The organism is Natrialba aegyptia DSM 13077, assembly GCF_000337535.1.
Taxonomy (GTDB): domain Archaea; phylum Halobacteriota; class Halobacteria; order Halobacteriales; family Natrialbaceae; genus Natrialba; species Natrialba aegyptia.
On sequence record NZ_AOIP01000015.1, the window covers coordinates 1 to 57671 of the forward strand.

The 57671-nt window shown below is 63.4% G+C and carries 49 protein-coding genes and 1 tRNA gene (1 of these 50 running past the window's edge); 29 read left to right on the top strand and 21 right to left on the bottom strand.

Translation table 11 applies throughout. The annotated features are described in order from the left end of the window. Positions 1 to 91: 91 nt before the first annotated feature. The gene (locus C480_RS04105; protein WP_006664358.1) at positions 92 to 373 is read right to left on the bottom strand and encodes a 50S ribosomal protein L44e; all 282 of its coding nucleotides are present in this window, start codon (positions 371 to 373) and stop codon (positions 92 to 94) included. A 156-nt stretch (positions 374 to 529) separates the two neighbouring features. On the opposite strand from C480_RS04105, the gene C480_RS04110 reads away from it, so the two are divergent. The 3 genes from C480_RS04110 to C480_RS04120 all read left to right on the top strand — a co-directional run bounded on the left by C480_RS04110 (position 530) and on the right by C480_RS04120 (position 1490). Further along, complete coding sequence (locus tag C480_RS04110; protein ID WP_006664359.1) at positions 530 to 796, top strand: HAH_0734 family protein; 267 nt, start codon at positions 530 to 532, stop codon at positions 794 to 796. A gap of 106 nt (positions 797 to 902) precedes the next feature. Next, a complete protein-coding gene (locus tag C480_RS04115) occupies positions 903 to 1355 on the top strand; it encodes a GtrA family protein (protein WP_049903310.1) in 453 nt (150 codons plus the stop codon). Between the two features lie 60 nt (positions 1356 to 1415). Beyond that, a tRNA-Met gene (locus C480_RS04120) sits at positions 1416 to 1490 on the top strand. Positions 1491 to 1771: 281 nt separating this feature from the next. On the opposite strand, the gene C480_RS04125 is transcribed toward C480_RS04120, so the two are convergent. From C480_RS04125 to C480_RS04145, 5 genes are all read right to left on the bottom strand, one after another. Continuing rightward, positions 1772 to 3136 carry an ABC transporter ATP-binding protein gene (locus C480_RS04125; RefSeq protein WP_049903312.1) on the bottom strand — a complete coding sequence of 455 codons (1365 nt, stop codon included), beginning with the start codon at positions 3134 to 3136 and terminating at the stop codon, positions 1772 to 1774. Then, a complete protein-coding gene (locus C480_RS04130) occupies positions 3108 to 4322 on the bottom strand; it encodes an ABC transporter ATP-binding protein (protein ID WP_006664362.1) in 1215 nt (404 codons plus the stop codon). Before C480_RS04130 ends, C480_RS04125 begins: the two co-directional genes overlap by 29 nt. A gap of 149 nt (positions 4323 to 4471) precedes the next feature. Next, positions 4472 to 5653 carry an ABC transporter permease gene (locus C480_RS04135; protein ID WP_006664363.1) on the bottom strand — a complete coding sequence of 394 codons (1182 nt, stop codon included), beginning with the start codon at positions 5651 to 5653 and terminating at the stop codon, positions 4472 to 4474. Then, positions 5653 to 6621, bottom strand: coding sequence for an ABC transporter permease (locus C480_RS04140; protein ID WP_006664364.1), 969 nt, complete (start codon positions 6619 to 6621; stop codon positions 5653 to 5655). Before C480_RS04140 ends, C480_RS04135 begins: the two co-directional genes overlap by 1 nt. A 78-nt stretch (positions 6622 to 6699) precedes the next feature. Continuing rightward, the gene (locus C480_RS04145) at positions 6700 to 8466 is read right to left on the bottom strand and encodes an ABC transporter substrate-binding protein (RefSeq protein ID WP_006664365.1); all 1767 of its coding nucleotides are present in this window, start codon (positions 8464 to 8466) and stop codon (positions 6700 to 6702) included. Between the two features lie 454 nt (positions 8467 to 8920). Here C480_RS04145 and C480_RS04150 point away from each other — a divergent pair, with 454 nt between their 5' ends. From C480_RS04150 to C480_RS04180, 7 genes are all read left to right on the top strand, one after another. Further along, positions 8921 to 10690: an ABC transporter substrate-binding protein gene (locus C480_RS04150; protein WP_006664366.1), complete on the top strand. Its 1770-nt coding sequence runs from the start codon at positions 8921 to 8923 to the stop codon at positions 10688 to 10690. A gap of 151 nt (positions 10691 to 10841) precedes the next feature. Further along, on the top strand, positions 10842 to 11906 hold the full coding sequence (locus C480_RS04155) for an ABC transporter permease (RefSeq protein WP_006664367.1): 1065 nt from the start codon (positions 10842 to 10844) through the stop codon (positions 11904 to 11906). Next, the gene (locus C480_RS04160; RefSeq protein WP_006664368.1) at positions 11907 to 13622 is read left to right on the top strand and encodes an ABC transporter permease; all 1716 of its coding nucleotides are present in this window, start codon (positions 11907 to 11909) and stop codon (positions 13620 to 13622) included. A gap of 5 nt (positions 13623 to 13627) precedes the next feature. Then, the gene (locus C480_RS04165; RefSeq protein ID WP_006664369.1) at positions 13628 to 15118 is read left to right on the top strand and encodes an oligopeptide/dipeptide ABC transporter ATP-binding protein; all 1491 of its coding nucleotides are present in this window, start codon (positions 13628 to 13630) and stop codon (positions 15116 to 15118) included. Further along, positions 15115 to 16527: an ABC transporter ATP-binding protein gene (locus C480_RS04170; protein ID WP_006664370.1), complete on the top strand. Its 1413-nt coding sequence runs from the start codon at positions 15115 to 15117 to the stop codon at positions 16525 to 16527. Before C480_RS04165 ends, C480_RS04170 begins: the two co-directional genes overlap by 4 nt. A gap of 74 nt (positions 16528 to 16601) precedes the next feature. After that, positions 16602 to 17060 carry a DUF7555 family protein gene (locus C480_RS04175; protein ID WP_241433779.1) on the top strand — a complete coding sequence of 153 codons (459 nt, stop codon included), beginning with the start codon at positions 16602 to 16604 and terminating at the stop codon, positions 17058 to 17060. 181 nt (positions 17061 to 17241) lie between these two features. Beyond that, entirely contained in the window at positions 17242 to 17754 is a 513-nt protein-coding gene (locus C480_RS04180; protein ID WP_006664372.1) for a DUF7529 family protein, read from the top strand. A 143-nt stretch (positions 17755 to 17897) separates the two neighbouring features. Here C480_RS04180 and hpt read toward each other — a convergent pair whose 3' ends face one another. After that, entirely contained in the window at positions 17898 to 18467 is a 570-nt protein-coding gene (gene hpt / locus C480_RS04185) for a hypoxanthine/guanine phosphoribosyltransferase (protein ID WP_006664373.1), read from the bottom strand. Positions 18468 to 18859: 392 nt separating this feature from the next. Between hpt and C480_RS04190 the strand changes: the two genes are divergently transcribed. Then, positions 18860 to 19699, top strand: a complete 840-nt coding sequence (locus C480_RS04190) for an aldo/keto reductase (RefSeq protein ID WP_006664374.1) — start codon at positions 18860 to 18862, stop codon at positions 19697 to 19699. Between the two features lie 88 nt (positions 19700 to 19787). Here the strand turns inward: C480_RS04190 and C480_RS04195 are convergent, their stop codons facing one another. The 4 genes from C480_RS04195 to C480_RS04210 all read right to left on the bottom strand — a co-directional run bounded on the left by C480_RS04195 (position 19788) and on the right by C480_RS04210 (position 24990). Next, positions 19788 to 20561, bottom strand: coding sequence for a DUF7344 domain-containing protein (locus C480_RS04195; protein WP_006664375.1), 774 nt, complete (start codon positions 20559 to 20561; stop codon positions 19788 to 19790). 111 nt (positions 20562 to 20672) lie between these two features. Continuing rightward, a complete protein-coding gene (gene coaBC, locus C480_RS04200; RefSeq protein WP_006664376.1) occupies positions 20673 to 21857 on the bottom strand; it encodes a bifunctional phosphopantothenoylcysteine decarboxylase/phosphopantothenate--cysteine ligase CoaBC in 1185 nt (394 codons plus the stop codon). A 66-nt stretch (positions 21858 to 21923) separates the two neighbouring features. Continuing rightward, a complete protein-coding gene (locus C480_RS04205) occupies positions 21924 to 24146 on the bottom strand; it encodes an IucA/IucC family protein (RefSeq protein WP_006664377.1) in 2223 nt (740 codons plus the stop codon). Positions 24147 to 24252: 106 nt separating this feature from the next. After that, positions 24253 to 24990, bottom strand: coding sequence for an NAD(P)/FAD-dependent oxidoreductase (locus C480_RS04210; RefSeq protein WP_006664378.1), 738 nt, complete (start codon positions 24988 to 24990; stop codon positions 24253 to 24255). A 169-nt stretch (positions 24991 to 25159) separates the two neighbouring features. Here C480_RS04210 and C480_RS04215 point away from each other — a divergent pair, with 169 nt between their 5' ends. Further along, positions 25160 to 25681 carry an SRPBCC family protein gene (locus C480_RS04215; protein WP_006664379.1) on the top strand — a complete coding sequence of 174 codons (522 nt, stop codon included), beginning with the start codon at positions 25160 to 25162 and terminating at the stop codon, positions 25679 to 25681. A 246-nt stretch (positions 25682 to 25927) separates the two neighbouring features. Beyond that, the gene (gene trkA, locus C480_RS04220) at positions 25928 to 27265 is read left to right on the top strand and encodes a Trk system potassium transporter TrkA (RefSeq protein ID WP_006664380.1); all 1338 of its coding nucleotides are present in this window, start codon (positions 25928 to 25930) and stop codon (positions 27263 to 27265) included. Positions 27266 to 27294: 29 nt separating this feature from the next. Here trkA and C480_RS04225 read toward each other — a convergent pair whose 3' ends face one another. Next, on the bottom strand, positions 27295 to 28428 hold the full coding sequence (locus C480_RS04225) for a M42 family metallopeptidase (RefSeq protein ID WP_006664381.1): 1134 nt from the start codon (positions 28426 to 28428) through the stop codon (positions 27295 to 27297). A 147-nt stretch (positions 28429 to 28575) separates the two neighbouring features. Here C480_RS04225 and C480_RS04230 point away from each other — a divergent pair, with 147 nt between their 5' ends. The 4 genes from C480_RS04230 to C480_RS04245 all read left to right on the top strand — a co-directional run bounded on the left by C480_RS04230 (position 28576) and on the right by C480_RS04245 (position 33231). Next, positions 28576 to 29742: a thiolase C-terminal domain-containing protein gene (locus tag C480_RS04230; protein WP_006664382.1), complete on the top strand. Its 1167-nt coding sequence runs from the start codon at positions 28576 to 28578 to the stop codon at positions 29740 to 29742. Beyond that, a complete protein-coding gene (locus tag C480_RS04235) occupies positions 29739 to 30128 on the top strand; it encodes a Zn-ribbon domain-containing OB-fold protein (protein ID WP_006664383.1) in 390 nt (129 codons plus the stop codon). Before C480_RS04230 ends, C480_RS04235 begins: the two co-directional genes overlap by 4 nt. A gap of 184 nt (positions 30129 to 30312) precedes the next feature. Further along, positions 30313 to 31167, top strand: a complete 855-nt coding sequence (locus C480_RS04240) for an NAD+ synthase (protein ID WP_006664384.1) — start codon at positions 30313 to 30315, stop codon at positions 31165 to 31167. A gap of 447 nt (positions 31168 to 31614) precedes the next feature. Further along, complete coding sequence (locus tag C480_RS04245) at positions 31615 to 33231, top strand: BCCT family transporter (RefSeq protein WP_006664385.1); 1617 nt, start codon at positions 31615 to 31617, stop codon at positions 33229 to 33231. Positions 33232 to 33278: 47 nt separating this feature from the next. Here the strand turns inward: C480_RS04245 and C480_RS04250 are convergent, their stop codons facing one another. The 3 genes from C480_RS04250 to C480_RS04260 all read right to left on the bottom strand — a co-directional run bounded on the left by C480_RS04250 (position 33279) and on the right by C480_RS04260 (position 36160). Then, the gene (locus C480_RS04250) at positions 33279 to 34307 is read right to left on the bottom strand and encodes an alpha/beta fold hydrolase (RefSeq protein WP_006664386.1); all 1029 of its coding nucleotides are present in this window, start codon (positions 34305 to 34307) and stop codon (positions 33279 to 33281) included. Between the two features lie 222 nt (positions 34308 to 34529). Further along, positions 34530 to 35705, bottom strand: coding sequence for a methylmalonyl Co-A mutase-associated GTPase MeaB (gene meaB, locus C480_RS04255; protein ID WP_006664387.1), 1176 nt, complete (start codon positions 35703 to 35705; stop codon positions 34530 to 34532). Beyond that, positions 35702 to 36160: a cobalamin B12-binding domain-containing protein gene (locus C480_RS04260; RefSeq protein WP_049903206.1), complete on the bottom strand. Its 459-nt coding sequence runs from the start codon at positions 36158 to 36160 to the stop codon at positions 35702 to 35704. The genes meaB and C480_RS04260 overlap by 4 nt, the downstream gene beginning before the upstream one ends. Positions 36161 to 36384: 224 nt before the next feature. On the opposite strand from C480_RS04260, the gene C480_RS04265 reads away from it, so the two are divergent. Beyond that, the gene (locus tag C480_RS04265; protein ID WP_006109869.1) at positions 36385 to 37059 is read left to right on the top strand and encodes an HD domain-containing protein; all 675 of its coding nucleotides are present in this window, start codon (positions 36385 to 36387) and stop codon (positions 37057 to 37059) included. A gap of 108 nt (positions 37060 to 37167) precedes the next feature. Here C480_RS04265 and C480_RS04270 read toward each other — a convergent pair whose 3' ends face one another. Continuing rightward, the gene (locus C480_RS04270; protein WP_006664389.1) at positions 37168 to 37848 is read right to left on the bottom strand and encodes a LysE family translocator; all 681 of its coding nucleotides are present in this window, start codon (positions 37846 to 37848) and stop codon (positions 37168 to 37170) included. 674 nt (positions 37849 to 38522) lie between these two features. Between C480_RS04270 and C480_RS04275 the strand changes: the two genes are divergently transcribed. From C480_RS04275 to C480_RS04295, 4 genes are all read left to right on the top strand, one after another. Continuing rightward, the gene (locus C480_RS04275) at positions 38523 to 39995 is read left to right on the top strand and encodes an aldehyde dehydrogenase family protein (protein ID WP_006664390.1); all 1473 of its coding nucleotides are present in this window, start codon (positions 38523 to 38525) and stop codon (positions 39993 to 39995) included. Between the two features lie 117 nt (positions 39996 to 40112). Beyond that, the gene (locus tag C480_RS04280; RefSeq protein ID WP_006664391.1) at positions 40113 to 41207 is read left to right on the top strand and encodes a phosphotransferase family protein; all 1095 of its coding nucleotides are present in this window, start codon (positions 40113 to 40115) and stop codon (positions 41205 to 41207) included. A gap of 74 nt (positions 41208 to 41281) precedes the next feature. Next, positions 41282 to 41857, top strand: coding sequence for a class I SAM-dependent methyltransferase (locus C480_RS04285; RefSeq protein ID WP_006664392.1), 576 nt, complete (start codon positions 41282 to 41284; stop codon positions 41855 to 41857). Positions 41858 to 43009: 1152 nt separating this feature from the next. Beyond that, a complete protein-coding gene (locus C480_RS04295) occupies positions 43010 to 43774 on the top strand; it encodes a TlpA family protein disulfide reductase (RefSeq protein ID WP_049903314.1) in 765 nt (254 codons plus the stop codon). Between the two features lie 233 nt (positions 43775 to 44007). Here the strand turns inward: C480_RS04295 and C480_RS04300 are convergent, their stop codons facing one another. Next, complete coding sequence (locus C480_RS04300) at positions 44008 to 46488, bottom strand: DNA topoisomerase I (RefSeq protein WP_006664395.1); 2481 nt, start codon at positions 46486 to 46488, stop codon at positions 44008 to 44010. A gap of 239 nt (positions 46489 to 46727) precedes the next feature. Continuing rightward, on the bottom strand, positions 46728 to 50660 hold the full coding sequence (locus C480_RS04305) for a glycoside hydrolase family 97 catalytic domain-containing protein (RefSeq protein ID WP_006664396.1): 3933 nt from the start codon (positions 50658 to 50660) through the stop codon (positions 46728 to 46730). A gap of 208 nt (positions 50661 to 50868) precedes the next feature. Between C480_RS04305 and C480_RS04310 the strand changes: the two genes are divergently transcribed. After that, positions 50869 to 52254, top strand: coding sequence for an MATE family efflux transporter (locus tag C480_RS04310; RefSeq protein ID WP_049903208.1), 1386 nt, complete (start codon positions 50869 to 50871; stop codon positions 52252 to 52254). Positions 52255 to 52270: 16 nt separating this feature from the next. Here the strand turns inward: C480_RS04310 and C480_RS04315 are convergent, their stop codons facing one another. Next, on the bottom strand, positions 52271 to 53965 hold the full coding sequence (locus C480_RS04315) for a flippase (protein ID WP_006664398.1): 1695 nt from the start codon (positions 53963 to 53965) through the stop codon (positions 52271 to 52273). A 107-nt stretch (positions 53966 to 54072) separates the two neighbouring features. Beyond that, positions 54073 to 54486 carry an FxLYD domain-containing protein gene (locus C480_RS04320; protein WP_006664399.1) on the bottom strand — a complete coding sequence of 138 codons (414 nt, stop codon included), beginning with the start codon at positions 54484 to 54486 and terminating at the stop codon, positions 54073 to 54075. Between the two features lie 159 nt (positions 54487 to 54645). Here C480_RS04320 and C480_RS04325 point away from each other — a divergent pair, with 159 nt between their 5' ends. From C480_RS04325 to C480_RS04350, 6 genes are all read left to right on the top strand, one after another. Beyond that, a complete protein-coding gene (locus C480_RS04325) occupies positions 54646 to 55383 on the top strand; it encodes a DUF2103 domain-containing protein (protein WP_006664400.1) in 738 nt (245 codons plus the stop codon). Positions 55384 to 55494: 111 nt separating this feature from the next. Further along, the gene (locus C480_RS04330) at positions 55495 to 55719 is read left to right on the top strand and encodes a hypothetical protein (protein WP_006664401.1); all 225 of its coding nucleotides are present in this window, start codon (positions 55495 to 55497) and stop codon (positions 55717 to 55719) included. A gap of 97 nt (positions 55720 to 55816) precedes the next feature. Further along, positions 55817 to 56080, top strand: a complete 264-nt coding sequence (locus C480_RS04335; RefSeq protein WP_006664402.1) for an eL43 family ribosomal protein — start codon at positions 55817 to 55819, stop codon at positions 56078 to 56080. A gap of 22 nt (positions 56081 to 56102) precedes the next feature. Beyond that, on the top strand, positions 56103 to 56237 hold the full coding sequence (locus C480_RS04340; RefSeq protein ID WP_004215399.1) for a DNA-directed RNA polymerase subunit P: 135 nt from the start codon (positions 56103 to 56105) through the stop codon (positions 56235 to 56237). A 173-nt stretch (positions 56238 to 56410) separates the two neighbouring features. After that, positions 56411 to 56677 carry a KEOPS complex subunit Pcc1 gene (locus C480_RS04345; protein WP_006664403.1) on the top strand — a complete coding sequence of 89 codons (267 nt, stop codon included), beginning with the start codon at positions 56411 to 56413 and terminating at the stop codon, positions 56675 to 56677. 159 nt (positions 56678 to 56836) lie between these two features. After that, positions 56837 to 57322, top strand: coding sequence for a DUF2243 domain-containing protein (locus tag C480_RS04350; RefSeq protein ID WP_006664404.1), 486 nt, complete (start codon positions 56837 to 56839; stop codon positions 57320 to 57322). A 47-nt stretch (positions 57323 to 57369) separates the two neighbouring features. On the opposite strand, the gene C480_RS04355 is transcribed toward C480_RS04350, so the two are convergent. Continuing rightward, positions 57370 to 57671 carry the 3' end of an iron transporter gene (locus C480_RS04355; protein WP_006664405.1) on the bottom strand. It continues 829 nt past the right edge of the window, so the window shows 302 of its 1131 coding nt (coding positions 830-1131); the start codon falls outside the window, past its right edge — the gene reads right to left on this strand; it ends in the stop codon at positions 57370 to 57372.

The following is a 57671-nucleotide window of genomic DNA, read 5'->3' on the forward strand; positions in this document are numbered from 1 at the left end:
CCTCGCGCCATCAGAGATGTGTATAAGAGACAGGTCTGTTCGTTTTCGCAGTCACTGCAGCGAACGGTGTAGAAATTTCCTGCCATTGAAATCACTCCTGGAACTCGAGTCGGCCGGCGCGCCATCCTTCACGGAGGTGGGCCTTACCACACTCGCTGCAACGGTACTTGAGGTCGGTCTTCTTGGTGGGCTTTTCGCCGCCGGGAACCTTCGAGAAGCGACCCGAGTTCCCGATCGTTGCGCTGTTGCGCCGGGTTCGGCGAGCGTCCCATTTCATGCCGGAGGAACGACCCGTTCGGGACTTCTCGACTTCGTGTTCGTGATGTTCGTTACAGTGCGGACAATACGTATTGAATCGGCGTGGCATCTGCATGGTTATCTCACTTGACGTGGGCTAAGATAGCGCCGTTTAAAACCCGTTTGGTTCGTCGTCGGATCCGCTCCGGGAAAGCCGCCCACGTTCCCTTTCGCTCTCTTGTGTGCGCACGCGTTCGAAGCGTTTAATCTCCTCTCGTGAGAACTCGTCCATATGAAACAGCTCATCATCCACGGCGACCCCGGGATCAGGAAGGGTGCGATCATCGAAGTCGACGGTGAGCGAGTGGTCTGTTTCGGGATCAACCGAAACGGCGAGTGGCACGGCCCCGAGGAGGTCCAATTGTGGTGTACCGTCGGCGCTGAATCCGAATACGGGGACTTCGAACGCCGAAACTTCATCCCTCACTTCCTTGATGTCGAACGCGTCGATGCTGACGCCGTCGACGTCGTCCGACCGCAAGGTGAACTCGCGGTCTGAGTCGGCGCGCCGGTCTGTCGTGCAATTACGAGCCGGAACCCGACGATCTGTTAGTGAGGTCGCGTCGAAAATGAGTGCTGAGCGCAACCGGAACTGGTATTCGACGATGATCGACTCTTTCGCTGAGACAATCCGGACGCGGCTTCGTGCGCTTCTCTCGGCGAGGCGATTCCGCCAGTTCGCCGGCGTCGGACTCGTCGGTGCAACGGTGGATATCGGCACGCTAATCCTCCTGGTTGAGGCGATGGAGGTCTCAGCTGTTCCGGGGAAAGCCCTCTCCTGGGAACTCTCGATCGTGGTTATCTTCGTCCTCAACGAGTGGTGGACGTTCGCCAGCCACGGCAAGATGCACTTGCGAGCCCTGGGCACGCGATTTCTGCGGTCGAACGGGGTACGATTCCTGGGGTTTCTAGTGACACTCGGCGTCTTTACGCTGCTGGTCGAGAGCGCCGGGCTCTGGTATGGAGTGGCGAACGTCCTCGGGATCGGTGTGGGATTTTTCGTCAACTACACTTGTGAGAGTCTCTACACGTGGCAGGTCCACCGCGATGAACGGTAGAAACTCCCATACGGCGGTTGAATCACAACCCTTAACTAGCACACCGGGTTACGATATGGTAGCGGGATGGGATAGCCAGGAGATTCCGGCGGGCTCATAACCCGCAGACCGGTAGTTCAAATCTACCTCCCGCTATACTTCTGCCGGAGCAAACTTCTGACCGGCAAGTTCGTTTCGTCACTCGGATCAGTTACACCGTTCAGACGTTGGTATCGGACAAAAGCGTCTCTCTCGTGGACCCAGCTGTTCCCGGCCGGCGAGCTAGTACTATCAGTGACGTTTGAGATGGAGTCTGGCTGGTCTCCGTCTTGGGTACGGTTCTCCTTTCGTGATACCTGGCTGTCGCTTCTCCTGGTCCGCAAGAGCGAAATTACTGACTAACACACCGAGATTCGGAGATGATATCGGAGTGACGGTCAATCCGACCGCACCGTCTGCTCGAGTTCAGTCGGCGGCAGTTCGTTTTCGAGGCGAAGACAGGAGGCGGTCTGTCCGGCTGTCGTGTCCTCGAGCGTCGGCGACTGCGACTCGCAGGGTGTCGCGAATTCGGTTGCGAGTCGCTCGCGGGCGGCCGCCGGATTGCCGCTGACGAGCTCGTCGAGTGCCGCGTCGAGGACGGATTCTGCCCGGGAATCATCAAGCGATTGCGGGATGGCGAACTCGTCGCGGAGGCGGGCTTTCGTTTCGGTGGCGGACACGTCGTCGGGAGTTTCGTCGGATTCCCGTTCGGTGACGACTCCTTCACGGATGGCATCGACATCGACGGTACCCTGATCGAGTTTCTGTCGCAGGTCCATGACGCGTCGCCAGGTCGACTGCTCGAACTCGTAGTTCTCGGGCTGAATGAGTTCCGGGCAGCGGGTGTGGAACCGACAGCCGGTCGGTGGGTTCGATGGACTCGGCACGTCGCCGGTGAGTTCGATACCCATCCCGCGGTCCGTCGGATCGGCGGTCGGGATCGATGCCAGCAGTGCTCGAGTATAGGGATGCTGCGGGTTCGTAAAGACTTCCGACGCCGTCCCGAGTTCGACGATTTCACCGAGATACATCACGGCGACTCGGTCACAGATCTGGCGGATAACGGCCAGGTTATGGCTGATGAGCAGGATACTCAGCCCGAAGGTCTCCTGCAGGTCGGTCATCAACGCCAGAATCTCGGATTGGATCGAAACGTCGAGCGCGGACACCGGTTCGTCGGCGATAATCATATCGGGGTTCATCGAGAGCGCCCGTGCAAGGCCGACTCGCTGTTTCTGTCCGCCGCTGAGTTCGTGCGGATACCGATCCGCATCCCCCGCTGCTAGTCCCACCCGTTCGAGCAGATCCGCGACGATCTCGCGCCGCCGACTCGCGTCCGACAGGCCCTGTACGGCCAGTGGTTCGGCGATCGCCTCGCCGATACTCATTCGCGGATCGAAACTCGATTCCGGGTCCTGGAAGATCATCTGCACCCGCCGTCGGAACGCCTTCAGTTCCGCCTGATCGTACTGAGTGATGTCTTCCCCGTCGAATCGAACCGTCCCCTCGGTCGGCTCCTCGAGCCGGATCAGTGAACTCGCGGCAGTCGATTTCCCACAGCCGCTCTCACCGACGATTCCGACGGTTTCGCCCGGGTACACATCGAAGTCGATACCGTCGACGGCGCGAACGCGACCGACTTCTTTCGAACGGAGTCCCGTCGTGATCGGGTAGTGTTTCGTCAGGTTTCGTACCGAGAGCAGCGGCGCTTCGGTCCGAGCTGCAGCCGGCTGGTCACTCACGGGTGACACCCCTATCCCCATCTCCATCTCCATCTCCATCCCCATCCCTATCCGTATCACTATCTCGACTGCCACCTGTCTGACCGGATGGCCGTTCCTGCGGCGTCGATGATCGGTCGGAGCCGAGCTGATCGAGGACGGACGGATCATCAGTTGACCGGTAATGAATACACGATACTTCGTGCTCGATGCCTTCGTTCTGGACCTCTCTACCGACGGATTCGAAGACCGGCTGTTCGCCGACCGTACACTCCGCGACCGCGTACGGACACCGGTCTGCGAACCGACAGCCCGTCGGCGGCGCCGTCGGGTCCGGAAGCGATCCCGGAATGCCACCGAGCGATCCGTGTCCGGGAAGACATTCGAGCAATGCCTTCGTGTACGGATGGGACGGCGACTCGAAGACATCGTAGACGCTGCCCCGTTCCATCACCTTCCCGGCGTACATGACGACGACGCGGTCCGCGATTTCGGCGACGACGCCGAGATCGTGCGTGATAAAGACGATGCTCATCCCAGAGTCGGCCTGTAGCTCCCGGAGGAGTTTGAGGATCTGAGCCTGAATGGTCACGTCCAGCGCCGTCGTCGGCTCGTCCGCAATGAGCAGATCCGGTTGGCACGCAAGCGCCATAGCGATCATCACTCGCTGTTTCATCCCGCCGCTTAGCTCGTGGGGATAATCATCGAGACGTGAACTCGCTTCGGGAATGCCGACGCGATTGAGAAGGTTGATGGCGTCCTCGCGAGCGGCGTCATCGTCGACGTTTCGGTGGAGCTGGATCGCTTCGACGAGTTGCCAGCCGACGGTGTAGACCGGATTGAGTGCACCCTGCGGGTTCTGGAAGATGTGGCTGATCCTCGCCCCGCGGATATCGGTGAGTTCGTCCTCGGTTCGCGACGCGAGGTCGATGCCGTCGAAGACGACTGAACCGTCGGCGATCGATCCAGGCGGACTCTTGAAGAGTTGGGTGATCGACTCGCTCGTTACCGTCTTTCCGCTGCCGCTTTCGCCGACGATACAGACCGTTTCACCGCGTTGCACGGTGAAATCGACCCCGTCGACTGCGTGCACCGTTCCGTCGTCGGTATCGAACACCGTTCTCAAATTTTCGACGGTGAGCAGCACCTCGTCGGGTTTCGCGTCGGAAGACGATTCGGCTGCGGTACTGTCACGTGCCGGGGAGGCCGCACTCGTATTCGAGTTCATGATTGTTTTGTTTCCGCGTGCGTTTGCGTTGGTGATACTAGCTGGTGTCGAACGATTCGTTGCTGTGGAACCGTCGGTAGTCGGTGTCGACGGCGTCTGGTCAGTGTGGGGCGGATGGGTCGCGTTGTCCGGTCGGTTTGTGGCCATTGTCATTTGTCACCACCATCCGCACGTGGGTCCAGCGCGTCACGGAGTGCGTCTCCGACGAAGTTGAACGCGAGAATCGTAAAGAACAGGAAGATTCCGGGAATCGTCGAGACCCACCAGGCGTTCGGTAGATCGGATCTCCCAGAGGCGATGACTTCGCCCCACGAGGGGACCGTCGGATCGCCGAGGCCGAGAAACGCCAGACTCGCCTCGAAGAGGATAAGGCTGGGTATCAACAGGGTCACGGCCGTGATGACGCTGTTAGAGACGTTCGGCAGGAGGTGACGACGCATCGTCCAGTAGCCGCTCGCGCCGGCGTTTTTCGCCGCCAAGACGTATTCTTCCTCGCGACGTTGGAGTGCCTCACTGCGGACGATGCGAGCGATGCCGCCCCATCCGAGTAGCCCGAAGATGACGATCATACTGAAGAGACTCCCACCGTAGAGGTAGACGATCATGAGGTACAGGAAGAACGTCGGGAACGTAATCTGGATGTCGACGTATCGCATGAGGGCGGCGTCGATCCAACCGCCGAAGTAGGCGGCGCTCACGCCGACGATAGCCGCGATGGTAATCGTGATCAGCGCGGCGATCAGGCCGACTTGCATGCTGACCTCCATGCCGTAGATGACCGAGACGAGGATATCCTTGCCCTCGTGGGTCGTTCCGAACGGATGTGCCCAGGTGCCGTGACAGCTCCCGCCGGCAACCTCGCCAGCACACTCGACGGGGAGCCAGTTGGGGGCCGACGTAAAGACCGGCGGCTGGTAGGCGTTGCTCGGATCGACGGTCGGCTGCTCGAGGAATCGCGGTCCGATCGAGCCGATGAGAAAGATCACGCCCAGATAGATGAGGCTGGCAACCGCCGCCCTGTTCTTTCGAAACTGCTGCCAGTAGTACCTCGTCATGCGCCCGTTCTCGTACAGTGGTACGACGACGCCGACGAGAATCGTCAGCAGCGTCAGAATGTACAGCCAGTCGAGCGCCTGGAGGCTGATCCCGAGCGGTTCGATCGTGTCGGCCCTGGGGGGTTTGAGGACGTAGTCGTAGAGGAGACCGACAGCGAACAGCATATATGCGCCGATTGTGACGATCGTCTTGCGCGAGAACGCTCGCGTCGTTTCGTCGATATCGTCCCAATCGACATCCTCGAACGTTTCCCGCGGCTCGTTATCGACCGCCATCAGGAATCACCGTACTCGATACGCGGATCGAGTATCGTATAGGCGATATCCTGCGCCAGATTTCCGATGATCGTCAGAAACGCCGGTAGCAACACGGTCCCCATCACGAGCGACGTATCTTGATTCATAATCGCCTCGAAACTCAGCGTTCCCAGTCCGGGAATGCCAAAGACGACCTCGATCAGGTACGACGAGACGAGGATGATCCCCAGCAAGTCCCCGACAAGGATCGTCGCAATCGGCACCGACGCGGGCCGGAAAATATGGCGAGTGAGCACGCGCCAGTCTCCAACCCCCTTCGCCTTCGCCGTCTTGACGAACTCGGCTTCGACGTACTCGAGCGCCTCCGCCCGCGAGTACCGCATCAGACTCGCGATCGAACTCAACGTCAGGACAACGATCGGCAGTATAAACTGTGCCAGGTTTTCGAGCGAGAACGTCGCGGCCGTCGTATCGAAGATGATCGGTACCCAGCCCAACATGCCGCTGAAGAGTACGAAGAGCACGATCCCGAACCAGAAGTCCGGGATGCTCAGCCCGAAGAAGGCAAAGAACGTCGCTGCGTAGTCCCCGCGTGTGTACTGGTTCGTCGCGGAGTACAGGCCGATCGCAACCCCGAGCACCGACGAAATGAGAACCGACGGTACGGCGTACATCATCGAGTACGGGATTGCCTCCGCTATCGCCGTCGTCACCGGCTGCGAGCGCGTTTCCGACCATCCCCAGTCGAGCGAGAGCATGTTGCCCATGTACTCTATATACTGGACGTGAATCGGCTGATCGTAGCCGTGGTAGCTCTCGTACGCGGCGCCGATCGCCTCGGGATCGTCCCCGGCCTGTGCCGCCTGAAACTGGAGTTCAGCGAGCTGCGTGTCCGGGGTGAAGTAAAGCAGCAAGAACGTTAGCGTCAGGACGATCACCGACGCGACGACCGCCCACGCGACGCGACGCAGAATGTAGGTTGCCATACTCACGAGCCATCACCGAGCGGGTCGAATGCAAATCTGATCATATCACAGGGTAAATATCGATCACAATGTGGGACTCTACGCCTCGTCGAAGGCCCAGGTGCGATCGTTCCACGACTGCCCGAACTCCTCTTTGGGGCCGTCAACGCGGCTGCGATAGCCGATAATATCGTCGCTCATCGAGACGAAATTGACCGGCTGGTCCTCGCTCAAAATACCGAAGATTTCGGCCATGGTCGCCTCGCGTTCTGCCTGGTCCGTCGAGGTCCGTACGGTCTCGAACATCGATGCCAAATCTTCGTCCGGAACGTAGCCGTAGTAGTTCGTTGGGGCCCGTTCCGTCCAGAACGCATCGATCGCCGCCGGGGTCCGTGGATACGTGTTGAAATTGATCCCGTACATCAGATCCCAGTCCTCCGAACTCGCGGAATTGTCCCGCGGACCGTCGTTGTTCGGCCCGCCGGTCCACGGCTGCTCGTCCTCCGTGCCCTGCCACGAGTTCTGCACGTAGTTCGGAATCAGCTGGTCGAAGGAAACCGACTCGAACTCGATGTTGATGCCGAGAGCGGACAGTTCCTCGCCCATGAACTCGGCCGTCGTCTCCGTGGCTTCGGTGCCGCGGGAGTAGACCAGCGTGAGCGTGACCTGCTCGCCGTCGGGTCCGACGAGGGTATCGCCATCGTAGCCGTAGTCCGAGCTCAGGTTGGCTTCGAGGAGGTCGCGAGCGCCAGCCGGGTCGTAGCTGTCGCCCTCGCCGAACTGCGTGACCTCCGATTCGTCGTACCACTCGGACCAGTGTGGCTGGAACGTGTGAGCGGTTTCGGCGTAGCCGCGGAGAATGTTTTCGGTGATTTCGACCTTGTCGATGGCCATCGACAACGCCTGACGGACTTCGCGCGTGCGTAGTTCCTCCCAGCCGTTCATCCGCTGGTTGTACGCGAGAATCGTCAGATACGAGTACGGCACTTCCATGATCTCGACGTCAGACTGCCCCTCGAACCGTTCGACACGGGTCGATGGGACGTTCGTTTGGTCGATTTCGCCCTGTTCCAGGGCGGTCATCCGGGGACTTTCCTCGCTCATTGTATGCCAGGTGTACTCCTCGAAATTCGGCGCGGTCTGCCAGGCTTCTATCTCCTCCTCGCTCACGTAATCAGGGAAGTCCTCGGCGTCGAGCTCGGTCATGTAGTAGTCGTCGTTTTTGACCGCGGTGAACTCTGAGCCACGCTCCCAGCGCTCGAAAGTATAAGCACCCAGATTCCCGGTGTACGCGAGTTCTTGAATCTCGTCGTCCTGATCGAGACCCTCTCCGTCCTGCTCGTCGACGTACGGTTCGAGGAGCCCTTTCGGCAGACAGTACGATCCCCAGAGGACCGGCTCGAACGGCCAGTCGGCGTTCGGACGTTCGAGTTCGATCTGGAACTCGAGTTCGCCGGTCTGTTCGACGGTGACCCCCGCCCAGTTGCCGGCGGCCTCGGAGAGCGCCCAGTTGTCCGTTCCCTGGTGGACTTCCTGGATCAGATACACCCAGTCTTCGGCGGTCATCTGACCGTAGTCACCGCCCCACTGGAGGTTGTCCCGAAGGGTCGCGACGTACACCTGCGAGTCGCCGGTGTCCTCGACATCCAACCAGAGCGGGAAGAGTTGGGTATCGCTGGTGATGGTGTAGGCACTGTCCATCGTCAACGCAAGGCGATCGCTGGTGTTCTGATCGGACACCTGAATGAAGTTCAGCGATTCGGCATCCGTCGTGTCTGCAGCAGCATATCCGTTTCCTCCCCCGCTGTCGCTACCGAGACAACCGGCAGCACCGATCACGCCTGCTGCAGTAAGGCCCTGCAGCATACGGCGACGATTGATACCGTTTCGGTATCGTTTGTTATTCTCCACCATGTAACTGTGGACCAATCACAGATATAAATAAGTTAGTATTTGTTATTCAATATGATATTGGCGTGACTATAAATAGCGTCTTTTGATGCCTATCCGTCCTAAAATATCTCATTACAGATCACGAACATCGGACAATATATTCTTGAGAGAGAAGAAACACACAATACATTGTGAATGAATATCGGTGGGATTGGGGAGATTTTACCGAGGTGCGCGCGAGCAGTTCCCATGTCATATTCACCCGCTAATTCACACCAGCTCGGGGGTGAACTCGGTCAAACGACCTTATTTAGGGAACAATCATCGTTGAATATTCTACATCAATGGACAATTGTGTTCACGTAATGGTACCACACCGAATCCAAAACAAAATTTTATGCCATATGAGCATCTGGTGTCAGTCGAAATGGCGAATGAAATCGATAAATCCCGGCGTACGTTCCTGAAGGCGGCCGGGGCAGGTGCAGCGATGGCAACCGTTGCCGGATGTATTTCCGGTGACAATCCCAACGAGGGAGACAGCGAGAATGTGCTAAACACTATCAATTCGACGGTTACTTCGTTGGATCCGATCCAGTCCACGGATACAGCCTCGGGTGAGGTTATCAAACAGATCTACGAGGGGCTGACGTACTTCGAGAACGGTGAAACGACCGTCGAGAACCTCCTCGCTGAGGAAGTCGACATCTCCGACGACCTGCTGACCTACACGTTCACGCTGAAAGAGGCGACGTATCACAACGGGAGCGAACTGACCGCGGACGACTTCGTTTTCGCGTTCCGGCGACTCGCCGAATCCGAACACAGTGAACGGTCGAACTTCCTCCTCGAGGGGACGATGCTCAACGTCGAGCACGAGACCAACGGCGACGACGAACTCGTTGCAGACTCGATCGGCGTCGAAGCGGTTGACGACCGGACGTTAGAAATCCGACTCGAGACCCCGAATCCCAACGCGCTTGAACTCCTCGCATACGACTCGTTCGTCGCACTCCCGGAGGGAATTGTTGGCGATATCGAGGGCTACGATGGCGAATACGACCAGAGTGAGCTCGCTTCTTCCGAGCCGGTTGGAACGGGCCCGTTCCAGTTTGAAACCTGGGAATCCAACGCGGAAGTGGAGGTTTCCACGTTCGAGGACTACCACGGAAGCGTGGCGAACATTAACGGCGTTCACTGGCAGATCATCGAAGACGACAGTGCACGCTTTACCTACGCGATGAACGAAAATGCGGACTTCTTCCGTATTCCGACCTCCGAGTACGATGCGGATCTGGTCGACGCCGAAACGGACGACCTCGGGCGCGAAATCGGAACGTATGGCCCGGTCGAAAACGGGGAAGAACTTGACTACGTCGGCGTCCCTCAGCTATCGACGTACTACTTCGCGTTCAATGCGACGGCAGTTCCGCGTCCAGTTCGACAGGCAGTTGCACACGTTCTTAACCGCGAGGATTTAGTCCAGGAGATTTTCCAGGGTCGCGGTGAGGAGGCGTACACGTTCACGCCGCCGGGTGCGTTCCCGGGCGGGGCGGAGCGTCGCGAAGAGTTCATTCAGGACTATCCCTACGGGATGAACGAGAGCCAGCGAGATACTGCAGAGGAACTCCTCGCGGACGCCGGTTATACCAAGGACGATCCGTTCGAGATGACGTTGACGACCTACGAGAGCGAAGTGTTCCAAGAGGCTGGTCGAAATCTTCGTGACAGGCTCGACGGGATCGGTGTCTCCCTGCAACTGGAGGAAACGCCGTTCTCGACGCTTCAAGAGCGTGGTGAGAACGGAAACCTCGACTTCTTCTCGCTCGGATGGACCTGGAGCTGGCCGGCAGCGGACTACGGGATGTTCGGCTTCGAGCCGGAAAACACCGATACCTCGCGGATGCCGACGGAAACGAACGGCTACTATCTCGACTGGCACGCGGAGGACTCGGACGCTTCGAGAAAGGCCCAGGAAGCGTGGGAACAGGTCGAAGCGAATCCCGAGCCGGAAGAAGGCCAGGAAGCGCGTAACGAGGCCTACATCGAGATGGAAGAGGCAATTTGGGACGATGCGATCATGCTGCCACTGTATCACGACACCCGCGAACAGTTCGCTTACGATCACGTCGACATCGAACCGTTCGGCGCGATGGGGGACTACCAGCAGCGGTACAACAGCGTCACGCTGGAGTAACGATTGCTATTCGGTGACGCGGCTTCGGGTTGCTCCCTGACCCGGCCGTGGTCATTGCTGTCAACGATAATAGGGAGGTTTATAATCCAGGAATGCTCGAACCATCTATAGTACGACACATGATGCACATGTTGCAGACGGGTGGTCACCCGTGAGCCGCTGGCGGTACTTCTTCCGTCGGCTGCTCCTGTCGATCCCCGTCGTCCTCTTCGGGCTCACGATTACGTTCGTCATCGTACGAATGGGCCCGATCGACCCCGTTGCCGCTATTATCGGTCCCGAAGGGGGGGCCGCGAACCGCGCACGGATCGAGCAGCGGCTCGGTCTCAATGAACCACTCTGGCGGCAGTATATCGACTTCATCGTCGGGATGCTGACGCTCAACCTGGGTCAGTCCTGGGTCATCCAACCGAGTACGAGCGTCGGTGAATTGCTCACCACCTACGCGCCGCGGACGCTCTGGCTCGGGTTCTGGTCAGTCCTGATCGCGATTTTCGTCGGCGTGCCGCTCGGCTTCTACGCCGGGCTGAATCCAAACACTGGGGGGGATTACCTCGCGTCGTTCGGCGGAATCGTCTGGCGTGCGATGCCGAACTTCTGGCTGGCGATCATCTTCCTCGCCGTCTTACGCCAGTCCGAGAAGTTCTTCTTCGGAATAGACTGGAACACGATCGGTGTGACCGTTCCCGGACTCATCGGGCAACCGCCGCTTAACTTCATCGCGGTCACCGACTGGGTCTCACTCGGGGCGCTCAGCATCCCGATCGGGTTTTACTTCTCACCGATAACACTCGCAGCCTCGATTAAACAGATCTTGCCCCCTGCGGTCGTTCTGGGCTCGGCTGCGATGGGGAACGAGATGCGAATCGGACGCACTGCCGTTCTCGAGACGATTAACTCGAATTACGTCGAGACTGCAAAGGCGAAGGGACTTCGGAGTCGGGCCATCGTCTGGAAGCACGTCTTCCGGAACGCACTGGTTCCGCTCGTCCCGATCATCACCAACGAGGCGTTCATCCTGATCGGCGGCTCGGTCATCGTCGAGGTCATCTTCGGCATCAACGGAATCGGATACCTGTTCTACCAGGCATCGATCCAGGGTGATCTTCCGCTGGTCGGATCGTTGATGTTCGTCTTCATCATCCTGATCGTCTCGGTAAACATCATCCAGGACTTCCTCTATACGATCCTGGATCCACGCGTGGGGTACGAATAGATGAGTATGAACGAATTCGACGACACGACACTGCGGGACCGTATCGCTGCAAATCCACGGCCAGCCTTGCTTTGGCTGGTTGGTGCGTTCGTCCTGATTGCACTCGAACTGGGCCGGATCGCCGATGGCGTTCTCCGACTGGGCGGTGCGATAGGATTGATGGTCGATATGGTCGTAACGATTCCGAGTTCAGTACGAGGAGCTGTTGCCAGTTCATTCGGAGCCGGTGCTGGCATCGCTGCCTTCGTAATCACGGCGTTCATCCTGCTGGGAATCGTCGCCATCGTCGTCAAGTGGCTGTTCATCCCGTGGTCGCTCGTCGACCGACTTGGAATCGACGTGAGTACGGGTCGTGAAGATATCCTCGAACGACTGCTCGTGACCGGGCTGCTTGTGATCGTCGCCGCTGCGCTCGTCTGGACACCCGTCGGCGGGCTCTTCGAGATGCTCATCAGCGTCCTTACGCGCGGTGTCGAAGCAGTCGGGTCGCTGACGACGATTACGAGCCGAGAGGTCATTCCAAACCAGGGCTACCAGCTGCCGGACGGAAGTTGGGAAGGGACGTTCCTCGGCCTCTCGCCTGCGTGGGCGTGGGCGCTTCGTGTGCTCGTCGTCTACGCATACGCTCTGACCTGGCTCGCCTGGCTCTGGAAGGGCTACGAAATCTTCCGCGAACACTACCGCGAGGCGGATTGGACACCGCGTGACGATAGTATCAATCGCCTGCGGACCCACTACTGGGGAGTCTTCGGCTTCGTCGTCGTGTTCATGTTCGTCGTAATGGCGCTTTGGGCTCCGGCTGTGAGTCCGGTGACGGCCGAAGCGAACCTCTACAGTCCGTATGGGAACGAGATCCAGTACTACGGTGACGATGGAGTTCAATCGATCACGCACGGCGATGCGAATATGAACAGTCGCTCGCAGGGTGGCGACGAGAACGTCGGACTGATGAGCTACGACGACTACGATCGCTTCCATCCGTTCGGAACGAATACGGACGGGAAGGATCTGTTTACCTTCCTCGCGTACGGTGCACAGGTTTCACTCGTCATCGGACTCCTTGCCACGGTCCTGATGGCAGTCGTTGCGACGGTACTCGCACTGATCACGGCCTACTACAAGGGCGTCGCTGATCTACTGGCGATCATCGCCAGTGACTCGGTGATCGCGCTCCCACGGCTGTTACTGGTCCTGTTACTCTCGGTGCTGTTCATGCAGGCGAACCATCCGATCGCGGAGATTTACGATGGGGGCTTACTCCTCGCGCTGATCTTCGCCGGGACCGGCTGGCCGCTACTGTGGCGCTCGGTCCGCGGACCCGCACTCCAGGTTTCCGAACAGGAGTGGATCGACGCCGCAAAGAGCTACGGGCAGAGTCCGGCGGCGACCATGCGAAAACACATGTCGCCGTACATCGCCGGCTACATGCTCATCTACGCCTCGCTCTCGCTCGGCGGCGTCATCATCGGTGTTGCTGCCCTCTCGTATCTCGGATTCGGTGTACAGGCACCGACGCCCGAATGGGGTCGGGCAGTCTTCGAAGGCAAGTCGTACGTTTCGACGTCTTCGTGGCACGTCGCTACGCTTCCCGGACTCCTGGTCGTCTTCCTGGTGACCGGGTTCAACGCGCTCGGCGACGGCATCCGCGACGCAATCGACCCACAGAGCGATAGCGGCGACGGTAGTGCTGCCGCCGCTACCGGAGGTGGTGGATAATGGCAATGGAATCTAATCCAACGGCGGATGCACAGTCAACGGCAACATCGACACTAGACACAACCGCGACGGCAGCGTCGAACGCCACGACGACAGCCGGTGACCGGAACGACCCGATCATCACCGTCAGAAACCTCCAGACTTCCTTCTTCACCGACAAGGAGGTCATCCGGGCTGTCGACGGCGTCGACTTCGACATCCGCCCCGGCGAAACCGTCGGCGTCGTCGGCGAGAGCGGCTCCGGAAAAAGCGTCACCGCCCGCTCGATTATGGGCCTCGTCGATTCCCCCGGACACATACTGGAAGGCAGCAGTATCCGCTTCCAGCACGTCCCAACGCTCCGATCGTTCGCCACCACGTTCGCCGGCCGAACCGTCAGCCTCGATGAACTCGAGGCCGAACACGACCCGACCTCGCTGTTCGACCATCCCGAAATCGACGCGACGCCGTCGACGTTCGGCTACGACGACCGCGAGGAAGCGACACTCGAGGACTTCGTCGGTGCCTACGGCGACACGCTCGAGTTCATCGGCGCGGACGAGTGCGTCTTTGTCCGCGACGGCGGTACCGACGATCCCGAGTCGATTACGGATGGGTTCGTCGAACTCACGCGGTGTACCGGCGAGATTCAGCGGAAGATGCGCGGCGGCCGGATTTCGATGGTGTTCCAGGATCCGCTGACGAGTCTGAACCCGGTCTACACGGTCGGGAACCAACTCGAGGAAACGTTGCGGCTCCACCAGGATCTCTCCGGGCAGGCGGCAACGGAAGAGGCAGTCGAGTTGCTCGAGGCGGTCGGGATTCCGGACGCGCGACGGCGCGTGACCGAGTATCCCCACCAGTTCTCCGGCGGGATGCGCCAGCGTGCGGTCATCGCGATGGCGCTTGCGTGCGATCCGGAGGTACTGATCTGTGACGAGCCGACGACGGCACTGGACGTGACCATTCAGGCTCAGATCCTCGACCTGCTCAAGGAACTCCAGCACGAACGCGACCTCGGTATCCTGTTTATCACCCACGACATGGGTGTGATCGCGGAGGTGACGGATCGCGTGAACGTCATGTACGCGGGCGAAATCGTCGAAACGGCCGGCGTCCATTCGCTGTTCGGCGATCCGAAACACCCCTACACTCAGGGGTTGCTGGAGTCGATTCCGGGACGACAACAGGGAGAGCGCCTGCAGACGATCGAGGGGAACGTTCCGACGCCGAACGAACCCGCGACGTACTGCCGGTTTGCCCCTCGCTGTCCGAAGGCGTTCGGCGACTGTGAGGCCGTTCATCCCGAGACGGTTCCCGTCGGCGATGGACATCCCGAGGACGAGCAGGCGGCGCATACGACTGCCTGTCTCCTGTATGTCGACGAGTATACGGCGGCTACACATCCGTCCAGTCGGACCCCGGACCAGGGGGCCGGAGAGGTGGAGGCGATGGGCGGGAGTGCCGACGCTGCGACAGACACAGAAACCGAAACGCCACGAGGTGATGACCGATGAGTCAAAACGCCCTCGAGACGGGTACGGCAGAAGCGGACGTAGACACGGGCTCACGCCAGGATTCGGATGTCATGGTCGAGGTCCGCAACCTACGAACTTACTACGAAGGCGATGGGCTACTCGGCGGGACCCCAGTCAAGGCCGTCGACGGTGTCAGTTTCGACATCAAACGCGGCGAAACGCTCGGGCTGGTCGGCGAATCCGGCTGCGGGAAGAGTACGCTCGGGCGAACGCTCATCCAACTCGAATCCGCGACCGGCGGCGAAATCCGCTTCGACGGGACGGACATCACGACGCTGTCGGGAGCCGACCTCAAAGACTGGCGGCGCAACGCACAGATGGTGTTCCAGGATCCGGACTCCAGTCTCAACGACCGGATGACGATCGGCGAGATCGTCCGCGAACCGCTCGACGTTCACAGCTGGAAGACGCCGCGGGAGCGCCGCCAGCACGTCAAGGAACTACTCGATACCGTCGGCCTCCAGCGGGAACACTACTACCGGTACCCACACCAGTTCTCCGGTGGACAGCGCCAACGGATCGGGATCGCACGCACGCTGACGCTCGAGCCCGAGTTCATCGTGCTGGACGAACCGGTCTCCGCGCTGGACGTCTCAGTCCAGGCAGAGGTAATCAACCTGCTCGAGGACTTGCAAGAGGAGTTCGGGCTGACGTACCTCTTTATCGCCCACGACCTCTCGGTCGTGCGCCACATCTGTGACCGGGTTGCGGTCATGTATCTCGGGAACATCATGGAGATCGGGCCGACGGAGGAACTGTTCTCCAATCCGGCAAATCCCTACACGCACTCGCTGCTCTCGGCGATTCCGGAGCCCGATCCGACCGCCCACAAGGACCGGATCACGCTTCAGGGAACGCCGCCGAGTCCGCGATTCCCGCCGTCTGGATGCCCGTTCAGCACTCGCTGTCCGGCCCGTATCCGACCGCCGGAGTACCAGGACCTCGACAACGAACTCTGGCACCAACTCGATACGCTTCGAGAAGTCCTTCGCGAGCGGGATCGCACGGAAAAGTCGGTCACCGACCGCATCAGAGAACTGCTCGGCAAGGAGCCCCACTTCGGGACGATCGACGAAATCTACGCCGAACTGTTCGACGATCAGGTGGTGCCGCCGGCCGTCGAAGAGGTTCTCGACGACGCCGCTGAACTCGCCCGCGGTGGCAACGAACAGGCAGCGCTCGACCTGCTCGGTGCGGAGTTCGGCAGCGTCTGCGAGGGTCACGCGCCTGACGGTGCCGACGAGGCGAACGACGCGGACGCAGAAGAGCCGGTCGAACCCGACTACCACGTCGTCAGTCCCTCCGGCCGTCGGAGCCTCTGTCACCGCCACGATTCCGATGCCGACTACCGAAAACCGGAGCACGTTCTCGATGATCGACATCGGTAACGTCGTGGCTCCGTAGCGGCAGTTTCACAGCTGTCGCTGTACTACGATTACAAGACGCCCCTCCATCATCTCACATGAACTCGGACCCTCCGTCACAGTCTCAATCCCAATCACAGCACCGAACTCGGCTTCTCGTCTTGATCGATGCGCTGACGTATGCCGGCGCGGTCGCCGCGATCAGCACGATCTGCGCTGTCGTCTTGGGGCTGATAACCGGTGGTGGCCTCTCACGGGCGAAACTCGTATTGTTCTTCGTGGGCTTCATTCTCCTCGGATATACCACGGCTCGGCTGTGGCCACGGTCGCCATCCGATCTCGAGGACGACGCGGCTCTCTCCGGTGTCTCTGGTGATTCGATTCCGGAAACGGCGGATCAGACGCGGTTTCAGGCACTCGTCGCATCCCTTCCGCCGAAGCGGTGGTTTCCAGCACCGCCGCCGGAGGACCGGATCAATCCAGCCGGGAAACTCTTCTTCGGGAGCCTCGCAGTTTTACTGATCTCCTATCTGATGGAGGCGGTGTTCGGTATCTGACCGACGGCCCGCTCGTTACCACCTGACCCCGTGACGGTCTTGATCCGCTGTCTCTCGAAAGGAGTGTCTCACTGAGCGGAGCCACTTTCAGAAAGAAAGAGTGCCGTGATACGGCCAGAATACCGGAGACCAGTGTGTAGGCGTGAAAAGAGTTATCCCACTGCTGTGCCCAACGAGGTGTATGACACAAATCGGGGATGACGAGTTCACTCAGCAGCGAGAGCCAGTCAGCGGGACTGCGATCAAGAACGCCTGGGTGCAGACCACCGAAGACCTGTCTGCTCTCGAACAACAGCGGCAGGAAAACGGCTGGGACACCGTCGCTATTCCGGCCCTCCAAACCGCAGCAGTCAGCCGGGACGCTGGCAAGAAACACGACGATCGATACGGACTCTTCTTTGTTATCGCGGACAACCACGCAGACTCGTTCACGAACGCCTTCGAACGCGGCGAGTTCCCGCGGTACGAAGCCTACCGAAACGAAGTCGATGGTGCCGTCTTCCTCGTGGTCGAACTCCTCGATCCCGAAAGCGAGACTGCAATCTTGCTTGCGGGCCAGTACGAACGCCGCCACGTTCCGGGTATGGTCGCCGCTGCCAACGAGGAAGGTGAACTCTATACACACGTGAGGACGCTCGATAAGACGGTACTCGGCTCGTTCAAACACGAGGAGTACGCCCCGCTGGTACCGTGATCGGGGAGTGTCGGCGTCGATAGCAGCACGTGAGAGCACCGAGTTGAGAATCGCCAGTGACAGCCGGCTGCACTCGTCTCGACGGCGGTGTGACTTCCGCGTTCAGGTAGACAGCCACTCGATCGACAAGCGACGTAGAAGGACTAGAAGTCGCCGTCTTCGTCGACGATGACGACCTCGCCGTCGACGACATCGACGTTGATCAGCGTCTTGACGGTATAGCCGGCGTCGTCGACTTTGTTCTCGCCGCCGACCTTCTTGATGACGGCGACGGTATCGACGACTTCTGCACCGATTTCGTCGAGTGCTTCGAGGACGGAGGCGAGCGTGCCGCCGGTCGAGAGAACGTCGTCGAGGACGAGGACGTGTTCGCCCTCGCGAACGTCGTTGATGTACATCTCGTTCTCCGAGTAGCCGGTTTTCTGGGAGATGGCGACCTCGTCGTCGAGGCCGTACTGACGCTTTCGGATCACGGTCAGCGGAATATCGGTCATCAGCGAGACGGCGGTGGAGATGTGGATACCCATCGCAGCGGGGGTAACGATCCGATCGACCTCTTCGAGTTCGGCTTTGCGGATGATTCGGATGACGATTTCTCGGAGGAGTGTGGGGTCGAGTTTGGGGACGCCGTCGCTGATGGGATGGACGAAGTAGTGATAGCCGTTCTTTTCGATGATCGGCGCGTCGAGGAGTGACTGCTGTAACTGATCCATGTCGTGGGTGGGACGGACGCGGAGTAAAAGTTGACGATACGTTCGAGGAGTGTGGTGGTGTATCAGGGGAGTGAGAACTGTCGGTGGACGTATCTGTGTGTCGCTGAATCATGTTGTGATGCCGGTGTCGAACCGTGTTCGTCTCACGTAACCGTCGAAACAGATGTGTGAATATAGTGATGGTGCAACGATTACACACCGTTCCCATAGCCGTCGTGCGATCGGATGTGCAGTAACTCGCAGTGGCTACTATAGCTGTTGTCAACCCCACGTGGCAAAGTGCCACTCCGTACTGAGAAGTGCCGAGACGAACAGCGACCGGACGACCGCGACTCATGGCAAGGCTGTGGACGAACCGAATCGTTTTGCCGTGCTGCGGTGAACATCGTCCGATGAGTCCACCGACAACGACGCTTCCGAGTGGCGACGAACTGCCGCTGGTTGGTATCGGGACCTGGAATATCGACGGTGACACCGTCCGCGAGTCGGTTCGAGCCGGTTTAGACGCTGGCTACGGTCACATCGATACCGCCGAGGGCTATCGGAACGAACGCGAAATCGGCGACGTACTATCCGAGTACGACCGCGACGATATCTTTCTCACGTCGAAAGTCCTCCCGAAAAACCTCGACTACGAGTCGGTTATCGCCGCCTGTGAGGCGTCCCTAGAGCGACTGGGGACCGAGTATCTGGACCTGTACCTCGTGCACTGGCCCAACCCGGCGATTTCGCTGCGCGAGACCCTAGATGCGATGGCGACGCTTCACGACGAGGGAATGGTTCGAAATATCGGCGTGTCGAACTTCGACGCGTACCAACTCAGTTGTGCACGCCATATCGCGGATGTGCCGATCGCCGTCAACCAGGTCGAGTATCACCCCTGGAACACGCAGGATGCGCTCCTCGAGTACTGCCGCGGAACCGAAACCGTCATCGAGGCCGCTGCACCCTTCGGTCGAACGGAAGTCTTCGCCGACGAAACCGTTCAGGACATCGCGGCGGCGTACGACCGATCGCCGGCCCAGATCGTCCTCAAGTGGGCCGTCGAAAACGAAATCGTCGTGCTGCCGAAGTCTACGTCGCCCGAACACGTTCGCTCGAATCTGGACCTGTTCGACTGGACGCTCGACGAAGACGACCGCGATCGCCTCGACGCGATCGACCACCACCAGCCGGTGTACGATCTTCCGACGCGCGACTGGACCGACGACACCTACGGAATCGCCGAGTAATCCCACCCGTACTCGTTGTGCCAGTGGGACGACGAGTTCGGTCGCGTGTGGGTTCGGACTGGTCGTTTCACGGCACCCCAGAACGTCGTTACTCTCCCGGCCCGTAGCTGAGTTCGGGCGGCTGCTCACCGCGGCCGAGGCGCATATGTCGCTCGTGGTAGATGTGGACGACCGCCGTTACCGTCACCGTTATCGAGACGAGTGCGAGCCAGGATAGATCCGACAGCATCGTGAGCGGATAGATTCCGAGCCAGAGTGCGGCGACCAGCGCCGACCCGATCGCACCCAGCGACAGGTACAGTTCCCGCCAGGCGAACTCGTGACCGGGAACGATTTCGAGATAGACGCTGATATCTCGGGTCCGGTCGGTCGCCCGGATAACGCCGCGATCGGAGTCGAACTGGAGAATGCCGACCTCGTCCATTTTCGGGAGATGCGTCTGCTGAAGCGTGGTATAGACGCGCTTTCGCTGTGCGGACGTAACGCCGTCGAGGGTGGTCTCGTACTCCCACGCCGCGAGTTGCTGTGCAAGGTCGCCGAGTTCAACGGGCCGACCGTCCTGTTTCAGAAAGTGAAGGACGTAGCGCCGGCGCTGATTGCGCAGGACTTCGAAGACTTCGCCTTTCGAGAGGGGGTCCGGCTCGGCGTCAGCACCCGCAGCCGAGTCGGATGCAGACGCGTCCCCGGACCCGCGTTGTCGTGTCGAGTTCGCCGCAGCGCCCGTTTCCGTTTTCGTTTCCGTTCCATCGGATATCGAGTCATCGCGCGCTCCAGATCCCTCTGCTTTATTGTCACGTTCACGCTCGGCTCCCCCACCCCTCGACCCGCGTTCGATACGATCATCCCGTTGTTGCTGAACCACTCCGAATCCCCTCTATCCGTTCAAATCCGCGAGCATTCAGCCGAGACTGAATGCGTTAGTTCAGTGGGATGAACGCCACCTATATAACTTTCCTGCCCCACTTTGCATTCATCAACTGGTTGACTCGTTGTCCAGCACTGCCGCGATCGAATCCGCAATTTCCCCACCTAGCGCCGCTTTCGCCCCCTCGAAGTGGGCGACATCCGTTGCGTGAACGAGCAATGCGCGCGTCTGCTCTGCACCCATTACGCTCGCATCGTTCGCGACGACGAACGCGAGTTCAGCGCGCGCGAGCATCTCTCGAGCTTGATCGATCATCTTCGCGTCGTCACCCGACGTTTCGGTCTTGAACCCGACGATGGGCAGGTCGGGGAACGCCTCGCGAAGGTCGTCGATGAGCTTCGGGGTGGGTTCGAGATCGAGCGTGAGATCCTGTCCGGAGCGGATCTTCTCCGGACTGGTTTCGACGGTATAGTCGCCGATGGCGGCGGCCGAGACGAGGGCATCGGCGGTGGCTCCGGACCCGCCGGCGCAGACGTCTCGCGTGGTTTCGAGCATCTCCGTGGCGCTTTCGACGCTTCGGACATCGGCGTAGGGGACGGATTCCCCGTCGTGGACGAGCGTCACGTCGGCACCGCGAACGTAGCAGGCGGCGGCGACGGCGCGGCCCATCTTTCCCGACGATCGGTTCGTGAGGACGCGCACGGGATCGATGGCTTCGGTCGTCGCGCCGCTCGTAATGACGACGTGCTGGTCCGCAAGCGGCCGGTCGCCGGCCGCGCGGGCGGTCTCACAGACGATCGCCTCCTCGGTCGCGATCTTCGCTTTTCCCTCCTCGATTCGCGGGTCGACGAACTCGACGCCCCAGTCCTCGACGGTCTCGATGGCCTCGAGTACGCCGGGGTGGTCGTACATCGGCTTGTGCATCGCCGGTGCGATCACGATCGGGGTTCCGGCTCCGAGTGCAGTCGTCGCACACGTCGTCACGGGCGTATCGTCGATCGCACCCGCGATTTTGCCGACCGTATTGGCCGTCGCTGGCGCGATCAGGAAGACATCCGCCCAGCCGTCGTTTCCGCAGAGTTCGACGTGTTCGACGCTACCCGTAATCTCCGTGACGACCTCGTTGTCGGTCGCGAACTCGAGCGCCCAGGGGTGGATGATCCCCTGTGCGCTGTCGCTCATCACGCCGCGGACTGTGGCCCCTCGCCGTCGCAGTTCGTGGGCCAGTTCGACCGTCTTGACGGCCGCGATCGAGCCCGTCACCCCGAGCGCAACGTTGACGCCTTCGAGCATTCGTCCGGTATTCTCCCGGCAGTGTGTTAAGGGTAGCGAGGCGCTACCCGGCAGCCAACGGCCCGCTCAGGTGGGGTCGATCACCGCTCGCCCCGCTGGCGTCAGCGGGTTCGATACCTCGCTGGTCACGTACTCGTGGCGCTTGCCGCGTAATCGCATCGCGGTCAGGGCCTTGTGAGTCGTCCGCTCCGCAAACAGCGCGCGCTCGTCGCGACGAACGCGGGCGTCGGGGACCGCCGTCTCGGCGCGGACCTGCTCGAACGCCCGTTCGCAATGCGCCCGAATCCGAGCCCAGCACGCCCGCTCGTCGACGGCCGTTTCGGCGGCGATCGTCGCGACGAGTTCAGCGAGGTGGTTCTGAAAGAGCGCGTAGTACAGTTTTTTGTGGAGGTCGCGCTCGCCGTCGGCGTCGAGGTCCGAGTCGGGGTACGGTGTAAACGAGAGTCCGTGCTCGCCGAGGCGGCCGCCGTGCACGCGGATCCCACCGAGGTCGCGGACGAGCGTGCCGATCGGACGCGCGCGATCGCGATCGAAGACGACGAGACTGTTCTGGAGGTGGCTCTCGAGGGCGACGCCGTACGTCGTTAACAGGCGTAGCTGCTCGGGGACGACGACGCCGGCGTACGCGTCGACGAACGCGAGTGCTGCTTCGGCGATAGTCGTCGCCTCCGTCACCGTCGCGTAGCGCTCGATGAGGTCGCAGACGAGTGGCCGCCCCGTCGCAGGCGACTCGGCGAGCAGGCTCGACGCCACCACGGGGATCGCGTCGTCCGCGCCCGCGACCAGCGGGTGTGCGAGTGGATTGGTCCGAACCAGTGCCGAGAGGTGACGGGCGTCGTCGAACTCGTCGCCGGCCGTGTAGGGCTGCGAACCGCCTGGCGGATAGTAACACGTCGCTGCCGGCTCTGGGACAATTCCCAGCGATTCGAAGGACTCTCGCTCCGTGATCTCCCGCACGAGGGCGGTCACCCGCGGGCCGTTCGCGACGGCCTGTGGCGACAGCGTCCGAACGACGTTCGTCGTCTGGACATCGATCGCGAGTTTGAGGTGCGAAAGCGGCCCGTCAGCCGTTCGTTCGCTCTCGAACGGGACCACCGTCCGAAGATTGAGTTGGGGCGTCGCCGGTCGGCTGCACTCGGGTATCGGGACGATCCGCCCGGACGCACACCGTCGCGCGTAGCGCTCCGGAACCGTGCGATGGTACTGGAACGGGTGGACCGGAACGACGGCGTACGCGGCTGCATCGGCCGACCCGGGAATCGCTCGCTCGAGCGACGCCTCGAGCCCGTCGAACAGCCCGAACAGGCGAGCGGTCAGACTCTCGCCATCCGCACCCCTTGCCCGCGTTTCGAGCGCGGCGTCCCGTTCGATGGCGACGAACCGCAGGTCGACTCGGTCGGTGAACTCGGGCGCGTACGCGAGTCCGTCCGCAGCGGTCATCCCGCGGCGAAGCTTCCCGGCCGGATGGAACGGGTGACCGTCAGTAACGATCCGCTCGAAAGCGGCGGCGTCATCGGCAGCAGCGATACCCGCCTCGATCGGTTCCACGGGGGAGTCGGTCGCCGTTTCCGCTGTCTCCGCCGCCGTCTCGACCGCTCGCGCGTGAACGCCCCTGGCGAGTCGTGCGAGCGCAAGGTTTGCGACGCTCTCGGCGACTTCCTCACGAATTCGATCCGCCTGTGAAGCGTCGGAAAACCCGCCTTCGCGTTCGAGCAGCGAAACGAGTTCACCCGGCCCCGAAACCCGCGTCACGGATGGGGGGCGGGCGTTCGCTACGGATTCCGACGAGCGAGCCGTCGACAGCCGGGACACCGGGCCGACGAGTCGGTAGCGGTCGTACCCGTGTCGGCGTGCGATCGGGGCGACCAGAACCGTCTCCGAAGCCGGAAACGGAAGCAGCGCGAGTTGCCGGCACGTCGTCGGAAGCGGTGTGACTGCTTCGAGCAGTTGCGTCCCATCGAACGCAGTGCGTTCAAACGCCTCTGTGTCCGGGATAGCGGGCGACTCGCGCTCCACGACCCGCGCAGTCGGAACGCCGGCAGGTCGCCCGCGGAGCACCCCGTGGACGAACCGGTGTAGAATCTCTCGCCGGGCGAACTCGAGCGCCTCGAGAAACGCCTCCTCGGCGGAGACGGCGCGGTTTCCACCGCCGGTCTCACCACCGTCACGGCCCCTATCGCCGCCGTTTCCGCGGGCGTTCAAATAGCATACCGCCGCCCCGAACGCGTTCCGTTCCGCGCTCGTTCGAAGGCGAAGCGGCGTGCAGTCGCGCTGGTTCGACCGGGTCATACTCGCATCACGACGGTATCTGCACTCCCACGGAGATCGTGATAACTTGATGGGGGGGATCGGCACTCGCTGCAGTCGGTGCACCTGAACTCGAGTTCAGGTGGAGTCAGTCCCGTTCGACGCTCGGGTGCATCGTCGGCTGGTCGTCGAGCGGCTCCGCAAACGCCTCGAGCATCGTCTCGCGTGCGCGCTCGTCGCGTTCGCGTCGTTCGTCGTCGTCGATCTCCTCGCACCCCGGCGGCACGTCGCGGCCGCGACCGGTGAAGTAGCCCTCCGGGGCGACCCAGTCGTGATAGAAGTTGACGTCGGAGTCGTGGATCACGGCGAGGCCAACCTTCGCGCCGTGGCCCGCTGCGACGATCGTCTGGTGGGGTTCGCCCGCGAGTCGGCCGGCCGCGTAGACGCCGTCGACGGCCGTTCGCCCCGCTTCATCGACGGAAACGAAGTGTTTGCTGCCGCGTTGTGTCCGGCCGACATCCAGCGGGACGAGATATTCGCTGTCGGACCACGAGGCCGCGACGATCCGGCGCGCCTCGATCGGGTCGCCGCCGTCGGTTTCGAGGACAAATCCCGCGTTGGGATCGTCGTCGTCTCGGCGTTCGGTCCTCGTCACCCGCCCGAGTTCGAACGTCGCACCGGCGTTTTGCGCCTGTTCGCGGGCCAGTTGCAAGTACCGGCGGGCGTCGACGCCGTTCGGAAAGCCGGGGTAGTTCTCGAGGCTGGCGTTGCGTGCGAGGATGGATTCGCCGCCGTCGATGACGAGCGTGTCGAGTCCTGCGCGCGCGGTGAAAATCGACGTGGCGAGGCCGGCGACGCCGCCGCCGACGATACAGAGATCGTGCATGGATGGTCGTTGTCCGGCACGGCTATAGAGGTTGTTCTCGGCGGCGGAAGACGAGCAGCGAGCGGGAAGGTGTCGGTGCGTATGGGTATGGCGGCGAAACCGGAGGAGGAGCGGAGTGCCGGGCTACAGCAATGAGAATCCTTACGGGCGGGCCCGACATACTGCCGCCGTGGACAGAATTCTCCTCAGTACCGTTGCCTATCGTTCGCCGGAGGAGGTCTTTCCGTACGTGCGGTCGTTTACCGACTATCCGCGCTATACGGAGCACTTGACGGACGTTCGCGTCCACGGCGACGGCGGTGTCGGCTCGGTCTACGATCTCCGACTCGCCTGGTGGAAACTCAGCTATACGGCCCGGTCGGAGGTGACGTCGATTACGCCGCCCGAATCGCTCACGTGGGAGTTACGGAACAATCTCGACGCGCGCGGCGAGTGGCGGATCGAACCGGAACCCGACGCCGCCCCGCCGGAAGAAGAGACCGCGAGCCGGATCTACTTCGAGGCGGTGTACGATCCCCACTCCGCGGACGAGAACGCGATTTCGCTTCCCCGGTTCGTCTCGCTCGACTGGGTGATCGGGAAGGTCAAGCCGCGACTCCTGAGCGAGGCCAAAGGCGTCGTCAGCCGACTCGTGGAAGACATCGAGGGCCGGCCCCGCGACGTAGAATTAACCGTTCACGAGTTACCCTGATCCGCGATCCGCGATCCGTGGGCCGACGGTGCCCGGTTCGAAACGGCTACTCTCCTCTCCGCTATGGCTGGCTGGTCCGGCCACGGTCACGTCTGCTGGCAGACAATTCTTAGGCCGTGCCCGCGTACGTGGCGTATGGAACAGGCTGGCGTCTCCCGACGAACTGGAACCCGCTGTCCTCGTGACCGGCACCGATACCGGAGCACGGTGAGCCCAACCGCCGACGGCGGCGGCCGGTGATTCGCGATGCGCGTCATCGTCGTCGGTGCCGGCGAGGTCGGCACCCACATCGCGGACAGTCTCGACCAGGATCACGAGGTCGTCGTCGTCGACCGCGACGAGCGCCGCGTCGACTCGATCACCTACGAACACGACGTGATGGCCATCGAAGGAGACGGCACGTCCGGACAGATGCTCGACGAAGCCGGCATCGACGAAGCCGATCTGGTCGTCGCAAGCACCGACGACGACGCGACGAACATCGTCGTCTGCGGCGCGGCCAAAACCGTCGACGACCCGTTCACGATCGCGCGCGTGAAAAAGACGGACCTCCTTCGCACCTGGGAACGGTCGGACGGCGCGTTCGGCGTCGACGTCATGGTGAGTACCGATCTTCACACGGCCGAGACGATCGTCGATATCGTCAACCTGCCGGGCGCGCGTGACGTCGACAGTTTCGCGAACGGACTCGTTCGCATGGCCGAGTTCGAAATCAGCTCCGACAGCCCGGTCGCCGGCAAAACCGTCGCCGACGCCGACCGATTCGAATCGCTGACGTTCGCCGCACTCATCCGGGACGACGACGTCGTCGTCCCGACCGGCGAAACCGTCATCGAGGCCGGCGACGAACTCGTCGTCATCGGCTCCGCCGAAAACACTCGCGAGTTCGCCGGCACACTGTCACCGCTGCCGACGCTCGAGGAAGCCGACGAGATCGTCATCGTCGGCGGGAGCGAGATCGGCTATCAGACGGCGCGGCTCTTCGAGGAGCACGGCCTGGAATCGCGACTCGTCGAACGCGACCCCGATCGCGCGCGCGAACTCGCCGAGCAGTTGCCGAAGACGCTCGTTCTCGAGAGCGACGCGACGGATATCGACTTTCTCGTCCGCGAGCACGTCGGCGAGTCGGACATCGTCATCGCGGCGCTCGACAGCGACGAGAAGAACTTGCTCGTCTCCCTGCTGGCGAAACGGATCGGCGTCGAACGGACGCTCGGCGTCGTGGAGTACGGCGAGTACGTCGACCTCTTCGAAACGGTCGGCATCGACGTTGCGGTCAACCCACGGTGGGTGACGGCCGAGGAGATCACCCGGTTCACCCGGGAACAACGGACCGAGAACCTCGCAATACTAGAACACGACCGCGCGGAGGTGCTCGAGTTCGAGGTCGACGACGAGAGCCTGCTGGTGGACACGCCGATCCGCGAGGCGATCGCTGAACTCCCGGATGGGGTCGTGGTCGGGGCGATTACGCGGGATGGGGAGTTGATTACGCCTCGCGGCGAGACGCGGGTCCAACGCGGCGACCACGTCGTTGTCTTCGCCGAGACGCCCGTTATCGACGTGGTTGCGGCGGCGTTGTGAGTACGAGCGGTGGAGAGGGCTGTCGGCGGTTACAGCGTGTAGTCGTGCTCGCCGTCCTCGCTGGCGAGGAACGCTTCGAGGAGGTCGATCGTCGCCGCCACGTCGTCGACGTGGGCGGTCTCCGTGACGGTGTGGAGGTACCGCGTCGGGATCGAAATCGCGCCGACGGGTTTCGCCCCGGCCGTGTGCTGGAACCCGGCCGTGTCGGTGCCCCCGGCGGGCAGAATTTCCACCTGCGAGTCGATTCCCGCCTCGTCGGCGACGGCCTGGAGGCGGCGGTGGACCTTCGCGTTCGTGATGACGCTCGAGTCTTTGAGTTTGATCGCGGCACCCTCGCCGAGTTCGGTGACGCGCTCGCCGCCGCCGAAGCCGGGAACGTCGTTGGCGACGGTCACATCGAGTGCGATGGCGAGGTCCGGATCGACGTCGACGCCGAGGGCGTGAGCGCCGCGCAGGCCGACTTCCTCCTGAACGGTGGCACAGAAGTGGATCGTCGCGTCGAGATCAGCGTCCGCGAGCCGGCGGGCGGCCGAGAGCATCGCGAACAGGCAGATGCGGTCGTCGAGGGCTTTGCCGGTGATCGTCTCGCCGAGGCGCTCGGTGGATTGGTCCATCGTGACGAGATCGCCCGGCGAGACGCGCTCTGCGAGTTCGTCGTAGGGGAGGCCGGTGTCGACGTAGAGGTCCGAAACGTCGGGCGTCCGCTCGCGTTCGTCCTCGTCGAGCGTGTGCGGCGGCGGGGAACCGATGACGCCCGGGAGGTCGCCGCTGTCGGTGTGGATAGTCACGCGCTGAGCCTTGAGAACGCGCGCGTCCCAGCCGCCGAGCGGTTCGAGTTCGAGGAACCCGAAGCCGCCTCCGTCCTCGCCGCCGTTGCTATCGCCGTTCGTCCCGTCTCCCGTCCGGCCGGCGCTCCGCACGTGCCGAACCATAAACCCGATCTCGTCCATGTGCGCGGCGACGGCGACCGAATACTCGGAGTTACCCTCCAGCGTGGCGACGACGTTTCCCATCGAGTCCGTTCGGATGCGGTCGGCAAACGAGTCGAACTCGTCGACGACCAATTCGCGAACGCGGTCCTCGTAGCCGGGGACGCCGCTCGTCTCGGTCAGGTCGGTCAACAGGTCGAACTCGAACGGGATCGACGTTTCCATGTCACTCATACACACTACTGTGTTCGAGGTGGGTATAAACGCGCGGAAACGGCGCGTACTCGGGCGGCGGTTTTTTATTCACATTCCGAATCAACATTCCTGATGGACTCGTCGGCAACCGCGGAGTATTAACGGATCGGCGAAGTACGAGTGTACATGACTGGCGTACGCGTCGCAGGAACGGGGTTGACCCCGTTCGGAAACGCGCCCGAACGGACGAGCAGGGATCTCTTCGCCGAAGCGAGTAGCGCCGCCTTCGCGGACAGCGGCGTCCCCCGAGAGGATGTCGAAGCCGTGTTCTACGGCAACTTCATGGGTGAACTCGCCGAGCACCAGGGCCACCAGGGGCCGCTGATGGCCGAAGCCGCCGGCGTTCGGGCACCGGCCACCCGCTACGAATCGGCTTGCGCATCGAGCGGAATGGCCGTTCGGGACGCCGTTATGCGCGTTCGCAACGGCGAACACGACGTGGTCCTCGTCGGCGGTGCCGAGCGCATGACCAACCTCGGGACCGCCGGCGCGACCGAAGCGCTCGCCATCGCGGCCGACGAACTCTGGGAAGTGCGAGCGGGGATGACCTTCCCCGGCGCGTACGCGCTGATGGCCAAGGCGTACTTCGACGAGTTCGGCGGCGGCCGCGAGGACCTGGCCCACGTCGCCGTCAAGAACCACGAGAACGCCCTGCCCAACGAGAAGGCCCAGTATCAGAAGTCGATCGAAGTGGCGGAGGTGCTCGACGCGCCAACGGTGTCGAGTCCACTCAGCCTCTACGATGCCTGTCCGCTTTCGGACGGGGCGTCCGCGCTAGTGTTGACGAGCGAGGCGTACGCCGAGGAACACGACATCGACGCGCCGGTCGCGATTACGGGCACTGGCCAGGGCGGCGACCGGATGGCGCTGCACGACCGCGAGTTCCTCGCTCGTTCGCCGGCCGCTCGCGAGGCCGGGGAAGAGGCCTACGCGGACGCCGGAATCGGCGCGGGTGACGTAGACGTTGCGGAGGTCCACGACTGCTTTACGATCGCCGAGGTGCTCGCGCTCGAAGCGCTAGATCTCGAACCCGTCGGCGAGGGCATTACGGCCGCCCGCGACGGCCGGACGACCGCTGACGGCGACACGCCGATCAACCTCTCGGGCGGGCTGAAGGCGAAGGGACACCCGGTCGGCGCGACCGGCGCGTCACAGATCGCCGAAGTGTCGAAACTCCTCGCTGGCACGCATCCGAATAGCGAGCCCGTCGCCGACGCAACGACCGGCGTCGCCCACAACGCGGGTGGAACGGTCGCCAGCGCCACCGTCCACGTCCTGGAGGTGGCAGAATGAGCGACGAATCCGCCCGCGACGCCGGCTTCGACGACTGGCTCGACGCCGCCGAAACCGGGGACGCCTACTACCTCGAATGCCCGGCCGGGCACACTTCCCTCCCCCCGCGGCGGCTCTGCCCGACCTGCGGCGCGGCTGCACTCGACGAGCGACCGCTTCCGGAAACGGGCGAGATCGAGACGTTCACCGTCACGCACGTTCCGACGCCCGCCTTCGAGGACGATGCCCCCTACGCGACCGCGATCGCCGACTTCGGTCCCATCCGCGTGACCGGTCAGGTCGTCGATCTCGATCCCGACGCGGTCGACACCGGCCTGCCCGTCGAACTCGACGTCACGAGTTCGGAAACGACGGGGGAACGGGTGCTCGGATTCAAGACGGTCTGAGACGGACGGCTGTCAGTCAGTGCCGGCGCACCCGCGACCGTCTGCAACGCTCGCCCGGAAACCGGTACAGCAGTCCGTCTGAGCCCGAGCGACGCCGTAGTCGGTTTTTCAATTTCGAACACGCCGGTTGCACATTGTAGGCAGGTGCCTTTTATGTCTTGGTCCCGCTAAACCGGGCGTTCGCATGGCGAACCTCTACGAGCAGACGCAGGACGAGATCGAGCCGGTTGATCTTCGATTCGCTACAGACGAGATCGATGCACAGCTCACACATCTCACCGAGTTCATTCGAAAGCGCGTCGACGCCGCGGACGCCGATGGCGTCGAAATTGCACTCTCCGGTGGCATCGATAGCACGACGACGGCCCACCTCGCCGTCGAGGCGCTCGGGACCGAGAACGTCCACGGGATCATCCTCCCGAAGGCGGTCAACGAAGCCGAGAACATGAGCGACGCCGAACGCGTCGCCCAGGATCTCGGGATCGAGTACGAACAGATCGGCATCGATCCGATCATGGACCGCCTCCTCGAACTCGCCGACGCGGAGTCCGACAACGAGTCCGAAGCGCAGTGGGAGGGCCGCTACGTCGGCAACACGAGCGCCCGCGTGCGAATGACGACGACCTACCTGATCGCCAACCGCGAGAACCGACTCGTCCTCGGCACCGGCAACCGCGCCGAACTCGCGACGGGCTACGTGACGAAGTACGGCGACGGCGGCGTCGACTGCAACCCGCTCGGGAACCTCTACAAACAGCAGGTCCGCCAGCTCGCCGCCGCCCTCGGCGTGCCAGAAGCCATCGTCCAGAAGACGCCCACCGGCGGCATGGTCGACTACGAGAGCGACGAGGAAGAACTCGGATTCGACTACGATACGCTCGATGCCGTCCTCGCGTTCTACATCGACGGAAACCTGCCAGCCTCGGTCGTCGCTCGGCTCACCGAGACGACGGTCGACGGCGTCGAACAGGTCGCAACGATGCACGAGGAGAGTTCACACAAACGAACCCCACCGGCAACGCCGGAGCCACTGTTCTAAGCTACCCAGTCCACCGCACCGAGAGCACGAGTTCGGGCGAGCACCGTGCAGTATCACGACCGTCGCGACCGTCACGAACACCGCGAGCGGACGGATGCGGATTCGAGTCGACCGACCGAACGACACGGCTCGGACCGCCACATCGATCGGCCGACCTGACAGGATACATGTCGCTTTCCAGTCCCGAGTCGCCGTCGAGTTCGAACGCCCGGACGCGGCGTTTCGGGACGAAAGCGGCGCGACAATCGCTTTCCCTGTCGTGTTCGGTGACGGACAGGGATAGCCGCAATCACAGCCGTCTGCAGGCCACACACGGCACACGCAGACACTCACACAGCCGCTGACACGACACACCACACCATCCCGATATCGATACCCACCAGTTCACCAGTGACACCAATGACAGCCCCCGACAACACACCTCACACGGACGACGGTGATGCACGCATGAGTCGACTCCGAAACGCCTGGGACGAGTTCACGACTGAACTCGACTACGTCGTTTTCGGTGCCGGCGTGCTCGTCACGGCGCTTACCGTTCTCGGATTCGTTTTTCGCCAGGAGAAAACGGCCGACCTGATGGATAGTACCAACGAGTTCCTCTGGTCGAACTTCGGATGGGCGTACCTGCTGATTATGTTCGCCCTGATAGTGTTCGTCGGCTTTCTCATCTTTAGCCCCTGGGGGAACATTACGCTCGGCGGAGACGACGAGGAACCGGCCTTTCGATTTCCCGCGTACTTCGCGATGTTGTACTCGGCGGGGATTGCGGCGGGCATCGTCTTCTGGGGGCCGGCGGAGGCGATTTTCCACTACGATACGGTCTCGCCGTTTCTCGATGCGGGTTCGCAAACCCCCGAGGCAGCCGTCGGCGCGATCCAGTACACGTTCTTCCACTGGGGTATCTCAGCGTGGACGGCTTACGTCGTCCTGGGGATTCCGATCGCCTACTACGGCTACCGGTACGACGCGCCGCTTCGGATCTCGACGATCCTCGCGCCGTGGGTCGGACTCGACAATCTCGACCGTCCGGTCGCGAAACTCGTGGACATCCTCGCGGTGTTCGCGACGATCGGCGGCGTCGCGGCGACGCTCGGGTTCGTCGGCAACCAGTTCCTGACCGGCCTCGAGTGGACGACCGGCACCTCGGTCGGCGACCTGACGACGGTACTCATCATTACCGGCCTGACGGTTGCGTTCACCGTTTCGGTGACGCTCGGCGTCCAGAAGGGCATCCGACGAATCTCTTACTTCAACCTCGTATTGTTCCTCGTCCTGCTCGTCTCGACGCTCGTGCTCGGCCCGACGCAGTACATTCTCTCGGTTGGAACGCAGGCGCTCGGCGGCTACATCAACGAGTTCATCACGATGAGTTTTTACACCGGTGCCGGCGCTGCGGGCGGTGGAAGCGTCGCGGACTGGATCGGCGAGTGGACGGTGTTCTACTGGGCGTGGTGGTTCTCGTGGGCTCCGTTCGTCGGGCTGTTCATCGCCCGCATTTCGCGCGGGCGGACGGTTCGACAGGTCGCCGTCACCGGCGTCGTCGCCTCGACCGGCGTGACGATTCCCTGGTTTGCGACGATGGGCGGCTCGGCGATTTTCGCCCAGCAGCGCGGCCGGGCGGACATCCTCGCCGTCGTCGGCGAACTGGGCGAAGGGGCCGCTGGCTATCCGCTGTTCGAGACGTTACCGCTCGGCGGCGCGTTAGCGGCGATGTTCCTCGTGCTCGTGACGACGTTCTTCGTCACGTCGGCCGACTCCTCGACGCTGGCACTGGGGATGTTGACCACGGGCGGAGCGAGAGAGCCCTCGACGATCAATCGCGTCGTCTGGGGACTGCTCATCGGCGCACTCGCGTCGCTGCTGATGGTTACCGGCGGCGTCGATGCGTTGCAAGCGGCCGCGATAATCACCGGCGGCCCGTTCGCGATCATTACGCTGGTGGCAGCCGTCTCGGTCGCACTCGCGTTCGGCGACCGCGACTCGATGTTCCTCCGCGAGGAGGACGACGTGTCGGTTCCCGGGTCTGATGATGTCATCGACAAGGATGTCGCAGACGACTAACGGCACGTCGGGTCACCAATCCGCGCCACACACCACCTCGTGACAGCTCACGCGTTCTCGCCGAACCCGACGTCGGCATCCCCCGTATTCCCCTCCAGCAACTCCGCCGTGAGATACGCGACGAACTCGTCCGGATGCTCGGCGTGGGGCAACTGCGTCGCGTAATCGATCGCGACCAGATCGAGATCCGCCGCTTCCGCCAGGTCCCGCCCCTCGCGCAACGGCACGAGTTCGGCGTCGCGCCCCCAGATCAGCGTGGTCGGCGTCTCGAGCGCGGCGAGTTCGGTCGCGAGGTCGAACTCGGCCATCGTGTCGTCGGGGTCATCGGGATCGTCGGCAACGGTCTCAGCGCGCCGTTCGGAACCGGGATCGAGCATCCCCGCCGCAAACGACGCCGGTGCGTAACGGGCACCCGGCTGGTGGGCGCTCTGCCAGGCGTAGGCGACCGTTTCCTCGTCGATCCGCTCGGAATCGTAGTAGCCGTCGCGGTCGTAGAAGTAGCGGATCGAGGGCGCGCTCGCGAGCAGGTTAAACAGCGTCGTCCCCACGACCGGCGCCCGGAGCAGCGTCCGGACCCACGGTCGCGCCGTCCCCGTGTCGTCCGTCGGACAGATCAACACGAGTTCGGCGATGTCGGATTCCCGCGCGGCCCCGACCGCGAACGACCCCGTGAGCGAGGAAGCGACGACGATCGGCTCGTCCGTCACGTCGCTCACGAAGTCACGAAGGAACTCGATGTAGAGCGTCGGCGAATAGACCAGCGGCGGGCGCTCCGAGCGGCCGAAGCCGGGAAGATCGACCGCGTAGACGTGATAGTCTTCCGCCAGTCGCTCGAAGATTTCGCTGAACTCGTGGCTGCTCGCGCCGGCGTGGACGCCGTGACACAGGAGCATATCAGGATCGTTCGGATCGCCGGCGACCGTGTAGGTGGTTTCGATGCCGCGCCAGCGATAGGTTCGCTCGACGCCGGTAAACGGATTCTCGAGGTCGCCGGCGCGTTTCGCGAGGAAGCGGTTGCCGACGATGGCTGCACCGACGGTTCCGATGGCCGCTCCGAGGACTGTACGGGCTTTCATGGGCGAGGGCTACACCGGGGACGGTCTTAGAAGTAGGGTTATCGTCCATCAGGGTCCGGTTGCCGGGTGGCGAGTCACGGCGGGAGTTCGACGGTGGCTCATACGGTCTGCTGTAACGATTTACCGGTGCGACCGCGTCCGTCATGCGGTTGCGCGGAAATGACTTACAGCGGTCCGTATCACACGGTAGTGGTCAACGGCGGCGAGCAGGAGACAGTCGTCTTAGTGGCGGTCGGCGTCCGACTCCGATTCGAGTCCGGGGGCCTGCACAGCCGCTTCTTCGAGACAGGCAGCGACTGGTGAGAGCACCTCGGTGGCGATCGTGTAGGGATCGGTATCGCCGGTACGGACGGCTTCGGCGAGATCCTCGACGCCGCCGGCCTCCTCGAGTTCGGTTTCGAGCAGCGTGTTGATGTCCTCGCGAAGGAGGGTGCGGATCTCCTCGGCGTAGCGCTCGCGGACCTTCTCGGCGCGGGTGCCGGAGTCGACGAGGAACGACTGGTGGGCGGCGAGTTCGTCGATGAATGTGTCGACGCCGGTGCCGTCGGTGGCGACGGTTTCGACGATGGAGGGGGTCCACTCGGGGGGGCTATCGGTGTCGTCACCGGCTCCGCTTGGGCCCGCCTCTGCGTTTGCGTCCGTGTTTCCGCCTCCGTCTTCGTTTCCGGCTCCAGTTCCGGCGGTCGGTTCGGTCCCGTCGTCGGCCATCGTATCAGCGCCGTGGTGTCCGGACCCGCCGAAGCTGACGCCTTCGCCGATGTGGAGCATCTCCCGGAGTTCCTGGACGGTCCGGTCTGCGCCGTCGCGGTCCGCCTTGTTCACCACGAAGACGTCCGCGATCTCGAGGATACCGGCTTTCAGCGTCTGTATCGAGTCGCCCGAGCCCGGCGGGACGAGGACGGCGACGGTATCCGCCGTCCGGACGATATCGACCTCGTTCTGGCCGGCACCGACGGTTTCGATGATGATCTTGTCCTTGCCGAAGGCGTCCATCGCCTTGACCGCGTCCGCCGTGGCCGTCGAGAGGCCGCCGAGCGTGCCCCGAGCGCTCATCGAGCGTACGAAGACGTCCATATCGCCGATCGTCGACGCCATCCGGATACGATCCCCGAGGACGGCACCGCCGGTAAAGGGCGAGGACGGATCGATCGCGATGATGCCGACCGTCTCGCCGCGCTCGCGGTAGGTTTCGGCGAGTTTGTCGACCAGCGTCGATTTGCCCGCGCCGGGACTGCCCGTGATCCCGATCACGTCGGCGTTGCCGGTGTGGGCGTACAGTTCCGACACGAGTTCGCGATAGCCGGGCGTGCGATTCTCGATTTTCGAAATCGTCCGGGCGAGTGCGCGGTGCTCCCCGGCCAGAAGGGCATCAAGGAGTTCTCGATCGTCGGCGTTCATCGCTCGGGTGCGTTTTCGCGGACGAACTCGATGGTCTCTTCGATCGACGTGCCGGGACCGAAGATCGCAGCGACGCCTTCGTCTTCGAGTTCGGGGCGGTCTTCGTCGGGGATGACGCCGCCGACGAGGACGAGGGTATCCTCGCGTGCGCCGTACTCTTCGAGGCCGTCCATGATCTTCGGGACGAGGGTGTCGTGTGCGCCCGAGAGGATCGAGATGCCGAGCACGTCGACGTCCTCCTGGACTGCCGCCTGGACGATCTCGTCGGGTGCCTTGTGCAGTCCCGAGTAGATGACCTCGAATCCGGCGTCACGAAACGCTCGGGAGATAACGTGTGCACCGCGGTCGTGGCCATCGAGGCCGACCTTGGCGACGAGACACCGAATCGAGCGGTCCCGTTCCGCCGTCTGTGTGTGGTGCTGTGATTGGGAATCCTCGTCCTGATCGCTGCTCATACCCATGCCTTCCGCGGCCGCCTGTTTGACTTTAACGGAAATTGTGGCAGGATCAGGAATCGCCCGCACGGTCGACCGCTATCGGTCGCGTCGGCCCAGTTGCAGACGGCCGACACTTCGTTTGCTACTGTGTGAATGAGTCACCCCCGAACCAAAGGCTAAAGAGCGAAACGACCGAACATTCTGGTAATGACTATCGTTCGTCTCTTGCGGAGGGATCTCTCGTGGGCGTCGAAATAAAAGAACGCAGGGTTACCGATGCCGAGTTCGAGGAGATGACGGCGTTCGTCTTCGAATATCTCGCGGCCAGCGTCGAAAAAGAAGAGGAAGGCGGCCGAATGCGCTGGTACCCGTGGCACTCCGCCGAGTACCGGCACAACCACATCCTCAACGTGGTCGAACTCGCGACGGAAATCGCCCGCGAAGAGGGTGCCGATGTCGATGTCACTCGCGTCGCCGCCCTCTTTCACGACGTGGCCAAACTCGAAACCGATCAAGAACTCCACGCAGAGGCCGGTGCCCGCGTCGCCCGCGAATACCTCGAATCGCGCGGCGAGTTCCCCGAATCGTTCATTCACCAGGTGTGTCGTGCCATCGAACAACACTCCTTCCAGGGTGACCTGACCGACCTGGCGCTCGAAACGCAGTGTCTGATCGAGGCCGACTTACTCGATAAGGTCGGCGCAAACGGCACCGCGCTCATGCTGTTACGCATGGGCTACGAAGCCCGCACCCACATGGACACCGACGAAATGGTCGAGCGCGTCCTCGAACGCGGCTACAACGCCGCCTCGCGCGTCGAGAGCGAGACCGCCGAGGGCATCGCCCACCAACGTCTCAAACGCGTCAAGTGGTTCCGAGAGTGGCTCGAAGACGAAATCGCCGGCATGGGCGACTGAATAGAACTGAACTACCCGAACCACCCAAACCACCCGAACCTAGCGCGCGGTGAACTCAGTCGGCCGCTGGTTTTCCTACAGTTTCTAAATCGCGAGCCTCCCGACCGGTCAGACGATCGCGAGCGTCCCGACGACGAGAAAGAGCGCGCCGAAGCCGACGAGAACGACGGCGCTCAGCGCGGCGATCGTCGGTGCGAGGGCGTCGACGCGCCGTCCGGCGGCGGCAAGCGCCGCGGGATAAGTGACGATCCAGACGGCGATCCCGCCGAAAAAGCCGAGCAAGAGTTCGGGAGAGCCGGTCTGGACGACGAGCGAGCCCGCGAGGACGGAGTCGATAGCGGGGACGTGAGCGAAGATATCGAGGGTTCCGGGCTGGAGGAGGCCGACGCCGACGGTGAGCCAGAAGCCGAGCTGGTAGGGATTGGTCAGCGAGAGGGCGAACGTTTTGCGAAAGCCGGCGGTTGAGTCGGTCTCGCCGTCGGTGAAGGCGGCGGTATGTCGTGCCTCTTCGATCGCCCCGAGTGCGAAGTACAACATGAGGATGCCCCCGAGGAGGTACAGCGCGGGTCTGATCGCGGGATAGCGGTCGATGAGGGTGACGACGCCGGCCAGGACGAGGACGAAGAAGACGACATCGGCGAGCATCGCGCCGAGGCCGGCCCAGAAGCCGGCGGTCCAGCCGCGCAGCACGCTCTCCTCGGCGATGATGGCGTTCATCGGCCCCGGCGGGGCTGCGAGGGCGATTCCGAAGACGACGCCTGCGAGGAGCGTCCCGACAGCACTGAGCACGTGTAGTCGAGTTATAGTGGGAGTGGCGATGTGAAAAGGACAGCGACTGCGGCGAAGAAGGTCCAAAGACGGGGACGAGTGCAATCGAGTATTCGCTGCGTTCCCGGCGGCGAGTCGTCCGAGGACCGTTTGGATGTTTGGGCCGATCGTGCGTCGTGCCCCGTTTTCGGGCCGACTACCGTCCCGCGGACGACTGGTCCGGCTACGATTTCGGTACAAGCCCGCATGCGAGCCATACCTCGGCTTCCCCCTTACCCGGGTTTCAGACTCTGTAAGGCTGACTTCCGATCTAATTGGTTACGGATACCGTCCCCTAGTTGTCATCCGTCGTACAAAATGGGTGCTCCTTCGTTCGGGAGCTTTATATCTCGGTGGAACGCATAGAATCATGCTTCGGTCCCTCGCGGGAAGAAGCGATGTCCCGGCCGACACCCGCCGGGACATGTTCCACCCCTGTCCCTCGAACCGACGAGCACCAGCACCGAGCGTGCCACGTCGCGTCGATAACCACACTAGGTGTCATTCCCTACTATTGCCTGCCAGAATGATACTGGATTTGGTTAATATCTCCGAAAACAGATACTGACGCTTATGTGAATTGCCTTCGTCGGTGCAGAGACGGCAGCCCGCAGTGCGGAGCCACCAGGCCCGCTGCGGGGCCCCAGCGACAACCCATGACAACGACACTCGAAAGCGAAATCGAAATCGAACTTCAGGAGCAGTACCGACCGTACATCGACGGCGAGTTCAGCCAGTCGGACGCCGCCGAGGGGTTTACGACGACCGATCCCGCGACCGGCGAACCGCTCGCGACGGTCGAAGCCGCCACGGCCGAGACCGTCGACCGCGCGGTCGCGGCCGCTCGGGAGGCGGCACCGGCCTGGCGGGCGACCGCGCCGGCCGAACGCGGCCGCATCGTCCATCGAATCGCGGATCTCATCCGCGACAACGCCGCTGAACTCGCCCGGCTCGAGAGCCGCGATCAGGGCAAGCCGCTCACGCAGGCCCGCACCGACGTCGAGGGGGCCGCCCGGTTCTTCGAGTACTACGCCGGCGCGGCCGACAAACTCGAGGGGAAACAGGTTCCGACCGGCCAGGACGCGCTCAATATCACCGTTCGGGAACCCTACGGCGTCAGCGGGCAGATTATCCCGTGGAACTTTCCGCTGAACCTCACCGCCCGTGGCATCGCGCCGGCGCTGGTCGCCGGCAACACCGTCGTCGCAAAACCCGCACCGACGACGCCGCTTTCCGCGCTTCACCTGGCGGACCTGTGCCAGCGGGCGGGCGTTCCGGACGGCGTCGTCAACGTCGTCACCGGCGGCAGCGAACCCGGCGCGGCCCTCACCGATCACGACGGCGTCGACGCGCTCACGTTCACCGGCAGCGTCGCCACCGGCCAGACCGTGATGGAGGCCGCGGCCGAATCCCTCTCGCCCGTCACGCTCGAACTCGGCGGCAAGAACCCGGCAATCGTGATGCCCGACGCCGACCTCGACGAAGCGGTCTTCTGGACCGCCGTCGGCATCTTCACGAACGCCGGGCAGATCTGTTCGGCGGCCGACCGCGCGCTGGTCCACGAGTCGATCTACGACGAGTTCGTCGAGCGGATCGTCGATCGGGCCGAGTCCTACGAGTTGGGGCCGGGCGTCGACGATCCGGATATGGGGCCGCTCAACCACGAAGCCCACTACGAGGCGGTGCTCGAGTACATCGACGCAGGGATCGAATCGGGTGCGACGCTCGAAACCGGCGGCGAACCGCTCGACGACGACGGTTACTTCGTCCCGCCGACGGTCTTCTCGGACGTCGACCCGCAGTCCAAGATCGCCCAGGAGGAGATCTTCGGCCCCGTGCTGACGGTGATCCCGTTTTCGGACCGCGAGGAAGCGATGTCGATCGCGAACGGCGTCGAGTTCGGCCTGACGGGCGGCGTCTTCTCCCGCGATATCAAGCAGGCGCTCTCGATGGCTCGCGAACTCGAGGCGGGCGGCGTCTACGTCAACGAGTGGTTCGGCGGGTCGGTCGAGACGCCCTTCGGCGGGATGAAACAGAGCGGGATCGGCCGCGAGAAGGGACTCGAGGCGCTCGATTCGTACCTGCAGACGAAGTCGATCTCGGTGAACCTCGACGAGCGAGGACGGTAGCCGTCCCGACGGGAATCGTCTCACTGCGGCGTACGATCCGGTTTTGGCCGAGACACCGTCACGCAGCACCGGTTATTTTCCGTCGATATTTTATAAAAAGCGATACTATTTTGGAGTATGAGCGGGACGGAGACGGCCATCGACGCGGCCGGCCTTGAAGCGTACCTTTCGGGGGAACTAGATATCGATGTCGGCGAAACCCGGGTTCTCAACGACGGTCTCAATTTAACACTCGAGATTTCGACCGCAAACGACGAGCAGCGGTACGTCTTGCGACGACCGAATAAGTTGCGACGGACGGACTTGTTCATCGGCGTGAAACGGGAGTATCGCGTGCTCCGGGCGCTCGATGACGCCTCGATTCCGACTCCGGAGCCGGTCCTGTTTTGCGACGATACGTCGGTGATCGGAGACTCGTTTTTCGTCACCACGTTTCTCGAGGGCTCGACGATCCCGCTCGGGTCGGATCTCCCGGAGCGGTTCCAGAACGAAGCCTCGCGAAACGACGTGGCGGCGAACCTGATCGAGACGCTCGCCGCGATTCACTCGCTGGACGTTTCCCCGTTCGAGGAGTGCTGTAACCGGCAGTCTCCACTGAACCAAATCGATCACGCAACCGTCCGACTCGATGAGACGGCGACCGTAACGGGCCGCGAATTCCCGCTCCTTCGATCCGTTGCGGAGTGGCTCCGCCAAAACGCCCCCGAAGAGTCAAAACGAACGGTCGTTCACGGCGACTTCAGACCGGGAAACGTGCTTTTCGCCGCCGACGATGACCCCGAGATAACCGGCGTTCTCGACTGGGAAACGGCGATGATCGGCGATCCCCAGACCGAACTCGGCTATCTCCTGCTCCGCTGGCGGGACGAGAACGATCCGACACCGCCGCTCGACGAACTCGAAGCGCGGTATTCGAACGAAGACGCGATTCAACAGTTGAGAGCGGCGAACGAAAACGGACTGGCTCCGTTCACGATGCGGCCGGGGAGTCCCAGCCGTCGGGAGCTCGTTACCCGCTACGAGGACGAGACGGGAATCGAGTTCGAGAACGAACGGTTCTACCGAGCCCACGCGGCACTGATGCTCGCGACGGTGTGGGCGGACCTTCACCGCCACCGAATCGAAGCGGGGAACGAGTCTCACTGGGAACCGCACGTCGAGTATATGGCGCGAATCGCACACAGCATCGTCACCGCCGAGTTCGAACTGTAGACAGCCTCCGTAGGAAGTATCGAAGGACGGAGTGTGACCCTCGAAATCATACTCTCGGGGAGCGAATCACCGGTATGGGATTTCACACCTACGATCCCGACCGCGCCGCCGCGCTCGAGGACGAGAGCCGCTACCGCTGGTGTTCGCGCGAGGAACTGCTCGCCCTGCTCGAACCCCACGACGGGCTGACGGTCGCCGACCTCGGCAGCGGCACCGGCTTCTACGCCGACGACGTCGCCCCCTTCGTCGACACCCTCTACGCCGTCGACGTGCAAGCGGAGATGCACGAGTTCTATCGTGAGAAGGGACTCCCGGCGACCGTCGAGCCGATTCACGCGCCCGTCGACGACCTGCCGCTGGCCGATGACAGCCTCGACGCCGCCTTTTCGGTCGATACGTACCACGAGTTCGCGAGCGAGGAGAGTCTGACTGAACTCGGGCGGGTGCTGCGGCCGGGCGGGCGAGTGGTGACGGTCGACTGGTCTGCGACGGGCGAGCGGGCGGCGGGGCCGCCGCTGTCGGAGCGGTACGCACTCGGCGAGGCGGTGACGGCCCTGCGTGAGGCGGGGTTCGCGGTGACGCGGGCGACGGAGCGGCCGGAGACGTACGTCTGCGTCGCTCGCAATGCACGGGGATCGCGGGGCGAGTGAGCGGATTCAGGGGGCGCAAACGCCACCCACCGATTCATGGCACTACGCGGTGAGAGGGGAGGGTATGCGCACCACCGGATCGACGCTACCGTGGAGAACCACCCGACGGTCCCTGCTTGCCGCGACGGCGACGAGCGGAACGACGCTGGCGGCGCTCGCCGGCTGTCTGGACCGCTCCGGCGGCGACGGAGGCGACGGAGGCGACGGAGNCTGCTTGCCGCGACGGCGACGAGCGGAACGACGCTGGCGGCGCTCGCCGGCTGTCTGGACCGCTCCGGCGGCGACGGAGGCGACGGAGGCGACGGAGGCGACGGAGGCGACGGCGGTGACAGCGGTGACGGCGGTGACGAAAACGACGCTGACGACTCGGCACAATCCGCCGTCTCCCCGTCCCTCCCGATGGACATCACGACGGTCGACGGCCCGGGGAGCGAAGCCGGGACGATGACCATCCCGCCGTCAGAGGGCATCATGCTTCTCAACTTCACTCGCGTCCACTGCCCGACCAGCGAGGGCTTGCACTCGACGATCGGAACCGTACGAGAACGACTCATGGACGAGCCCCAGCAGGATTCGGCGGGCGACGAACTCGACTATACCGTCGGTCCCGACGGGACCGTGACGGTGTTCTCCGTCATCGACACCACCTACGGTGCCTCGCCCTCGCCGGCTGAACTCGGCGAGTGGTGGGCCGCTCACGACGGGAACTGGACGATCGGCATGGACGAGGAAGGCACGTTACAGGATGTCTACGAGGTCAGCGGAACGCCGACAACGATCGTCATCGACGCCGACGGAGAGAGCCACTGGCGAGATGAGGGCGGCACGACGACCGCGAACTTCGTGACCGGCGTCACGGAGACGCTCGAGACGCTAGACGACGCTGGAACGACCACGGAAACGGACACGAACGAGACGAGCGGGTAATCGTCCCTGGGTCTGCGGATCACAGCCACCTGTCACCTTCGAGAGACGAACCAGTGGACCCATTGGTCTTGATCACGTACACTCGCGCATGAAACCCCGGCGATCGCTTTCCCCGTGGCGATTTCGGAGTTCGAGTCAGCGCCTCGGTGGGTGGCCCGACTCCGATCGCTCTCGTCCTCGATGTCCCGCAGCTAGCACGTGCCGTCCGTCGGCGGTGACGGCCCGATGAAACGGCGAACGCTTCTCGCCGGCGTCGGCAGCGTCGGCGTCCTCGTCGGTGCCGGCGGGATCCTCTCCGGAGCCATCCCCATCGATTCCTTCGGCGAACCGCGATCCGCGAACACGCCGAGCGGAAACGCGGACGGAACCGACGGCGACGGCCCCATCGAACTCGAAACGATCGAGGCGACCGGTAGCGAGGCCGGAACGCTCGAGGTCCCGAACGACGGCGTCACCGTCGCCATGTTCTTCGCGCCGAGCTGCGGGAACTGTCAGGCTCTCATGCCGCAACTCAGATCCGCCCGCGACGAACTCAAGGAGGAGTACGGAGACGATCTGACCGTCGTCTCGATTACCCCCGAGCAGGATCACGACGAACTCCGCGAGTGGTGGGACGAGCACAGCGGTAACTGGTACCTCGGGTTTCATTCCGGGCGGTCGTTGGCTTCGGCCTACCAGGTCGTCGGCTATCCGGTCGTGATCATAATCGACGAAAACGGGGAGAAACGCCGCCACATGACCGGAAACCCTGATGCCCGAAAGTTGAAGTACGCGATCGAACCCGAACTCGAGGCCTATCGCGAACGAGCGGCGGAAGCCGAGAGCGAATCCGACGCTGACGGCGACACTGAAAACGAGTCCGCGTCGACTAAGACTGAGACTGAGACTGAGACCGAAACCGAGACCGGAAACGGAAGCGAGAGCGAAACCGAGACCGAGAGCGAGAGCGAGACCACCGAAACCGAGACGAGTTCAGCCGCGAGCGCGTGAGGGCCGAAGACCGGCTCGACGGAACCCAACGCCGATCCGTTTCTGTTGTGGCTCGAACTGCTGTCAGCGACTGGTATTCGACGATTTCGACGAGTGAGTGTGTAATAGGAAGATCATCGGAGAGTGGCCAGGCCGTCGAACGGGAGCCGCCGCTGAGAAGCGACACAGCAGGATCGTCACGAGAAGTCTGTGCCGTGACAAAACGGCGAAAATTCGGGGATGCTGGTCGGGGCTCAGGCGCTCGCCTGCCAGTTTCGAACGCGATCCGCGCTCACGCCGTCGACGCTCTCGGCGATCGAGTCCGGATCGGCGTCGGCCAGATCGTCGATACTCTCGATACCCGCCGACGCGAGCTTCTCGACCGTCTTCGCACCGATGCCGTCGATCGACTCGAGGTCCGACCCGCTCTCGCTCTCGCGGGCCTGGAACTCCTGGTAGTTACAGATCGGACAACCCAGTTCCCACGGCTCGTCGCCGCTGTGGATGACGAGTTCAGGAAGTTCGTGGTCGTCGCAGAACTCGTCGGTGACCTCGATTTCGCCGCGGCGGGGTAGCGGCAGCGAGTACTCGCAGTCGGGGTAGCGCGTACAGCCGACGAGTCGGGAGCCGCTCTGGAGCGTTTTGATCGCGAGTTCTCCGTCGTGGTCTTGGCCGCACTCGGGGCAGGTCCCCAGAATCGGCCCCTCGCCGGCGTCTTCGGCCTTGCACAGCGGACAACCGTGGACGAACGTTTGCCGGCCGGCGAGCATCTTCACCTCGTGTAGGCCGTGGTCCTCGCACTCGTCGTCGAGGATCAGCGGTTTGCCCGTCGAGGGCAGCGGCAGGGTGAACTCGCAGTCGGGGTAGCCGTCGCAGCCGACGAAGTACGAGCCGTGGCGACTGCGGCGCACGAGGAGGTCCTCGCCGCAGTCGGGACAGGGGCCGAGTCGCTTGTCGTCTTTGAGCGACTTGCGGAGGTGGTCGCCGATCTCGTCGCGCGAGTCGGCGAGGTTGGCGAAGATTTCCTCGAGCATTTCCCGGGACTCGTCGGTCACGTCTTCGAGTCCGGCCTCGCCGGAGGCGATGGCGTCCATGTCGGCCTCGAGTTGGGCCGTCATGTCCTCGCTCACGACGCGGTCGGCGTAGTTCTCGGCGGCCTCGACGACGGCCATCGCAAGCTTGGTCGGGCGCGGCGGGTCGCTTTCGATGTAGCCGCGATCGTAGAGCTTCTGGATGGTTTCGTGGCGCGTCGACTTCGTCCCGATGCCCATGTCCTCCATGGTCTCGATGAGCCGGGACTGGCCGTACCGGCGGGGCGGCTGGGTCTGTTTGTCCTCGAGTTCGACGTCGGTGATCGAGATGGCTTCGCCTTCCTCGACGTCGGGGACGTAGTTCTCGGTGGTGCTGAAGTACGGGTAGACATCGTGGTAGCCGGGTTCGACGAGGCGTTTGCCGTTGGCTTTGAGGCGGTGATCGGCGGCCTCGGCGACGACCTTGAGGTGTTCCCAGACGGCGTCCGCGGCGACCGTCGCGTAGAACCGGCGGACGACGAGTTCGAAGATTTCCCACTCGTCGTCCGAGACATCGCCGCGGGCGGGGATCTCGCCGGTCGGATGGATCGGCGGGTGGTCGGTCGTCTCCTCGTCGCCCTCGGTGGGGACGATATCGTCCGCGTCGAGCAGCGACTCGGCGGACTCGCCGAGGGAGGGGTGGCCGACGAAGTCATCGAGCAGCTCCTCGGGGTCCAGATCGTCGGGGTAGACGGTGTTGTCCGTCCGCGGGTACGTGATGTAGCCGGCGGTGTAGAGGTCCTCCGCGATGGACATGGCGCGCTTTGCGGAGTAGCCGAGCGAGCCGGCGGCGCGGATGAACTGGGTCGTGTTGAACGGTGCCGGCGGCGAGTCGGTGCGCGTGCGGCGGTTGACGTCGACCACGGTCGCCGTCTCGCGCTGGGAGAGCGTCTCGAAGACCTCCTCGGCGGTGGCTTCCTCCCAGACGCGTTCGGCCTCGTTGTCGTCCTCGTCGTAGTAGAAGTACTGGGCTTCGAAGGCTTCCTCACCCTTGGCCACGTCGGCGACGAGTTCCCAGTAGTCTTCGGGGTCGAACGCCTGGATCTCGCGCTCGCGATCGACGATCAGTCTAAGCGTCGGCGACTGGACGCGGCCGACGGAAATGAAGTCGTTGCCGAGCTGGCCGGCCGACAGCGAGAGAAAGCGCGTGAGCGCGGCACCCCAGACGAGGTCGATGATCTGGCGGGCCTCGCCCGCCGCGGCCAGGTCGAAGTCGAGTTCGTCGGGCTCGTCGAAGGCGTCTGTGACCTCGGTTTCCGTGATCGAGGAGAACCGAACGCGGCGGATGGGGACCTCGTCGTCGACCTCGCGGACGATGTCGTAGGCCTCCTTGCCGATGAGTTCGCCCTCGCGGTCGTAGTCGGTCGCGATGGTGACCTGGGTCGCCTTTCGGGAGAGGATACGGAGGGTGGCGACGATGTTCTCCTTCGTCGCGGTCTTTTCGACGCTCGCGTCGATGAGCTCGACGGGTTCGACGTCGCGCCAGTCGGAGTACTCGGATGGGAAGTCGACGCCGACGACGTGACCCGAGAGGCCGACACAGCGCGTGCCGCCCCACTCGTAGACGTTGACGCCGTTCTCGCGGGTCGTGTCGTACGTGCCGCCGCTCAGGATGTCCGAGATTCGCCGCGCAGCGTTGTTCTTCTCGGTGATGATCAGTTCCACTATCGATCACCTTCCCGACGGCAGCGGTCGGGGGTGCATCGTCGAGTGTCGTTCATGCTCGCTGGCTACGATTGAGAATTTGATAACGCTTTCGCCGATAATCGCCGGACTGCGCGGGTATGCGTGCGATGCGCGGGCGCTGCGCTCGCGTGCGCGAGGTCCGTGAGTAGTTGTAAGCGGACGACGATTGGCTTCAGGAACGCACAGCCGAAATCGCGCCCGAGTCCGAGTACTCGCGTTCAGTCCGACAACGGTATGAACGGGAGCGTCGCGCGCTCGCTCTCGTCGTAGGCGAGCGCCTCGGACTGCTCGATTCCATCGGGCGTCAGCAGGTCGAGAATCCGCGGCGCGTTCTCGACTGCACCCGCCCGTGCACCACCGAAGGTGAACTCGTCGGCCTCGACCGCGACCGGACGGAACGCGCCGTAGTCCTCCGAGCCGACGACCGGGACGAGTTCAGCGCTCGCGAGGTCGACGTCCAGAGCGGCCTTCTCGACGGACACCACCACCGTGTCGGCGTCGTGATCGGCGACCGTTGCCGGCGACCCGAGTTCGGTTCCCGCGGCGTCGACCAGGCTCGCCTCGAAGCCGCTCGCAGCGATGCGGTAGTGCCACGGGGCGGCGAAGTCGGCCGCCACCTGCAGGTCGCCGAGTTCAGTTGTCCGGCCCGCCGACTCCGACGGGTCGCGGAGGTAGATCGCGAAATAGTGCGGCGAGAACTCGCCGCCGAATGTCGCGTAGAGGTCGCCCACTTCGAGGGCGAACAGGTACTCGCCGTCCGATTCGTAGACGCCGACCGAGCGCAGGTCGAACGCCCCCTCCCGGAACGCGTCGTCCGTCGGGTACACGTACTCGCCGGGGCCGTGATCGTCGCCGCGCGGATCGCTGAACTCGGCGACGAGTTCGCCCGGCGCGACGGTGACGGATTCGGACGCGAGGACGCGGCCGTCGGTCGGGTCCCGCAGGACGACTTCGTGGGTTCCGATCGACGTGATCGCGTAGTCGAATTCGAACACGTCGTTCGACGCGCCGGGCGCGAGGCGGACGTTGGCGACGGTTTCGCGGTCGCCGTCGATTTCGATCGCGACCGTCTCGCCGCCGATGAACTCGCCGTCGTTCGAGCCGGTCGCCGAGATGAAGGCCGAACCGGGTGCGGTCTCCGCGTCGATGTCGTAGCTGACGGTCTGGGTCGGGCGTTCGTACGCCGGCAGGTCGCGTCGGTCCTCGCCGCGTGCCGGTCGGAGCCGGATCGCCGTGCCGCCGCTGCTGGCCATCGAGGCGAGGATCGTCGTGCCGGGGTCGACGATGACCTCGTCGATCCTGACGGTTTCGGGGTCGGATCGGTAGCCGCCGCCGAGGCCGTCGCTATAGATTTCGGCGACGTATTTGGGCCCGCGGGGGATGCCGGCGTCGTCGTTGCCAGTGGCGCTGTCGGTACCGGTCTCGGTACCGTTGCCATTGCCGTTGCCAGGTCCCTGACCGTTCCCGGTATCGGCAGCGCCGCCGCTGTGACCGCGACCTGCCGACCCGGCGTTTCCGGGCGCGAGAAAGTCGAGCGGCACGTCGATCGCCCGGCCGCCGTCGTCGGTCATCGCGCCGACGTACCACTCCTTTCCCGTCCGGCGGGCGGTGATCGTGTACTCGCCGATCGCCGCGTCGAGAACTCGCGTCTCGTCCCAGCCGGCGGCCGGCACGTTCTCGATGAACGCGAACTCGGGTTTCGCGTCCATGTTCTCGTTTGCGGGCGTGTAGCCCTCGTACGCCGCTGGAACGGGTGACGGCTCGCCGGCCTCGCCGACCGCGATCGTATTGAGGTTGAAGCCGCCGACGTCGCCCTCGAACTCGCCGTCCGAGTCGTCGTAGTGGAGTTCGATCGCGATCGTATTGTCGCCCTCGGCGAGTTCAACCGACGTGGTGAACACGTCCCACCGATCCCAGTACTCGGTGAACTCGGGGGAGATGGTCCGCGTCGAGTCGTTGACGCGCAGGGTCGCCTGCGGGCCGCCGGCGTCGATCACGCGCTGGGCGTTGTCCTCGGGGGCGCTCGCGTAGCGCAGGTGGAGGTCGTAGGTGCCCGCGTCGGCGTCGCGGACGGTGAACGAGACGGACGATCCCGAGGGGACGCGGTTGGGATCGACGGCGACGTAGTTCGTCCCGAACGCGTTTCGCCACTCGTCGAGGGTGACGAAGCCGTCGATCTCGCCCGAGGCGGCCTGGACGAGTTCACCGACGGCGAACTCGTCGTTGACGTAGGCCTCGATGCGGTCGGCGGCCATCTGGAGGCCGCCGAGGTAGGTCGGGTACATGGCGAGTTGCTTGGCTCGCGTCGTCTGAATCCGGCCGCCGCGGTCGTCGGTGAACGTGAGGTCGAAGATGCCGGGCTGGTAGCTGACCGGGCCGGCGAGATTGCGCGTGAACGGCAGCGTGACGTGGTGGTCTGCGCCCACGTCCGCACTGAGCTGGTCGAAGCCGTCGTACTCCTGGGCTTTCACCACCTCTCGACTCGCCACGTTGGGGTAGGTACGGATTTCGCCCGTCGGCTTGATGCCTTCGTGGATCTCGAGCAGCTGGCGGTTCGCGGCGGCGGCTTCGATGACGAGTCGGTGGTGGTTGACCGCGAGTTGGTTGTGCTGGTTGTGCGTCGGCTCGGAGCCGTCGCCGTCGATTCCGAGCCCCGGGTCGGAGACGTAGCCGTTTTTGATCGAGTGGATACCCAGGTCCTCGTACTGGGCAAAGATGTCGTCCTCGAGGATCTGCGACTCGTAGTTCGGCAGCGCGCCCGCCGTTTCGTTGTGGATGGTCATCTCCACGTCGCCGTCGAGTTCGTGACCGAAGTCGGTGACTGCCTCGACGTCGAAGTCGGGGTAGGAACCGTCGACGGAGAAGTCGAGACCGGTGCCGTCGCCGGGGTAGGTGTCCCAGCCCTCGTTCCAGCCCTCCACGAGGACGCTGTCGATGCCGTTCCGGTCGGCAAAGCGCATGTACCGTTTCATCCGCTCGGTGCGAGCGCCGTGGATGTACCCCGCCGCCGCTTCGGGCGTCTCGAAGGACTCGTCGGCCCGGTACTCCCAGTTCGCCGAGCCGGCGATCATCGTCCACCAGATGCCGACGTACGTTCTGGGCGTGATCCAGCTCGTGTCGGGGTCGCCGTCGACGGTCGGCAAGACCGATTCCGCAAGCGGCGGGCTCAACAGCGGAATCAGCTGCGACTCGATCAGGTCGCCCGGTCGCCGACCGATCTGAATCGTCCGCCACGGCGTCGCGTTCGGCAGTTCGAGCGAGGCCTTCGTGCCGTCGGGTAACGGCGTCAACTCCGTGCTAAAGGCCGTCCCGCCCGTCTCCGACTGCGGTGCGATCGTCGCGGACGCGTAGTCGACCAGATTCGACTCGTGAACGCTCAGGTAGATGTCGCCGTCGGCTCGCACCGTCAACGGCGTGTGCGCCCCGTTTCGCATCGGCGTGTCCGTCGGCCGCGTCCGCCTCGAGCCGCCCGGAATCTCGCTGAGCGGCGTCTCCGCGTACTCCTGTTCGAATCGCGGATTGGTGACCTCGTTGTCGATCCACCAGGCCGTGTAGTCGTCCGCGAAGGCAAACGCCGTGTTCTCCGACGCGATCACCGCCCGCTCGCTGTTGCTCGCGAAGCTCTCGTCGAATCCCACGCGAAAGCCCAGCCCGTCGTCGAACACGCGGATCTCGAGGGTGGCCGTCCGTCCCGGACCTCCCGTCTCCGCCAGTCCGAGCCGGAGCGCGTTGTAGTCGGCCTCGACGCTGTCGAACTCGCCCCACACCGGCTCCCAATGTTCCGTCGTCGATTCGCGCTCGCTGCCCGTGACCTCGAGTTCAGCTTCGGGGTCGGCCCCGTCGCTGCCGGCCCCGAACGTCGGCTGATTTCTGAACTCGAACCCGATCGCCGACGGTTCGATGTAGGTCGTGTCGTCGACGGCGACCGCGTATCGTGGAACGCCGTCCGAAACGTCGACCGTTACGCAAATCGTCCCGTCGGGGGAGGTGACGCGTTGCACGGCTTCATCGTCGTCGTTCGAAACGGGGTCTGTCAGCCACGCGAGGCCCGGTCGCGTGTACGCCGCCGCGGCCAGCGCGGTCGTCATCCCGCCGAGTACCGTCAGCCGCGTCGAATCTAACAACGATTGTTGTGATTCTTTTTCACGCATTGGCAGACACGACTGCATCACCGACCATCATAAAATTTGGTAATTGGTAGAATACGACGTGGTAGAAGATTGTCACCTTCGATGCGCCGGCTGGCGGACACCGAGCGGGGACCGCCGGAAACGGGAGTTCTTTCACGTCGCCGGACGAGACACGGACAGAGCAGTCGTGTCAGGAACGGGTTCGGAACCGGAGCGAAAGCGCGTCGATATGACATCGGGAGCGATTCCGCCGAAACTGTTGGCGCTGTCCTGGCCGCTCGTCCTTGGCAATCTCCTGCAGACGGTCTACAACCTCGCGGATATGTTCTGGGTCGGTCGGGTTGGCGACGGTGAAATCGCCGTCGCTGCGGTCTCGCTCATGTTTCCGCTGTCGTGGATGTTCGTCTCGACGGCGATGGGAATCACCGCGGCCACCATCGCGCTCGTCTCGCAGTACGTCGGCTCCGGAGACGACAGAAGGGCGGACCGCGTCGTGGCACAGACCGTGCTCCTGACGCTTACGGTTTCGACCGCTCTCGCCGTCGTCGGGCTCTCCTTCCGGCGACCGCTATTGGGACTCATCGGCGCTCGCGAGCAGGTGTTCGTCGAGGCGCTCGCTTACATCGAAATCATCTTCCTCGCGCTGCCGCTCACCTTCCTGTTTTTCGCCTTTCGGGCCTCGCTGCAGGGTGCCGGCGACACGAAGACGGCGATGTGGCTCGTGTTCGTCTCCGCCGGCATCAACGTCGTGATCGACCCGTTTCTCATCCTCGGCTGGGGACCGTTCCCCGCGATGGGAACGCGCGGGGCCGCCGTCGCCACGTTCATCTCGCGCGGACTCGCGACGGCCGCCGGCATCGCCATCCTGCTCGACGGGCGATTCGGCGTTCGACTCCGTCTCGCGGACCTCAAACCGAACCTCGACGTACAACGGCAACTCGTCTCCGTCGGGACGCCCTCGACGGTCGACGGCTGGGCCCGTAGCTTCGCCTCGGTCGCGATGGCCGGGCTCGTCGCCCGGTTCGGCGCGACGCCGACCGCAGCCTACGGCATCGGCGTTCGACTGATGTCCGTCACGTGGTCGGTCGCCGGCGCTGTCGGCAACGCGGCGGCAACCGGCGTCGGTCAGAATCTCGGCGCGAGAACGCCCGACCGGGCCGCCGCCGTCGCGCGAACCGCGACCGGCGGCACGATGGGCTGTCTCTTCGTCGTCGCCGCCACCCTCTTTCTCGTTCCGGCACGGGCGATGGGCATCTTCGTCGACAACCCCGACGTGATCGCCGAAGGCGTTCGCTTCCTGCGGATCATGACGCCGTTCTGGGCGCTGTTCGCCGGTGTCATGGTCATCCAGGGCGCGTTTCGCGGTGCCGGAAACACGCTGGAGGCGATGGTCCTCTCTATCCTCTCTCGGTGGGTCTTTCGCCTCCCGGTCGCCCTCGTGCTCGCGTTCGCCTGGGCGGTGACGATTCCGGGACTCGACGTGACGGTCACCGGCCTCGACTGGGGAACCGAGGGCATCTGGTGGGCCTACTCCTTCGGCATGGTCCTCTCGTTCGTCGTCGCCGTCGCCTGGTTCCGCCTCGGCACCTGGAAACGCGGCATCGTCGGCGAGTGAGCCGCAGCCACCACCGTCAACCCACCGGCAACCACCGCTCGAGCGCCGGACTGAACTCGCCGAGCATGCGAGCGTCCTCCTCGGTGAACGCATCCGTGACGACCAGCGAACCCAGATAGACGCCGACCACGACGACCGGCAGCAACCCGACGATCAGCAGCCCCGACTCGAACACGACCACGATCGGTACACCCGCAATCGTCGCCGGGATGCCGGCACCCACAACTCTGGCGAAATCCCGGGTAAACGGCTGAATCCCGTCGATAACGTACACTTCTCCGAGCGTGAGCCCGCCCACCAAAACCAGCGCCGTCGCCGACCCGATCGCCGCCCCCTCGATCCCGACCACCGGCACGAGCGCCATCGACACGAGGAAATTCGCCCCGAAGAGCACGAGCGTGTTGGCGAAGACGATCCGCGAGTACCCCATCCCCTGCAACAGCGAGCCGTTCGGCCCGCCGACCGTCACGTTGAACAAAAACGCTCCGCACAGCAACACGACGACGAGATTCGCCTCGGCGTACTGGGGCGTGTACAGCACGGCGAGATACGAACTCGCGCCCAGCGAGAGGACGATCGCGATCGGCAGGGTGAGGCCGGCGATCCACCGGGCGGCCACCCGAAACCGCCGTTCGACGAGTTCAGTGTCGTCCTTGGTTTCGGCGATGAGCGGTTTGAACACGGGCGAGAGGGAGTTGAAGATGATCATCAGGCCGGAGCCGAGCATGTAGCCGACCCGGTAGATGCCGACGTCGTCGGCGTCGAGGAAGTAGCCGACGACGAAGTAGTCGACCTGTCCCATCAGGACGAAGACGACGCTGGTCATCGCGAGCGGGAGCGAGTAGGTGACGAGCGGGCGAACCGGGACGAGTTCGATATCGCTCGTCAGGAGGCCCCGGGCGCGTGCTCTGGAGACGAAGGCGAACGCGCCGACGGCGATGGCGACGAACAGGCCGACGACGTAGCCGATGATCAGGGCGAGGAGGCCGAGACTGGCGAGCAGGAGGCCGGCCGTCACGCCGAAGCGGACGAGCGGCCTGACGATATCGCGCATGAGAACGCGGTACTGGAGTTGTTTGATGCTGTAGGCGGAGGTAAGCACCACTCTGTAGATCGCGAGCATCGGAATGGTTACCGACAGGTACAGGAGTGCGACCTGCATCGAGGGTTCCTGAAAGAGGTCGCCGATGGTTCGCGAGCCGGCCGCGAGCGCGACCGCGACGATCGACGAAGCCACGAGGACGACCGCGGTGACCTGAACGATGACGCCCGTCGCCTTGCCCTGTTCGCCCGCGTCGAGGTACTGCGGGACGAAGTAGTCGATTGCGAGCGGCAACCCGAGATTGGCAAAAACTTGGGTGAAGAGGATGACGGAGGTCGCGAGGACGAACAGCCCGTAGATCGAGGGGCTGACGAACCGGGTCATCAGCATGACGATCGCGAAGCCGAACGCGCCCTTGACGACGTTCCCGATGAACGTGATGCCGCCCTGTTTTGCGAGGGTCGTGATCCCCTCGTCGTGGGCGGTTTCGGCGGTGGACAAGGGGGTAGATGCGGATTCAGGGCCAGGGACAGAATCAAACTCGGAATTCGAATCAGGATCAGTGCCGGGGCCGGACGCACTGTCGGATCCGTCCTCGACATCGGACGGCGTTCCCGTCCCGGACGCGGACGCGGAATCACCCTCGGCAGCACCATTACGCTCGGTCATATCACGATCACCTCGTCTTCGGTCCCGCCGTCCGCGTTCTCGCCCGTTCGCCGACGCTGTCCGCGCCGCCCGTTTCGTCCGCTCGTCAGCGGACCCACCCGATCACGCTACACGCCCGTCACCGGCTCGAGTTCGTATCCCGCGACCGCGGCCGCCTGCTCGCCGAACTGGGGGAACTCGACCTCGAACGACCACTCCTCGCCCGAGGACACGTCCTCGTCGACGTGTTCGATGACGCGTTCGAGTTCAGCCCCCGCGGCGTCGACGAACGTCGCCCGGATTTCGACGTAGTTGAGCGTGCGGTCGCCGACGTTTTTGACGACCGCCCAGACGAACACGCGTTCGTCCTCGGTATCGGGATCGACGCGAACGAGGTCATCCCAGACGATGTCTACGTCACCGGCCCCGGGTTCGGTGAGGTCCTCACCATCGTCGTCGATGAACTCGAGACAGCCCGCAGCGCCCGCGGAGAGAACCGTGCCGGCGAGGGCCAGAACCGAGCGACGGTGCAGCCGGGACATCTGCCGTGTGTAGACGAGGCTGGACCTTCAGCGTTCGGGTCGGCCTCACGGCCGGCAATAGCCGGTCGGCACCCGCGGTGTGAGCGCCGACGCTGGCTCACCGCGCCCGGTCGAAAGCGGGTCGGTTTTACACGTCCGCGCCCAACCGCCCCTATCGTCATGGAGTGTCGTCACTGCGCCTCGCCGCTCGAGAAACCCGGCGACTTCTGTCTGGTCTGTCGCGAAGAGAACACCGAAGCGGTCGTTCTCGAGGCCGCACGCGACCGAGTGACGCTGACGATGCTCGCGGCGGAAGACGACCGCGACCGGACAGAGCCAGTTCTCGGCGAGACGACGATCACGACGACGCCCGAAGACGGCGAGAACGAACCGATCGAACTCCGGAACTTCGCCGGGTTGGTCGGTGACGAGATCCGGCGCAAGCGTCCCGAGGAGGTCTATGCGGGCGGCGAGCGTACCGTCATCCGTGCAGTCCGCGAAGACGTCCACCACAAGTTCTACCGCGTCGATGCCGACGATCCGGTCGGGGAAGTTCGCAAGCGCCGCGGGACGCGAGCCCTCGACGTCGTGGAGACGCCGCCGGTGGAGAAGATCGGCGGGAGTCACTCCACGCTGATCGGGGGGCGGACGGGGATGCAGGCGATTCAGACCGTGGCCGGACATCCCCACGTCAAGAAGGTGATTCCCGGACCGATCGATGCGGGCGGAAACGGCTCTCAGTCGGGGCTGCGGGCGAAAGTGACGCGTGCCGACGACGGCGGCAACGTGCGAATGTTGCTCCGGGACGGCTCGAGCGTGCAGGAAAATCGCATCGTGACGACCGCTCGCGACCGGGAGATGGGCGAGCGAATCCGTGCGGATCTCAACGACGTGCTCGCAGAGGACGAGTTCCGGTAGGGAGTCGTTTGCAGTGGGTGCTGACAAATACTGTCACTAGTCGATGGAAGTGACACTCACTGCTGGTTGTCGGCCCTTTATCCGTGCATCTGTAATTAGATATAATTAGCCATGCTCGAGCGCGCCGACGCGATCCTGGCTATGATTCCGCTGCTCGCAGTGAGCGGACTCGCGTTGCGATCCCTGATCGCGGTGACGGGCGTGGGGACGGGGCTCCTCGCGGCACCGCTCACCCCGGCCGGTCCGCTCGTTGCGCTTGCGGTCGTCTTCCGGGAGTTACTCGTCGGACCAGTTGCCGATCGGGCTGCGGATGATGCACAAACGACTGACGAGTAGTGACTCGGTCGCTGGCGGCGCGCTACCGACACGAAAAAGCGGGCGGGAACACTAACTCAACAGGTTTAAGAATCCACTCCGGATAGACAGCAGTACTATGGCCGATAAAGGAACCATCGGTAGCGCGGGCCGCTTTGGCGCACGCTACGGTCGCGTCGCCCGGCGTCGCATCAGCGAGATCGAAGACGACATGGAGAACGCACAGGTCGACGGTGACGACGTGACACGCGTCGGGACCGGTATCTGGAAGAACGAAGCGACCGGCGAAGTCTTCACCGGCGGTGCCTACCGTCCGGAGACGCCCGCCGGTCGCACCGTTCAGCGCTCGATCCGCGCTGCGCTCGCCGAGGACGACGACTAACGCCTCTCTATCCCCTCTTAGAATGAGTTACAAGTGCTCCCGCTGTAAACGTGACGTGCAACTCGACGAGTACGGCGGCGTCCGCTGTCCCTACTGCGGTCACCGCGTGCTCCTGAAAGAACGCAGTCGTGACGTCAAGGAAGTCGACGTCAACTAACGCCGACCGCCCGTCTGTGACCGTCGGTATCGACGCCGATACGGGACTCACCCCTGCGACGTCGAACTCGGCGACACCTAGTCCCAGGCCGCGGCCATGCCGGCGTCGACGGCCGATGACTGCCCACAACAGCGTTCAGTTTTGAACTACTCAACTCTCAAACACCGATTTCCGTGGCCTCACACGACACACTCCTCGAGTTCGACTACGAATCGTCCGAGCGGGCAACAGTCGTCGCCGAGAGCGTCGCTCGCGAGATCGGTGAGATCGACGACGAGCGCTCCCGGACAACGATCGAGCGGGACGGATCGGTCGTCACGATTCGGATCGATGCCGAGGACGTGATCGCACTTCGGGCAGCGGTGAATACCTGGTTTTCGCTGATCGATGTCGCCGAACGCACGGCGGAGATCGGTGTCGCTGCGCGCCGCGACCGTTAATCGACGGAACCATGTCAGTACTGGTACTAATACTGGTTTCCGGTTCCAGTGCCGGTTTCCGGTGAACTCGTTCCGCCTCGAGCCCATCGGTACGACTGCGACTGTGGCCGCGGCAGTTGCTGGTTTCCGTTTTTTGCCCGCCGTCGTCGAAGCCGGCGTATGTCGACAGCCGCCGGTACGCGTCGTCGATTGGTGCTCGCTGGCGGAACGATCGGGTTCGGGTTCGGCGCGGTCATCGACACCGTGGTCTTTCACCTGACGTTCCAGACGCACCACCTCCTCTCGGGATACTACGATCCGTACAGTCTCGACGGGTTGCGGACGAACGTCATGTTCGACGGGCTCTTTCTGGTGGCGACGCTCGGAATCACGCTCGTGGGGCTCGGGTTGCTCTGGCGGCTCGTCAACGGAACCGCCGAACGGTTTTCGACCCGGTACCTGCTCGGTGCGATCGTCGTCGGTGCGGGCGTGTTCAACGTCTACGACGGCATCGTCGACCACTACGTGCTCGACCTGCACAACGTCGTCCACGGAACGGAGGCGTGGAATCCGCCGTGGGTCGTCGTGAGCGTCCTGTTGCTCGTCCTCGGTCTGGTCCTCCTCCGAACGGCTGACGGCCCCGTTCTGACCGCTGATACGGAATAGTTCAAGTGATTCCCCGTCGGTCCGGCGAAACAAGTTGGTAGGTGCGACTACCGCGTATCGAGCGGCAGCCGAACCGTCGTTGATTCGAGAAACGCCGTCTCGTACCCTTCGTGACGCGCCATCTGCGGCGGCGTCTCGAGGGTGATCGAGAGGGTGTCGCCGCGCTCGATGGTGTTCGGATCGACGGGCGTTCGATAGTGGTGTCCGTGCCGCGGGTCGATCGTCCCTTCGAGCGGCCCGCCGGCGATCCGATCACCGTCTGTCGAGATCGTAGCCGTCAGCGACGCAAACGGAAGTGCGTACCGGTTGTACGCCGTCCGCGTCGTCACCGCGAGCGCTGGAGCGTCCG

Bases quoted from the DNA above. Each gene is read 5' to 3' on its own strand.
- C480_RS04335 (WP_006664402.1), top strand. From the start codon at position 55,817: ATGGCCGATAAAGGAACCATCGGTAGCGCGGGCCGCTTTGGCGCACGC.
- C480_RS04135 (WP_006664363.1), bottom strand. From the start codon at position 5,653: ATGGCGGTCGATAACGAGCCGCGGGAAACGTTCGAGGATGTCGATTGG.
- C480_RS04350 (WP_006664404.1), top strand. From the start codon at position 56,837: ATGTCGACAGCCGCCGGTACGCGTCGTCGATTGGTGCTCGCTGGCGGA.
- C480_RS04280 (WP_006664391.1), top strand. From the start codon at position 40,113: ATGAGCGGGACGGAGACGGCCATCGACGCGGCCGGCCTTGAAGCGTAC.
- hpt (WP_006664373.1), bottom strand. From the start codon at position 18,467: ATGGATCAGTTACAGCAGTCACTCCTCGACGCGCCGATCATCGAAAAG.
- C480_RS04315 (WP_006664398.1), bottom strand. From the start codon at position 53,965: ATGACCGAGCGTAATGGTGCTGCCGAGGGTGATTCCGCGTCCGCGTCC.
- C480_RS04140 (WP_006664364.1), bottom strand. From the start codon at position 6,621: ATGGCAACCTACATTCTGCGTCGCGTCGCGTGGGCGGTCGTCGCGTCG.
- C480_RS04305 (WP_006664396.1), bottom strand. From the start codon at position 50,660: ATGCGTGAAAAAGAATCACAACAATCGTTGTTAGATTCGACGCGGCTG.
- C480_RS04170 (WP_006664370.1), top strand. From the start codon at position 15,115: ATGAGTCAAAACGCCCTCGAGACGGGTACGGCAGAAGCGGACGTAGAC.
- C480_RS04125 (WP_049903312.1), bottom strand. From the start codon at position 3,136: ATGGGGATAGGGGTGTCACCCGTGAGTGACCAGCCGGCTGCAGCTCGG.
- C480_RS04225 (WP_006664381.1), bottom strand. From the start codon at position 28,428: ATGAGTGACATGGAAACGTCGATCCCGTTCGAGTTCGACCTGTTGACC.
- C480_RS04180 (WP_006664372.1), top strand. From the start codon at position 17,242: ATGACACAAATCGGGGATGACGAGTTCACTCAGCAGCGAGAGCCAGTC.
- C480_RS04340 (WP_004215399.1), top strand. From the start codon at position 56,103: ATGAGTTACAAGTGCTCCCGCTGTAAACGTGACGTGCAACTCGACGAG.
- C480_RS04310 (WP_049903208.1), top strand. From the start codon at position 50,869: ATGACATCGGGAGCGATTCCGCCGAAACTGTTGGCGCTGTCCTGGCCG.
- C480_RS04275 (WP_006664390.1), top strand. From the start codon at position 38,523: ATGACAACGACACTCGAAAGCGAAATCGAAATCGAACTTCAGGAGCAG.
- trkA (WP_006664380.1), top strand. From the start codon at position 25,928: ATGCGCGTCATCGTCGTCGGTGCCGGCGAGGTCGGCACCCACATCGCG.
- C480_RS04235 (WP_006664383.1), top strand. From the start codon at position 29,739: ATGAGCGACGAATCCGCCCGCGACGCCGGCTTCGACGACTGGCTCGAC.
- C480_RS04115 (WP_049903310.1), top strand. From the start codon at position 903: ATGATCGACTCTTTCGCTGAGACAATCCGGACGCGGCTTCGTGCGCTT.
- C480_RS04230 (WP_006664382.1), top strand. From the start codon at position 28,576: ATGACTGGCGTACGCGTCGCAGGAACGGGGTTGACCCCGTTCGGAAAC.
- C480_RS04150 (WP_006664366.1), top strand. From the start codon at position 8,921: ATGGCGAATGAAATCGATAAATCCCGGCGTACGTTCCTGAAGGCGGCC.
- C480_RS04165 (WP_006664369.1), top strand. From the start codon at position 13,628: ATGGAATCTAATCCAACGGCGGATGCACAGTCAACGGCAACATCGACA.
- C480_RS04175 (WP_241433779.1), top strand. From the start codon at position 16,602: ATGAACTCGGACCCTCCGTCACAGTCTCAATCCCAATCACAGCACCGA.
- C480_RS04160 (WP_006664368.1), top strand. From the start codon at position 11,907: ATGAGTATGAACGAATTCGACGACACGACACTGCGGGACCGTATCGCT.
- C480_RS04250 (WP_006664386.1), bottom strand. From the start codon at position 34,307: ATGAAAGCCCGTACAGTCCTCGGAGCGGCCATCGGAACCGTCGGTGCA.
- C480_RS04210 (WP_006664378.1), bottom strand. From the start codon at position 24,990: ATGCACGATCTCTGTATCGTCGGCGGCGGCGTCGCCGGCCTCGCCACG.
- meaB (WP_006664387.1), bottom strand. From the start codon at position 35,705: ATGAACGCCGACGATCGAGAACTCCTTGATGCCCTTCTGGCCGGGGAG.
- C480_RS04260 (WP_049903206.1), bottom strand. From the start codon at position 36,160: ATGAGCAGCGATCAGGACGAGGATTCCCAATCACAGCACCACACACAG.
- C480_RS04110 (WP_006664359.1), top strand. From the start codon at position 530: ATGAAACAGCTCATCATCCACGGCGACCCCGGGATCAGGAAGGGTGCG.
- C480_RS04145 (WP_006664365.1), bottom strand. From the start codon at position 8,466: ATGCTGCAGGGCCTTACTGCAGCAGGCGTGATCGGTGCTGCCGGTTGT.
- C480_RS04295 (WP_049903314.1), top strand. From the start codon at position 43,010: ATGAAACGGCGAACGCTTCTCGCCGGCGTCGGCAGCGTCGGCGTCCTC.
- C480_RS04205 (WP_006664377.1), bottom strand. From the start codon at position 24,146: ATGACCCGGTCGAACCAGCGCGACTGCACGCCGCTTCGCCTTCGAACG.
- C480_RS04190 (WP_006664374.1), top strand. From the start codon at position 18,860: ATGAGTCCACCGACAACGACGCTTCCGAGTGGCGACGAACTGCCGCTG.
- C480_RS04320 (WP_006664399.1), bottom strand. From the start codon at position 54,486: ATGTCCCGGCTGCACCGTCGCTCGGTTCTGGCCCTCGCCGGCACGGTT.
- C480_RS04130 (WP_006664362.1), bottom strand. From the start codon at position 4,322: ATGAACTCGAATACGAGTGCGGCCTCCCCGGCACGTGACAGTACCGCA.
- C480_RS04240 (WP_006664384.1), top strand. From the start codon at position 30,313: ATGGCGAACCTCTACGAGCAGACGCAGGACGAGATCGAGCCGGTTGAT.
- C480_RS04285 (WP_006664392.1), top strand. From the start codon at position 41,282: ATGGGATTTCACACCTACGATCCCGACCGCGCCGCCGCGCTCGAGGAC.
- C480_RS04105 (WP_006664358.1), bottom strand. From the start codon at position 373: ATGCAGATGCCACGCCGATTCAATACGTATTGTCCGCACTGTAACGAA.
- coaBC (WP_006664376.1), bottom strand. From the start codon at position 21,857: ATGCTCGAAGGCGTCAACGTTGCGCTCGGGGTGACGGGCTCGATCGCG.
- C480_RS04330 (WP_006664401.1), top strand. From the start codon at position 55,495: ATGCTCGAGCGCGCCGACGCGATCCTGGCTATGATTCCGCTGCTCGCA.
- C480_RS04325 (WP_006664400.1), top strand. From the start codon at position 54,646: ATGGAGTGTCGTCACTGCGCCTCGCCGCTCGAGAAACCCGGCGACTTC.
- C480_RS04245 (WP_006664385.1), top strand. From the start codon at position 31,615: ATGAGTCGACTCCGAAACGCCTGGGACGAGTTCACGACTGAACTCGAC.